The organism is Runella sp. R5_40, from assembly GCF_057652295.1.
On sequence record NZ_JBYFCH010000011.1, the window covers coordinates 57,672 to 115,342 of the forward strand.

Consider the following 57,671-nt stretch of genomic DNA (forward strand, 5'->3'; position numbering starts at 1 on the left):
GACCAGTGGAATGGATACGTGGGTTTTATCCACGAAGTGGTCAAAAATGAATACTTAGATAATCATGCCGCCCCCGAAGATATTGAGTATTATCTATGTGGACCACCAATGATGCTTTCGGCGGTACAAACGATGCTTGACAACTTAGGCGTTGCTAGGGATAATATTGCTTTTGATGACTTTGGTAGCTAACAAAATGAAAAGTAGATTTTTGGGGCTTTGGGGAGTGGTATGGCTTCTTATAGGATGTCAGCCTCAAAAAAAATATACGCATTTGGAGGGGCAAGCCCAAGGCACTACCTTTCGTATCGTATATGCCAGTGAGCAGGATTTTTCGGGTGCTGTCGATAGTTTATTTCGAGTGCTAGACCATAGTATGTCGCTGTGGGATAGCACCTCAATCATCAGCCAAGTCAATAAAAGCACATTAGAAACACCCGTAGATATACATTTTGAAACGGTTTTTAGAAAATCTCAAGAAATCTCAAGCCTGACCGACGGCGCATTTGATATTACCGTTGGGCCATTGGTGAAAGCGTGGGGCTTTAGTTATAAAAAAGGACTTCCGCTTCCCACTTCCCAGCAAATAGATAGTATCAAAAAAGCCGTGGGATACCGTACGGTACAGCTTCACGAAAGTCGTTTGGTAAAAACAAACCCTCAAACAGCCATAGATTTTAATGCCATTGCGCAAGGTTATACGGTGGATGTGATGGCTCATTTTTTAAAATCACATGCTATTAATGATTTTTTGGTGGAGATAGGCGGGGAAGTACGCACCGAAGGCCGCAATGAAAAAGGACAAAATTGGCAAATCGGCATTGACAAGCCTACCGAGAATCAGACCGAAGCACGAGCGTTGCAAACGGTGGTTTCGTTAAGCGGAAAATCCCTGGCTACTTCGGGTAGTTATCGGAAGTTTGTCGTACGAGAGGGTACAAAATTTAGCCATGCCATCGACCCTAAAACGGGTTTTCCCATTACCCATAATTTGTTGAGTATTTCGGTGATTGCGGATGATTGTATGACGGCCGATGCTTATGCGACGGCTTTTTTGGTGCTTGGCCTAGAAAAAGCCAAAACGATGGCGGCACAACAAGGTTTGGAACTGTACGCGATTTCGGCTACTTCAAAAGGCGAACTACAGCTTTTTCATACGCCTAATTTTTTCTCAAAGGCAGAATAGCGTTTAATCTTCATTACCACAAGGCTGCCCAGTCTGCCGCCCGCATACACCACACACGGCCCCTTCTTTTTGTAGATAAACGTTGTTGTTGGCACAAGTACCTTTAAACTCTCCTCCTTTGACAAGCAGTAAGCGAATACTTAAAAGAGCGACGCCAATCAAGACCAAGACAACAGATAAAACGATAGCAGCTATCATAACAACCATTTTTTAGAAAGATATAAATTTTGGGAAAAATTTCAAAAATTACTTATAATATTTTTCTGAGAAATATTTGTATATATAAAAGAAAGTAAGTAGCTTTAATTTCTGCTATTGACCCCTAACCTATTCAAATTGAAACGATTATGATTTCTGTAAAAAAACTCTTAGCTGATAAGCCTCAGTCGCATATTTGGAGTGTTTCACCCGAAAATACGGTGATAGAAGCACTGTTATTAATGGGCGAAAAAAACATTGGTGCAGTGGTAGTGTTGGATAACCAACAACTGGTCGGCATCTTTTCTGAACGAGATTATGCCCGAAAAGGAATTGTACAAGGCCGAAAAGCAAAAAGTACGGCAATTAAGGAAGTAATGACACCCAAAGTGTTTACGGTTGGGCTAGATATGAACATCCGAGAGTGCATGAAAATATTCAGTGAGAAGAAATTTCGACATTTGCCCGTTGTGGAACAAGGAACAGTGGTTGGGGTTTTGAGCATCGGGGATATTGTTAATTCCATCATGAAAGAGCAAGAAGACCACATTGGCTTTTTAGAACAGTATATTACCAATGCCTGAGCAGTGCATCATCCTAACTTTTGACCCCTAATCTCTTGTATTATGGCTACTTTACTTGTTGTCGTATTCATCATCGGATATGGCCTTATTGCATTGGAACATTCTCTTAAAATTGACAAAGCAGCCTCCGCGTTATTGACGGGGGTTTTTTGTTGGGTTATTCTTTTGGTGGGCTTTGAAAATATGCCTGCCATTCGAGCCTTGTCCACGCCTCCTGAGGCTCATCATTTTTTGAATGAAGCTCTTTTTGAACACTTGGGGGAAATTGCGGGTATTTTGTTTTTCTTGTTAGGAGCCATGACAATTGTGGAGCTGGTCGATGTTCACGATGGCTTTCGAGCCATCACTGATCGTATCAAGACAACCAATCGGATTCAGTTGCTATGGATTATTTCTTGGGTCTCGTTTTTCTTGTCGGCAGGCTTAGATAACATGACCACATCTATCATCATGTGTGCTTTGTTGCGCCGTATTATTAAAGATAAAGAGAACATTTGGCTTTTTGGCGGGTTTGTAATCATTGCGGCCAATGGGGGCGGAGCATGGTCACCTATTGGTGATGTGACGACAATTATGCTCTGGATTGGGGGACAAGTGACGACACTGCCTGTAATGAAAACCTTGTTTTTAGCATCGGCTGTTAGTCTTTTAGCGCCTTTGTTGGTGGCTTCGTATTTCTTAAAGGGAAACATTGAATCTCCAAAACAATCGGCAGGTGAGCAGAAAGCACACGCTCAAACCACGGCATTGGAGCGTAACCTAATGTTCGTTTTGGGAGGAGTAGGGCTACTTTCCGTACCCGTTTTTAAGGCATTTACGCATTATCCGCCGTATTTGGGTATTCTGTTGTCGGTAGGGTTGCTGTGGTATTTTACGGAATTTTTACATCGAGGGAAAGAGTCCGACACAAAACAAGGGTTTTCGGTAGCAGCCATGTTGCACCGCATTGATACGCCGAGCATTCTGTTTTTCTTAGGCATTTTGTTAGCTGTTGGGGCATTGAATACCTCTGGGCATTTGCGCCAGATGGCAGAGCTTCTTAACCAAACCTTTGGCAATATTTACATTATCAATACCACGATAGGGTTACTTTCTGCGATTGTGGACAATGTGCCGCTGGTGGCTGCTGCCATGGGAATGTATTCTATGTCCGAATTTCCTACCGACCATGATTTTTGGAACCTATTGGCTTATTGTGCTGGAACGGGCGGAAGTATTCTGATCATTGGGTCGGCGGCTGGGGTGGCCTCGATGAGTATCCTAAAAATTGATTTTATTTGGTATTTGAAGCGTATTTCAGGCTATGCACTGATTGGCTACTTGGCTGGAATTGCGGTTTATTATATGACCCATTAGCAGTGGAATAACGTTGCTGGGTTTTTAAAGTTGAGAAAACGAAATGTTTTTATTACATTCGACAGTATTCTTCTCTAAACTCAGTAAAATCATGAAATGGTCATTTGTTATTCAGCAAAAAGTAAAAGCATCGTTGCTTCTAGGCGGAATTATGGTTGTGATTTTGCTGAGTGCCCTTGTGTCGCGCATGAGTTTGGATAACATCGACCACTCGCTGTCGTCTATTTACCAAGATAGATTGGTGCCTACCGTCGATATTGTGTATTTGAGCGAGCATTTATATTCAAAGCGTTTGTTGTTGGAACAAGGGCTGGAAAAGAATGCCTCTACTTCGTGGCAGGAACTAGGGAAACAACTCTCGGTTCATACCCACAAGATTGATTCCTTATTGGTAGAGTTTCAGAAAACAAAGCTGGTGGAAGAGGAAGTAAAGGCGCTCAATGCGTTGAAGACTCATGCCCAAGCTTATGCGACGTTAGAACAAAAAATTGTACGATTAGCTGCTCATTCAGCCTCCCAAGAGGGAAAAGAGTTGTTTCAATCGGAAGGAAGCCAATTGTTTCAGCAGTCGATTCATCGGTTGAGTGAACTGACCAAAATTCAGTCGGTAGTCGGGCAAAAACTTATCAAAGATTCGCACACCGAGACGTATTACTGCAATCTCCTTTCAAACCTTCAAATCATCATTACCATCATTATCGGCACTATCGTGGTGTCGTTGGTAGTGAATTCCAAAATCATTCGCCAAGATTCCCAGCCTTTCCATTTGAATTAGGGAAAAACTTTTTGAAAAAACAGCGCTTCGTGTGCAACTTGAGCTTGAGGTTTTGCATCTATTTAACAAAACACAAACTCATACAACCATGAAAGCCATCGTCTTTACATTATCGTTCGTTTTAGTCGCTTTTGCCGCATTCTCTCAAAAGGACAACGAAACCCCTTATTTTACCAAAACATTTAGCGCTTCGGCTGTAAAAGCCCTTCAAGTACGTACCTCGGGCGGGAGCATTCGCGTAGCAGGGAGTACTAACGAACCCAAAGTCGAAATGTACGTACGCGCCAACAACTGGAACGGCAGTTCGGAATTGAGCAAAGAAGAAATAGACGAACGCCTCAAAGAATACGAAGTACGCGTAGCGATGGAAGGCGAAACGCTCGTTTGCCGCGTGAAACGCAAAAACGAAGACGAAAAATGGGACTGGAAACGCTCATTGAGTATTTCATTTAAAATCATTGTTCCCGAAAAAACCGCTACCGATTTGGTTACGAGCGGGGGAAGTATCCGTTTGGCGAACTTGTCGGGAACGCAAAGCTTCTCTACCAGTGGTGGGAGCTTGCATTTAGACGAATTGAGCGGAAATGTTAAAGGACGCACATCGGGTGGCAGTATTCATTTGGCAAAATGCCGTGAGCAAATCGACCTCAGTACGAGCGGTGGGAGCATCCATGCCGACGAATGCAAAGGGGACATCAAACTCGTAACCTCAGGAGGAAGCATCGAGCTCAACCAAGTGGATGGCGTTTTGAGAGCTAGTACGAGCGGTGGAAGCATCAGAGGTGGCGGTATCAAAGGGGAATTGACGGCTTCAACTTCGGGTGGTTCGATTCGTTTGAATGACGTAGCGGCGTCGTTGCGGGCATCCACCAGCGCAGGAAGTATCCACGCTGACATTGTATCGGTAGGTCAATTTTTAGACTTGTCAACTTCAGCAGGTGGTATTCACGTTCAAATGCCATTCAACAAAGGCATGGAACTCGATTTACGCGCTAATCGCGTCAACGTAGGTACGCTTAAAAACTTCAATGGTATTGTAGAAAAAGACCGTGTAAAAGGCTCACTCAACGGCGGTGGCGCGTTGGTGTCGATGCGTGCAAGTGCGGGTTCTATTTCAGTAAATGATTAATTGGTCAGACGATTTTTCGGTCAGACGATAGTCAGACCGCTTCGGAATAGTATCTCAGTCTGACTACCGTCTGACTGAGATAAGGTCAGACGATTTTTCGGTCAGACGGTAGTCAGACCGCCTCGGAATCGTAAGTCTGACTGTCGTCTGACTGAAATAAGGTCAGACGATAGTCAAACCGCCTCGGAATCGTATCTCAGTCTGACTACCGTCTGACTGGGTTTACGATAGTCAGACCGTAGTAAGTCCGCCAGTTTTGGCGGACTTTATTTTTTGGTGCTGAGTTTCACAATGAAATAGCTAATTTTGATGCTAAATCACCGAAACACAATTAGAACTTCCGCATTCTATGAAAGGAATTATTTTGGCGGGTGGCTCAGGCACTCGCTTACACCCACTCACGTTGGCCGTTAGTAAGCAGTTGATGCCCGTTTACGATAAGCCAATGATATACTATCCGTTATCAATTTTGATGTTGGCGGGTATTCGTGAAATCTTGATTATTTCGACTCCCCATGATTTACCGCACTTTCAAAAACTCTTAGGAGATGGAAGTCGCATCGGTTGTGAATTTAGCTACGCCGAACAACCCAGTCCCGATGGCCTTGCCCAAGCGTTTATTATTGGTGCTGATTTTATTGGAGACGATAAAGTGGCGTTGGTGTTGGGCGATAATATTTTCTACGGTAGTGGACTCAGTAAATTATTACAAGCCAACAACGACCCCGACGGAGGTGTGGTGTATGCCTACCAAGTGCACGACCCCGAGCGCTACGGTGTGGTAGAATTTGATAAAGACTTTAACGTGCTTTCGATTGAAGAAAAACCCGAAGCACCCAAGTCAAATTACGCCGTTCCAGGACTTTATTTTTACGATAATGAAGTGGTGGAGATTGCCAAAAATATCCAACCTAGTCCACGCGGAGAACTCGAAATTACGGACATCAATCGCGTGTATTTGGAGCGTGGAAAACTCAAAGTAGGGGTGTTGAACCGTGGAACAGCTTGGTTAGATACAGGTACGTTTGCGTCGTTGATGCAAGCAGGACAATTTGTTCAAGTGATTGAAGAACGCCAAGGGCTTAAAATCGGTTGTATCGAAGAAGTGGCCTACCGTATGGGTTTCATCACGGCCGATGCACTTCGCGAAATTGCCCAGCCGTTGCTCAAAAGCGGTTATGGCCAGTATTTACTAGGAATTTTGAAGTAAAATCAGATGTTCACAGGAATTGTAGAAGCGACGGCCGAAATCGTCGAAATTGTTGCAGAAGGAACGAACCTGACGTTTAGGTTGAGCGCAGCTTTGGCGCCCGAACTCAAAGTTGATCAGAGTGTAAGCCACAATGGCGTTTGTCTGACGGTGACGAGCATTGAAGGAACTACCTACACGGTGACGGCGGTGGACGAAACCCTCAAAAAAACAAACTTAGGCCAGTGGAAAGTAGGCACAAAGGTAAACGTGGAACGCTGTATGCCTGCGCATGGCCGTTTTGATGGGCACATTGTTCAAGGCCACGTTGACCAAACGGGAGTTTGTACTTACATCGCCGAAGTAGGTGGAAGTTGGTTGTTTGATTTCACGTATGATGCTTCTGTAGGAAACATTACCGTAGAAAAAGGCTCGATTTGTGTCAATGGAGTGAGCTTGACGGTCTTTAACTCGCACGATGACGGCTTCCGCGTAACGATTATTCCTTACACCTACGAGCATACCAATTTTCATCAATTGAAGGTGGGTGACATCGTCAACTTGGAGTTTGATATTTTGGGGAAATACATGCAGAAGATTTTGGCGAAATCAATGGCGCCTATTGCCGTTAAATAAACCTTGGAAATCTTGACGCACCCCCGAATTTGTTACGAAATTTTTGTTCGTTCTTTTTGCGATTCCAACGGGGATGGAATCGGTGATTTGAACGGCATTCGTTCCAAGCTGCCTTACCTTCAGGAACTTGGTGTTGAGGCAATATGGCTTACTCCGATTCAGCCGTCACCGAGTTATCATAAATACGATGTCGTTGATTATTACGGCATTGAACCCGAATACGGAACCCTCGACGATTTTAAAAATCTTCTGACCGAAGCCCACGCACGCGGTATTAAAGTCATCCTAGATTTGGTGATTAACCACACGAGTGTGCGCCATCCTTGGTTTGTAGAGTCGGCCAAGGGTAAAGCGAGTCCTTACCGAAACTATTACAATTGGAAAAGCCCCGAGGAAATCGAGGCGTTGGGTATTGCCACGCGCGAAGCTACGCCCGATACGTGGGAACGAAAGCCTTGGCACAGTGCGGTGGGCAATACGGAAAAATACTACGGCCTGTTTTGGAAAGGAATGCCTGACCTCAACTGCGACCACCCACCTGTGCGCCAAGCGATTTATGAAATTGGTAACTATTGGTTAGAAATGGGCGTGGACGGTTTTCGATTGGACGCCGCACGCCATATTTATCCCGAATGGGAAGAGTACAAAAACTACGATTTTTGGGTCGAATTTCGGACGGAAATGCAGAAAGTAAACCCGCAGGTGTATTTGGTCGGGGAAGTGTGGAATACAGCCGATAAAATAGCCCCTTATTTTCGCGGGCTGACGGCCAATTTTAACTTTGATTTGAGTCTAGCACTTCAAAAAATCACGGCTGAAGAGCGGGATACCGTGCATTTGATTGTCACTCTGGCCAAAAATCGTCAAGTATTTGCCCAAACAAATCCTCGTTTTATTGATGCAACGATGCTGACCAATCACGATCAAACGCGCATTGGAAGTGTGTTGCACGGCAAGCAGACGCACTTGAAAGTGGCAGCCAATTTGCTCTTTACATTACCAGGACAGCCGTACGTTTATTATGGCGAAGAATTGGGGATGCTGGGACAAAAACCCGATGAGTTTATCCGTGAGCCGTTTTTGTGGGGGTACCGTCAACATGACCGCGAACGAGCGCGTTGGATGAAGCCCAAGTACAGCAAAAGCGTGACCGTAACACCGTTGGCGAATCAACAAAACGACCCCAATTCGCTCTACAACCACTACAAACGCTTGATTCATTTCCGTAAATCCAATGCCGTCATCGGTAGTTTTTACGGACAAATCGAACCTTTACCCAACCGCAACCCTCGCTTGGTCGTATTCAAGCGTGGCCTCGCCGAGCAGGAAGTATGGGTGCTTCATAATCTTTCGAGTACAACAGTGACTTATTCTGCCTCCTTCATGCCCACCGAGTTGCTATTGACCACTGACACCGCGTCGCGTTTTGAAAAGGTCGATACCATTTCGTTGGCACCGTTTAGTTGTGTAGTGTTGGGAGAATAAATTTATTTTCAATTATTTTTGAAAGTATAATAATTTGTTTTACTTTTGGCTATGGAATTACAAGAGGCAAAAGACCGCTTTGTTCAGGCATGGGGAACATTAGCGACCCAATGGGGAATTAATCGTACGATGGCGCAGATTCACGCGTTATTGATGATTTCTCCTAATCCGCTCACGACCGAAGACTTGATGGCGCAGCTTCAGATTTCTCGTGGAAATGTAAGCATGAACTTACGGGATTTGATGGATTGGGGATTGGTTTTTAAAGAATTACGTCCTGGAGAGCGTAAAGAGTACTTTTTTGCCGAAAAAGACGCTTGGAAAGTAGCTAAACAAGTAGCAAAAGAACGTCGAAGAAGAGAGATTGAGCCTGTGATTAAGTTATTAGAAGAGCTTCGGGGTGTCCCTGTTCGGGCGGGTGATGCCGATTCAGAAACATTCCATGCGACCATCGAAAGCATCAGTCGAGTGGTAAACTTAGCAGATGGGGCGTTGGATGCTGCAATGAAGGCGGAAGAAAGCTTAATCTTAGGGACGCTAATCAAGTTATTGCGCTAATAATGGCGAACAAACGGGCACTTAGGTGCCTATTTATTGGGTTTTAAATTTCAATAATTTCTGAAATATCTAAATATACAAAAGGATGAATCGTGTCATGAACCTTCCGCCCCAAGCGCCAGACATCCGTTCGGCGTTTCGCAAAAAATGGTTTTGGTTGTGGGCGTTATTGCCCATCGGCGCCTATTATGCAAGTTGGTTATTAATGATGATGCCTTTTCCTTTGTTTTTGGTCGCTGGACAATGGGTCGCATTGGAGAGTTTTCATAAAAAACAAAAACCAATGACGTTATGGCTACTGAATTTAGTGACCTTGCTGGTAACAGGTCTGCTTATTGTGGTGATGGTGGATAAGATGTGGACAAACCAATACGATGACTATCTCCTTTTTATCTTGTTCGGAACGTACTACCTATTCCAGTGCTTCAATGAGTGGGTTTTCTTTAAGTTATTTCCTTCTTGGCGCTTTGGCTATTGGTCAGCCGCCAATCTTATTGCAGCGGCGGTCTGGATAGGGGTTCTAGTGGGCGGCAAATTCATTTTGCCTTTTACCCTCAAGCAAGAATATGTGCTTTGGTTTATCATTCCCGTGCTTGGAATTATCTCCAATGGCATCACCGCCCTAGGAATACATCTCGCTACTCAAACCCGTTATGGACTATGAAAAAAATAGTGATTGCTGGAGGAACGGGCTATTTAGGTCAAGTTCTTACAAATTACTTCGTCTTAAAAGGGTATCAGTGTGTCGTTTTAGCCCGTACAGATAGTGACCAACAGTTCGCTCAAATTAGATGGGTAAAGTGGGATGGGAAAACACTGGGAGAGTGGACGCAAGAATTAGAAGGGGCAGAAGCTTTGATTAATTTGAGTGGGCGAAGTGTCAACTGCCGTTATGATGCCCAAAATAAACTCGATATTTTTACTTCTCGTCAATTATCGACGTTGGTTTTGGGACAAGCGCTGGAATTATGTGAATGTCCACCCAAGGTTTGGCTTAATTCATCGTCGGCTACAATTTATCGCCATGCCGAAGATCGTCCTATGGATGAAATAAGAGGGGAGGTAGGGGCAGGCTTTTCGGTAGAAGTCTGCAAACTTTGGGAAACTACTTGTAGCGCGTTCCAATTGCCTACTACCAGAAAAATTCTCCTACGGACAGCCCTTGTTTTAGGGACAACTGGGGGAGTTTTTCCTGAGTTAGTAGGGTTAACGAAGTGGGGGTTAGGCGGAAAAATGGGAACTGGAAAACAAATGGTTAGCTGGCTTCATGAGAAAGATTTTGCTCGTGCAGTTCATTGGTTTATTAAAAACAGTACAGCCGAAGGAATTTATAATGTCGTCGCTCCTACCCCGATTTCTAACGGTGAAATGATGTCTATTTTGCGGCGGACGCTCCACGTTTCAATTGGGTTGCCGAGTACAGACTGGATGCTGAAAATAGGCACATGGTTGAAAAAAACAGAAGCGGAACTCGTTTTAAAAAGCCGTTGGGTGTTACCAAATCGTTTGATGAATGAAGGTTTTAACTTTGAGTTTGAAACTTTTGAACATACTTGCCACCACCTATTAACAAACAAAAACTAAAAAAGAAATAAATCATAACAGTAGCCGTTTTATCATTATAACGGCTATGACATGAGAACCTTCTATTTCTTTACGCTTGCGTATCTTCTGGGCAAGGAAACTTTGGCACAATACCCAAACACCAGCTATTGGCAAGCCGAAATGAGCTATGCCGCCCCCATTTTTCAGAAATCGCAGGCCATTCGCTACGGTTCAACTCAAGTTGATGCGTGGACGCCACGGGGGCAAGTCAATGCCAACCTTGGGTTGCACTTTGAATCCATAGAAGGACATTTTGCAGAAGTTTTTCTTCATGCACGATGCTTAGAAAATGACTTTGAAGACTCTGCTATACTTATGGGCATGCGGCTAGGAACGGGCAAAAAAAGGTGGCGCGTCTATTTGGAATTAGATCAAGGTGGGCGAAATGGCAATTTTTCGGCTTTTGAGGTTCATGACGAATCCGCAGGCGTTATGTATGGCCTAGGGACTCGCTACCGAATCTCGACGCGGGTGTCCCTGCAAGCCTCTTATTTAAGAAATCATTTTATCCAATTCAAAGAAGTCGCTGTTCCATTCAAACGACCCGTTGGTTCTTTTGCCTCGTTGGGTCTTTATTGGAACTTGAGCGTAAAACCCGATAGGCAGTCCAAACCCACCAAAGTCAAAAAGTTAACGCCTCGTCGGCAAGACCGCTGCTTGTACGCGCCAGCTGTTTAGAGATAGTTTGCAGTACAATAACCCCTAAATCCGTCATCAATTTTGGTGCTTCCGATTCAGTTGCCGAACTTTGTGGCTCAAATTACAGTATTACGTAGAGGCATAATAAGTTGAGTATCTGTTTTTTTCTTGTGACTCATGAAGCCTGCCTCCATTCTCTGAATCAATGAAAACCAAAGGAACCAAACGAAACAAAGTCAATATCGTGACACTGGGTTGTAGTAAAAACTTGGTGGATAGCGAAAATATCTTTACCCAACTCAAAGGCAACGGCTACAACGTGACCCACGAGTCGCAAAAAGACGATGCCAATATCGTGATTGTCAATACGTGTGGGTTTATCGACAACGCCAAACAAGAATCGGTGGATACCATTCTTCGCTATGCCGATGCCAAAGAAGCAGGGTTAGTGGATAAAGTATATGTAACGGGTTGTTTGTCACATCGTTATAAGGACGAATTGGCGGTTGAAATCCCTACCGTAGATGCGTGGTTTGGAACGAATGAGCTCCCTCGTTTGCTCAAAACCCTCAAAGCCGACTACAAACAAGAACTCGTTGGAGAGCGTTTATTGACGACGCCCGCGCACTATGCCTACCTCAAAATCGCAGAAGGCTGCGATCGCCCTTGTAGTTTTTGCGCGATTCCGTTGATGCGCGGAGGCCACGTGTCCCGTTCGATTGATGAGCTGGTGACCGAGGCGAAATCATTGGCGCGTCGTGGCACGAAAGAGTTGATTTTGATTGCCCAAGATTTGACCTACTACGGGTTGGATATTTACAAAAAACGCAATTTGTCGGAGCTACTCAACCACCTAGCCGATGTAGAAGGCATCGACTGGATTCGTTTGCAATACGCGTACCCGTCGGGTTTTCCGCTAGATGTGTTGGATGTGATGCGCGAGCGTTCCAACATTTGTAAGTATTTGGACATGCCGCTTCAAAGTGGTAGCACCGAAATGCTGAAACTCATGCGTCGTGGTATCACGCGCGAAAAAACCGAAGACCTCATCAAGACCATTCGGGATAAAGTACCAGGCATTGCGCTGCGTACGACCCTCATTGCAGGGCATCCAGGGGAAACGGAAGAAATGTTTGAAGAAACCCTTGAGTTTGTCGAGCGTACCCGTTTCGATCGCTTGGGTGTGTTTGCCTACTCGCACGAAGACCAGACGCATTCGTTTACCATGCCCGACGACGTGCCTGCCGACGTAAAACAACAACGTACCGACGACATCATGGCGGTGCAGCAAGACATTTCGTGGTCGTTGAACCAAGCAAAAATAGGCAATACGTACAAGGTGTTGTTCGACCGTAAAGAAGGTGGTTATTTCATTGGCCGTACCGAATTTGATTCCCCCGAAGTAGATAATGAAGTATTAATTTCGGCCGAACAGTACGTTCGAGTAGGGGACTTTGCCAACGTGAAAATCAACAACGCCGAAGAGTTTGACTTGTACGGGCAATTGGTCTAAATCGGGTATCTTCATTTCTAAAACACATAGAGCACAGTAGGGTTTTCACATAGTAAACATATCGAACGGCTAATGCGGCTGTATGCTATGTTTACTATGTGAAAAAAAACTATCTGAACTATGTGGTTACCCACGTTATTTCGTCGCTTTCTTCCCTTTGGTAGTGCTTGAAGCTGCCGCTTTTGAGTTCATCTCCATATAATCTACCACCAAGTGGCTAAGCGACTTTACACCTAACGTAAACCCGCTTTCATCGAGATAAAAATCTGGCGTGTGGTGTGGCGCTACGTCATAGGGACTTTTGCCTTTGGCCATTCCCCCCAAGAAGAAGAAGAACCCAGGAATTTTCTTTTGGAAGTAGCTAAAGTCTTCAGCACCAGTAGCAACGGGCGAAAGAAGAACGTTGTCTTTGCCTGCCAATGCCTCCAACGTCGGAATCATTTTATCGGTAAGTGCGGGGTCGTTGACCGTCGCTGGGTAGCCAATTCCGATTTCAACGTCGGCTTTTGCGCCTGCGCTTTCGGCAATATTGGTAGAGATTTCTTTGATGCGACGGTGAACAAGCGCCTGCTGATCATCGCCGAAGGTACGAATGGTACCAATCATTTCGAGCGATTCGGGAATGATGTTGTAGCGAATACCGCCGTGAATCGCGCCTACCGTAACTACCGCAGGGTTTTCCGTAATATCAACGTTGCGACTTACGATGGTTTGTAAACCCATCACTACCTGAGAAGCCGTAACAATAGGGTCAACACCCGACCAAGGGTTGGCGCCGTGGGTTTGTTTTCCTTTTAGTTTGATGGTCAACTGGTCAACGGCCGCCATGGTCGCTCCTGGACGGTAGCGGATTTTGCCTACTTCGGTTTGAGAATTGATATGAAGTCCAAAAATAGCATCCACTTTTGGGTTGTCCAATGCGCCTTCTTCCACCATTCGATTCGCACCAAAATTCCCGCCTGTATAAACACCTTCTTCGGCAGGTTGGAAAATAAGCTTAACCGTTCCTGCTAAGTCTTTTTGCATCGACGCCAATACCTCAGCAACCCCCATCAAAATAGCGACGTGGCTATCGTGACCGCAAGCGTGCATGACGCCCGTTTTTTGGTTGTTGAACTCCGTCACCACGTTCGATTTGAAGGGAATATCCACGCGTTCCGTCACAGGCAGGCCGTCCATGTCGGCGCGGAGGGCTACTACTGGGCCAGGTTTTCCACCTTTCAATACCCCAATTACGCCCGTAACGGCTACTTTTTCTTTTACTTCATAGCCTAATTTACGGAGGTGCTCCGCCACGATCTTAGCCGTTCTAAATTCTTGGTTGCCAAGCTCTGGGTGCTCGTGGAAATCGCGACGCCACGCAATTACCTTGCTTTCGATAGCGTCAGACGCTTGGTTGATGACGGGCTTGAGGGCACTTTGCGCGTATCCTGTGCCAAGGCTCAGAGCTAACAATGCACCACTTAGGAGAGGTTTTTTCATCGGATTTTAGTTTGTCGTTAGGAAAAATTTTGAGCAATTTAACAAAAAACGCCCTTGGATGTTCGATATTCGCGGTTCAAAATCGAAAACTGATGCAAAAACTTCTCTTCATAGACCGCGACGGAACTATTATCGTTGAACCACCCGTCGATTTTCAGGTAGATTCCCTAGAAAAATTGGCCTTTTTGCCCAAATCCATCTCAAATCTTCGCCGTTTGGCCGAAGAAACCGATTTTGGTTTTGTGATGGTAACCAACCAAGATGGCTTAGGAACGGACTCTTTTCCTGAAGATACGTTTTGGCCTGCCCAAAATAAAATGCTCCAAGTCCTCGAAGGCGAAGGCGTGACGTTTCAGGCGATTCACGTGGATCGTACCTTCCCGCACGAAAACGCCCCCACGCGTAAACCTGGCACGGCTTTGTTGACGGAGTATTTTAATGGTTCGTACGATTTGGCAAACAGCTACGTGCTGGGCGACCGCCTGACTGACGTGCAATTGGCGGTTAATATGGGATGTAAAGCCATTTATATTGCCAACGAACTCCCCGCCGACCTTGCTCCCGAATTGGCCAATGCCATCTCGCTTGTAAGTACCGATTGGGATGTCATCTATGAACACCTTCGCTTGCCTGCCCGCACGGCTTCGGTAGAGCGAGTGACGAAAGAAACTCAAATTAAAATTGAGCTCAACCTCGATGGTACAGGTAAGTCAGAAATGAACACAGGACTTGGGTTCTTTGACCACATGCTCGACCAGCTTGCCAAACACTCAGGGGCCGATTTAACGATTTCGGTGGTGGGCGATTTGCACATCGACGAGCACCATACCATCGAAGATACCGCTTTGGCGTTGGGAGAAGCCTACCGCAAGGCATTGGGCGACAAACGAGGTATTAGTCGTTATGGTTTTTTGTTGCCGATGGACGAGGCATTGGCCCAAGTAGCTATCGACTTTTCGGGTCGTCCGTGGTTGGTGTGGGATGCTGATTTTAAGCGGGAAAAAATCGGAGAAATGCCAACCGAAATGTTTTACCATTTTTTCAAATCGTTTTCGGATACGGCTCAGTGCAATCTCAACATCAAGTGCGAAGGAAGCAACGAACATCATAAAATTGAAGCGATTTTTAAAGGATGGGCCAAAGCGATTAAAATGGCGGTAAAACGTGATTTAAAAGCGCTGGATGTTTTGCCATCGACCAAGGGAGTACTTTAGCAAGAAAGCATTCGGATAATTTTACAAAAAAACACCAGTTTTTTTGGGTCTAAATGCCGAATGCTATTACTTTTGTACTATCTTTAAAATAAGGTTTTACACAATAAATTACGAATCATAATGGACTTAAGAACCATCGGTACCCTCATATTTTATGCAGTATTGTTAGGCGTTGCGTTTTGGGTAGGAGGCCTTTTAGAGAAAAACGAGCGTAAATACACAAAATATTTCAAAGAAGATTAATCAAAACGCATGAGCGTAAGCTCATCGTCTTCGATACATCAATTTCAAACGCGAGCTATTGAGGAACATCAGTAGCTCGCATTTTTGTATCTAGCACTTCTGATAACCCATGTAACTTTTTGTTGAGAAGGTAGTCAGAAGGGCAAAAGTGCCTGTGGTTGCGCACAACTACAAATGAATAATGTGACTGTGGTTGCTCACAACCACAAATGAATCATCGAATATCAACAATAAAACGAATAACGGACTATGGACATCAAAGGAAGAGTACTCCAACTATTGCCTTTGCAAACAGGCGAGGGTAAAAATGGGACGTGGAAAAAACAAGATTTTGTCATTGAAACCGACGGCCAATACCCCAAAAAAGTGTGTATCTCGGCATGGGGTGATAAAATCAACGAAGGCGCCTTGAAAGTAGGTAATGAAGTAAATGTGTCGTTTGACATCGAAAGCCGCGAATACAACGGCCGCTGGTACACCGACGTAAAAGCGTGGAAAATTGATTCAATGAGCGGCGGCGGTGGCGCAAGCGAAGAGGCAAGTTTTGGCGGAAGCACCCGTCCTACTACATCGCTACCTACCACCTTTGAAGCCAGCGAGGAAGATAATTTACCATTTTAGGAATGTCGAGGGTCGAATGCAGAGTGTCGAATGGTTTTTCTTATTCGACACTCTGCATTCTCAATTCGACACTAGCAATCGGGTTGTGAGCAACCCTCAGCACAGAATTGTCAACTTAGGCTAGGACAAGACATTTAGCAAATTTTGCTGTTTTGCCCCATTTGCAAATTTGCCCATTTACTTATTTTTTGCTTTGTGCCATTTTAAGGGCTTGCGTGGTGGTATAATACTTCGAAATCATGTTAGGAACTTCCCACTCGGGCAGTTTTCCAGCCTTCAAAAAGTCCATGTATTTCTTCGCTACTTGTGAGAAGTGCGCTTCGTGGCCAATGTCATATTTCTTCGGAATCACTACTTCCCAGCCTTTGTCGTTTTTCTTGAGTTCGATGCCTGGGTACGTTGTCTGTACTTTTTTGAACGCTTCGGCCACTACTTTTTCGTACGCTGGCGTATTGCTAAGGGCTTCAATGTACAACACAGGCTTAAAATTCTGCTCCTTGCCCTGACGTATAATCAGATTCGCTTTACTTCCCTTCATAATTGAATAGTGCGTATCGCCCGTGCCTTGTGGCGCTTGGAAGTTCCAAATCACCGATGCACGTGCGTGCACGCCCTTGAGGGTGTAGTCAATCTGACCGTTGGCATACACTTCAAGATTTTTTCCTTTGACGTCTTTTTTCAAATAATCGGGGTAGGTGTCATTTTTGGTGACGAGCTTAAATTGCTCAGGCGTCATGGTCGTGGCGCTGTGAGTCGCATTGAGGAGCTTGATGTCTTTTTTGTAGTCAATGATTTGGTTGGGAAAACAGCTCCATTGAATCAAATCCACCAAGTGGGTCGTCACGTCCACTACGCCTTCCCCTTGTTGTTTTACGTCAAAAAACCATGATGGACGAATCAGCGGCTCGCCCGAAACGTACTTGAAAAAGTGGTGAACGCTCTCTTTGGTCACGGCAGGGTCTTGGGGGGTGCCTTTTTGGAGTGTACCAAAAATGGCGGGCACCAGCGCAAGCTCGCGTTGAAGGGCATTGCTGATTTCGTAGCGCTCCGTCATGATGTCGTAGAGCAATACGTTTTTCTTTTTGGCTTGGGCAAAAGCTTCTTGCAGTAACGAAAAACCAGCGGCGTCAATGGCCATAGGTTTATCGGCCAACACGTTTAGTCCTGCGTCCACCGATTTTTTGATGTAGTCGGTTTTCTTTTGGTTATTTCCTGCCAAAACCACCAAATTACCTGCTTTTTCGCTCAACATCTTCTGGAAAAAGTCAGTGCCCGTATAGACTTTCTCGTCCCACTGCGTCGGGTCGTCGGAGCGGGTGTTGTACTTTTTAATTTTATCGAGGTACGCCTCTACATCGGGGCCTTTGGTGGCATACACGTGCACGACGGGGTTGACGTTGTCGTAGCGGGTATTTTGTACCAGTGCGGCATGAAAGTGCCCAGGCTCAAGCACGATGAGGCTGATGGGCTTTTTGGCTTGTTGTCCCATGCTGGGGAGGGTTAAACTACTTGCAGCTAATAAGCAGCCTAGAAGGCGATTCTTCATAGAATTTGTGGGTGATTTTTTAAGGAATAAGCGTTTGTGGCCACAAATTTACTTACTTCTGACGGCTTCTTGCTATGGCGAGGCAGTGTAACTGGTTGAGTAAATTTATAAATTGTTTTAGTTGTTAGTTACAGAGATGATTCGTTATATTTGGCCCAACGTATGCCCAAGCATGCAGCCCTACTTTCTGATGAACAACGTTAACAGCCACACCAAAAAAGCTGTTCGTCAGAGCTATGTCCCAACCCACTGAGCGGAGCGGGCTGTATCTGTTGAACTTCTGATTTGGTACAAACAAGAAAAGTAGGTACTAATTATACATGCCATGTTACTAAAATCCTTTGCTGTTACTTCCTTAAATGGGAATAGTAAAATTGTAAGAAAAATCGCCAAACAAATAATCATGATTTTGGCGGGAATTAGTTTGGTTTTCACTGCCTATACTCAAAAAATAACAGTCAAAGGAACCGTAACAGAAGCTGAAACAAGCGAGCCGCTTGCATTGGTTTCTGTTACGGTTTCAAGTGCATCAAAAAAATGGCATGAAACCACTAATCAGCACGGTTATTTTCAGTTAACGATTGAAAGAGAAGCGACGCAGGTTTTGTTTTCCCAAGTGGGGTATGAGCCTTATCAAGTCACAATCAGTAAAGATACTTTATTGATTGTCCGTTTAAAGCGATATACTTTACAGGAAGTAGAAGTGAAAACCAGCTACCAACCAGCGTCTAGTCCCAACCTTGTTAGTATTTCTCCTTCAAGACTAAACCAACTCCCTAACATCGGTGGAGAAAAAGACATTATAAAAGCTATTGGTACTTTACCTGGCGTTTCGGCGGGAAGCGAATTGTCGTCGGGCATCAATGTACGGGGTGGAGCAAATGACCAAAACTTATTTTATTTGGATGGAGCACCAATTTATAGCACAGGGCACTTATTTAATTTCTTATCATTGTTTAACGCAGACGCAATTCAGCGGGTTAATTTTTACAAGGGGGAATTTCCAGTTGAATTCGGAGGGAGGTTGTCTTCCGTTACTGATGTGATATTTAGAGAAGGAGATAAAAACCGATGGCAAGGAAAAATAGATGTAGGATTAATCACTGCAAAGTTCTCTCTGGAAGGGCCGATTAAAAAAGATAAAACATCTTTACTATTGACAGGAAGAAGCGCCTATTTGAATCTGTTTAATAAAAATAAAAAGCAAGAAATATTAAATCACCAAGAAGGTAATTTTTTAGGGTATAATTTTTATGATATTAATTTTAAAATAAACCATGCTTTTAATCAAAAACATAAGTTGTTCTTTAGCTACTATCGAGGTGTTGATAATTATGAATCGCTGCAAAACTCTTTTAACGGAACTAATTATGATCAAAATATTCGCCGTTTAACCAATCAATTGGCATCAGTTAGGTCGTATCATATTTTAGGGAACCGCTTGTTTCTCCAAACTGGAATACATTTGACTCAATACGCATTTCGATACAATGAAGGCGGCGCCAGCTATAAGGTAACTATTTCACAACCTCAGCCGTGGATACTACCAGAAACAATACGAACAAAAATAAGTGAAAATTTTAAGCATAGTACGGGTCAAGTAAAGGACATTTCGGCCAATGTATTGGCTGATTGGTCGTTGAGTGATAAAAGTAAAATTAAAATTGGAAGTGATCTCATTAGGCATCATTATACACCTATTTCATATCGAAGACAAAGTTTAAATGATGACTCATTACTAATTAAAGAACCTACGTCTTGGGCTTGGGAGGGGGCAACATTTGGAAATTACTCTTTGGCTATTTCTTCCGCCGCGCAGCTAACTATAGGAGGTAGATTCTCCTATTTTCGAACCCAACAATCGAGCTATCATGGGCTGGAACCTCGCTTTTCATTTAATTATAACCTATCCAAGGCTAACGTTCAGCTAAGTGCTACGCGAATGATGCAATACAATCATGCGTTGATGAAAACGGGTGGGTTGACGGATAAGGTTATTTGGGTACCATCAACTTCCCAAATAGGCCCTCAATCGTCTTGGCAATATACGGCAAGTTGGTCTCAGTCAGCTAGTATTTTGAAATATAGCATTGGGGCTTACTTCAAACAAATGCAAAACTTGAGTATGTACAACGACTATTACGGAAACGAGTATTTATACTATCAGTGGGAGAAAAATACATTGTCGAACGGGAAAGGGAAATCGTATGGATTAGAGTTGGCTCTTGAGAAAAACTATCGAAGATGGACTGCAAGTTTAAATTATACGTTATCATGGAATAAGAGAAGGTTTGAGAATTGGAACAATGGAGATTGGTTTAATCATCTGTACGACCGACGTCATATTTTAAACATTAATGGGGTTTTTAAAATAAATAAAACAACTCAACTCTCTTTTTTATGGATGTATTACACGGGGCAGCGTTATGATTTGCCAGTTGGCCGAGTTTTGGGAAATCCATTAGTGCCAGAATATGTGGTATATGATAAAATAAACGATGGGAAATTCCCTGATTACCATCGTTTGGATATTTCATTTACTAAACAATATTTATTGAAAAGAGAACGTTATATAGAAGTTAATGCAACTGTTTTTAATGCCTACAATCGGTCTAATGCTTATCGAATGTATCCTTCTGAAGAAGTGATTAGAAATGCCCAGAATCAACCCATTGACCGAAAAAAAGTTATTAAATCAGTAGCTATATTCCCTATTCTTCCATCAATCAATATTGCTTACAAATTCAAATGAGACGATTGCTTTTTTTTATTTTTAGCATTGGTTGGTTGGCTTCATGTGAGGTTGTTTCAACAAGGACAGTTACTTTACCTACTGTCCCTGAACGACTGGTGGTAAATGGTGTTGTTTCAAATTTAGGAATGGGGGTTTTTGTTTCAAAAACGGCACCTGTGCTTGAACCCTCACAGACTTCTTCTCTTTTAGAGGTAACGGCAAGCCTTTACAAAAACGGTGAAAAAATAGAGGAGTTATCGAAAGAGGATGGTTTATACACTTCTAAAATAAAAAGGGAGTATAGCAGCAATTATACACTTGAAATATTGCACAATAGTCTGGGGATTGCATCTGCTTTGCTTGAACCTTTGCCAGTTTTTGTGCCCATTACTAGCGCAAATTTATCCTATAATAAAGATAAATCTGAAGCAACTATTTTGATGCACTTCAAAGATATTGATGGTGAAGATTACTATGCTTACAAAATTGTGGCAGAAGCTAATGGTATTCCTTTTATAAGCGACCACATTTATCGGATACCTTTTAGAAATATATTAACTGATACTGATTTTGAATCCAAAGAAAAAGAAATTGAACTTCGACAGTTCTTATTCAAAGAAGGCCTTAATAGTCAACGTATAAAAGCAGATAAAATAAGAGTTTATCTTTACCACTTGACAAAAGATACGTATAATTATTATTACTCATTGAACGAGTACGATTCCTTTAATGAAGATGCTTTTGCTGACATTTCTCCTATTAAAAATAATATATCAAACGGCTATGGATTTGTAGGAGCTTGTGCAATAGATACGCTTACAATTACTCTTAAATAATAAAGTCATGAAAAAAACACTTAATGTTACACTTGCCTTTTTACTTGTTTTTGCCGTTAAAAGTCACGGGCAGATTGGGACTCATCCTGCTTTTGGTGTGAAAGTAGGAGGGAATAGAATGTTTACTGATGTAAAGAATAAGCCTAGTAATTTTCGGCTCGTTGGCATACAACCGTCAGAGGGATTTCAAGTGGGAACATGGGCCACCTTTCCTATCAATAAGTGGTTATTTATAGAGACAGACCTCGATTTTCAACAGAGACAAAATCAGTACGGAGACCCCACTGATAAAACGAAGGTTGTTGCCGTAAATACATTCAATTACCTGGGATTGTCGGGTCGGGTAGGAGGTACTTATAAAAATATCTACATGACCGTGGGGCCTAGGGCAGCTGTGTTGTTGAGCAAAAAGGTAATAGGTGGGGATGGAACGCAGGCATCAGAGTGGGGAGCAGATGTTCGTCTAGGGTATCAGTACAAACGTTTTCGACTCGAAGCATTTTATCAACAAGGTTTTTCTCCTTATCATCAGATATCTTTTTCAGACCCAGTTGACGGGAAGCATCTTTTTATGGGTAAAACGGCGGGGATAACCCTTGGTTTTAAATTGTTTGGAAAAAGTAAGTGAGTTATGGCAGCACGGGCGTTTCCGCCCGCGCTGTAGGTAAAGTTATTTTCCCCTAGCTTCCAACCACTGCTGAGCGCTATTAGGATCGATAAACAGGGTGGCGTTTGAGTGGGTACGCAAAATCGTTGATGGATATACTTCGCTGATGTCGTCGAGGAGGGTGTGGTAAATGGCTTCGGCTTTGTGGGCCGCAGGAACCATGCAAAACACCGTGGGCGCTTTCACCAACGCAGGAATCGTAAGCGTAAGGGCATACTCGGGAACAAGCTCCAACGACGCAAAACAGCCGTCGTGTACTTGCTGCTGACGGCTCGTAAGGTCTAAGTCCACCCTTTTGACTAGCACAGGGTCGTTGAAAAACGCAATGTGCGGGTCGTTGAATGCAATATGGCAGTTTTCGCCGATGCCCATGCAAACGATGTCGGTAGGGTATTGGGTCAACAAAGCCGAGTAACGTTGACATTCTGCTTCGGCGTCTGCTACGTTTCCATGGATGTAAAACACTTCTCTCAACGGTACTTTGGCAAAAAATCGGTCTTTGAGAAAGTTGCCAAACCGCTGCGGCGCGTCGTCCGACAAGCCAATGTATTCGTCCATGTGAAAGGCATTCACCCGTTGCCATTCAATACCAGGCTGAATAGCGAGGGCATCCAAAAACTCGTTTTGCGACGGAGCAGCGGCAAAAATAATATTGACGGTTTCTTGGCTTTGGAGCAATGATTTAATGTTTGTAGCAGCCATTTCGGCGGCATATTGCCCTAATTCTTGGCGGTTTTGGGCTAATTTGACGTGGAGTTTGTCAACGGTTGTTTCTTGCAAAAGAGGCATTTTTTGAACGTAAGGTTGATACATTTAAACGAATTGTCATGCCATAGGCATCTGATTATACACTACTTTCCCCGCCACCATCGTCATCCCGACGTTGATATTTTCATCAAAAATAACAACATCAGCGTCTTTGCCTTTGGCGAGCGAGCCTTTGCGGTCGCTAACGCCCATGATGCGGGCGGGGGTAGTACTTGCCATGCGAACGGCATCCAACAACGGCACATTGGCCATCGTAATCATGTTGCGCACCAGTCGGTCGAAGGTGGCGACGCTGCCCGCAAACGAGGTACGGTCGGGGAGTTTGGCCACGCCGTCTTCGATGATAACGGGCAAGCCATTTTTCAACGAGCCTAACACGCTTTCCCCCTCGGGCATCCCTGCGCCGCGCATGGCGTCGGTGATGAGGGCAGTGCGGTCGGGCCCTTTGAATTTATAGACAAATTGGAGCAAAGGAGCGGGCAAATGAATGCCATCACCGATGATTTCTACATCTAAGTCAAGTAAGTACGAGCTTTCAATCACCCCCGCGTAGCGAAAGGCGTTTTTGCGCGTCACGCCCGACATCGCTGAATACAAATGAGTGACGAGCGAATAGCCGTTTTCGTAGGCTGTCAACACATCGTCGTAATAAGCATCGGTATGGGCAATAGCCGCCAAAATCCCTTTTTGACGTAGCCGTTGCCCAAACGGAATCGCTCCTTCTAATTCAGGGGCGGCGCTCCAGCGGACGATGGACGACGAATAGTTCAGAATTTCTTCGTATTCGGCAGGGTCGGGATTGCGGATGTAACGCGGGTCTTGCGCTCCCCGCTGACTTAGGGCAAAATAGGGACCTTCGAGGTGAATCCCTAAAAAGGCCGCGCCGTTGGTATTGCGTCGATGGGCTTTTTCATACACATCGAGCGTATGAAGCAAATCTTCTTTTTCGGCCGTCAATGTGGTTGGTACCAAGGCAGTTGTACCGAAACGCGCGTGCAGCTCGGCAACGGTCAGGAAAGCTTCTTCGGTACCGTCCATAAAATCGGCGCCACCACCGCCGTGGACGTGGATGTCGATAAATCCAGGAGAAATGTATCGCCCTTGGGCGTCGATTTCTTCGGCTTCGGGTACGTCTATATTGCCTTCATGGACACCGAGGACTTGACCATTTTCCACCACCACCGTTCCATTTTTAATGGCGCGAAAGGGCGTGAGAACAGTCCCGTTACTGATTTTTATTTTCATAAAATGCAGGTCTTTTTGGCTAAAAAATTAGCCCTTCTCCTGAGAGGAGTTGGGGTAAGGATAAACCCCACGAGAAGGGGTTTAAGAGCAAAGTTTAGCCCTTCTCCTGAAAGGAGAGGGGTTGGGGTGAGGTTCCCCAACGTTTCACTTTATGGCCGTAGGCCGCATAATACACCAAGTACAAATAACAAGGCAACAACACCCAATACGCAGTGCGCACGTCGTACAAATCGGCGAAATAGCCGTAGAAAAGCGGCATAATGGCGTTGCCACACAAGCCCATGATGAGAATCGACGCGCCGAGTTTGGTATAACGTCCAAGGCCGTCCAACGCCAAGGGCCAAATTCCCGCCCATACGAGCGAGTTGGCCAAGCCAAGTAATACCACAAACCAAATCGAAAGGTCGGCGGTATGGCCTAGAAATTGAACGGTGCCTTTGGCAAAAATAATGAGCAACGTAAACACCGTTCCCAACACCGTACAAAAGCGCAGGGCATTGACCTGACTGACAAATCTGGGGATGGTGATAATCCCGATGATGTACCCACAAATGGTACAAGCCAAGGTGTAGGACGGAAATGTTTTGGCCTTGAGCAAATCAATTCCCATGGAGTTGGCATACCCAATGACGGTATCAATGGCAATCACCTGCGTACCTACGTGAAGGAAAATGGCCACAGCCCCCAAAATAAGGTGCGGAAACTGGAAAATGCTGGTTTTGCCCGCGTTGGCACTGGCGACCTCGGGGCTTTCGTGTTCGGTATTGATTTCGGGTAAAGGCGAGCGATACACCAAGTACCCCAACACAAATAAAAATATTCCTAAAACAGTATAAGGCTGAATCACCCGACGGACGAGTTCGTCCAAAGCAGCGCTTTTTTCGGTGGGATTCATCGTGTCAAGTTGCGCAAATAAATCGGTGTCGGTGGGGCGTAAAATCACGGCAGCAAATACCAACGGTGACAAAATTCCCGCGGCTTTGTTGCAAATGCCCATGATACTAATTCGTTGAGCACCACGTTCTTTTGGGCCTAAAATAGTGATGTAGGGGTTGGCGGCGGTTTGTAAAATGGCTAACCCAATGCCAATCGTAAACAGTCCCATCAAAAAAATGCCATAAGTGCGCGTCATAGCAGCAGGAACGAAAATAAACGCACCCAACGCCATCGCCCAAAAGCCAAACATCATGCCCTTTTTGAACCCTTGGGTTTTGAGCAGATACGAGGCAGGTACCGACATGATAAAGTAGGCAATGTAAAACGCAAACGCCACCAAATAGGCTTGAAAGCTAGTGAGTTCGCAGGCAATTTTGAAGTAAGGAATCAGAATGGAGTTGACCCACGAAATGAAGCCGAAGATAAAAAACATCAGCCCAATCAAGAAAATAGAAACGGTGGTTTCGCGCGGGCTTAGGCTGCTTACTTCAACGGCAGCAGTAGAGGATTTCATAGAAAGGATGGTTTTGAACTTCCCGAAAGTGGTAATTTTCGGGAAGTTGGTTAGGTTTAGAAAGAATCGTTACAACGTTGGCTCCCAGCCTTTTTCGTACTCACGTTTCCAGAATTTCTGCGCTTCTTTGTTGTTCTTGATGTGCCCGTTGGTGGGGTCAATGTCCAAAATGCTGTTGGAACGCAAAGCGATGTTCCCCAACTGACACAAAAGCGTACTCTGGTGCCCGCTTATAATATCGGATGCCAACGGCGTCCCTTTTTTGATGGCTTCCACAAAGTTTTGGAAGTGAGTGGCGTCCAATGCTTGCGAAGGATTCATTTTGTTTCGAGGGTCAATCGGCATGTCGTTGGTAACGTCTTTGATGACCTTGTTGTCCAAATCATAAATTTTGTACGCATTGCCGCCGCCGTATTCCAACGTACCTTTTTCTCCGTAAAACGAAACGCCTACGCTGCTGCCTTCGATATTGCGGCTGTTGCAGCTACGGCCTTCCCACGTCATGAATTTATCCTTGCCAAATTCGAGGTTAATAACTTGGGTATCTGGTGTTTCCCAGTCGTCTTGGTAGCGGTAACGCCCACCCGAAGAGGAAACTTTGGTCGGATAACTTACCTGCAATCCCCAACGCATGAGGTCGAGCATATGGGTGCCGTTGTTGAGGGCTTCGCCCGTTCCCCAATTCCAAAACCAGTGCCAGTTGTAGTGGATGATGTTGTCTTTATAGGCTTTGCGTGGCGCGGGGCCTTGCCACAAGTCAAAGTTGAGCCACGACGGTACGGCCGTTGCTTTGCCCGTTCCGATGGTAGGGCGGTTGTTGGTGTACCAGCCTTTGGCAAAATACGGGCGACCAATTACCCCGTCGTGAATTTCTTTGATGGCTTGTTTGACGTTGGGCCACGACCGACGCTGGTTTCCCATCTGAATCACGTTTTTGTACTTGGCGGCGACAGCCATCAACAATTCGCCTTCGTGCGGGTTGTGGCTGCATGGTTTTTCCAAATACACGTGTTTACCTGCTTTTGAAGCCAAAATAGCCGCAGGGGCGTGCCAGTGGTCAGGAGCAGCAACGATGAGGCCGTCCATGTCTTTGTCTTCCAGTGCTTTGCGGAAGTCGGGCGTTTCTTTTGGCTTGCGGTTTTGGATTTTCTCTACCCCCGCCACGCACTTTGCAGCGGCTTTTGAATCCACGTCTGAAATACTGACGACTTCGCAGTTAGGTTGAAGAGCAAAGTTGGTTGCCAAGGCAAATCCACGGCTGTTGACTCCCATGACACCGAGGCGTACCTTGTCGTTAGCGCCCAAAATATTGGCATAACTTTTTGCACTAAAACCAGGGAGAACGCCGCCTACGGTCAAAACGGCCGTTCCTGTTAGGCTTTTTTTGAGAAAATCGCGGCGAGAAGCGCTGTTGGATGAAGTTGAGTTTTGGCTCATGTAAAGGTTTTTGGTTAGAAATAATGTGTTTATTGACACCTGCAAAAATAAAGGTTAGCCTGAGTTTTTGCCTAAACTTTCCAAGTTTCCTTTTCTGCGATTTGTGAACCTTGGAAAGGTTTTTAACCTTTCCAAGGCTGTTTTTCGACGCTTTACGAAACTTGGAAAGTATCTTAGTCTTTCCAAGTTTCTTTTTCGATAGTTTTCAAAACTTGGAAAGGTTTGTTATTTGCTTTGCGGTGCCCAATACGTACAATAACCTGCCGTTTGAACGGGGCCTTTGAACAACATACAGCCACCGCAGGCTTTGCTGTCTTTGGGAGGAAGCCACAAATTGCAATTTCCACACTGAGACTCGGCACGGGGTGAGGCATCGACATACCCCAGTTTTTTCCGAGTTTTTAGGTCATTCTCACTAACCATTGAAAAATCTTTGCAAGGGTCGGTCGTTTCAGAATGAGAAGCCGATTTTGGTTGACAGCTACTCACCAAAAATGCGGTGGCGGGTACTATCGGTAACGCGGTGGCGATAAATTCTCTTCTTTTCATGCGGGTTAATGATAAAATAAACCTGTTATTTCTTCCCCAACAAAAGGGCTAATCGCTGAGCTTCTCCCGAGCGATTGCGGGTACGCACCACGTGAGCAAAGTCGTTGAAGAAACTTTCTTTGTCGGGTGTCATTCGATCAAAAAAACCTTCCTTTTGCAATACTTCAATGAGTGCAAAAGAGGCTCCTGTCTCCGAACTTAAAATTCCCATGCGGTACCATTTGTCCTGAACGTGTTTTGAGAGGGCACGGGCCAATGCGGTTGAAGCAGCAGGGGTTTTGTACTGTCCAAGACTCAAACAAGCTTGAAACGATACTTTGGGCGACAGGTCAGTGGTTTTTTCGATAAGTTCAGGTACTAACTCAGGCCACTTTTCGGCTTCGATGAGGCCATAGGCGCGGAGGTCGGGTTGAGCATCGGCGAGGGCTTTTTTGATCAAGCTGGGCGTCAGGGTATTAAGTCCTTCCAAGACAAAAAATGCGTGCAAACGAGCGCGGGCGTCGTGGTGTGTTAAGAAAAGGTCAGTAACGGCGGGAAGTATCGATTTATCTTTCTTTTCGAGCAAAAGTCGCTGGGCATTGAGCCGCCACCATTGCTGCGGATGAGCTAAAAGCGCAACCAATTCGGCCGATGATTTTGAACGTAATTTAGGCGCTTCGTGCGTTAGTTTGGCTTCTTTTGGGGCAATCTGGTAAATGCGCCCGAGTTTGTTACCGTTGAAAAAATCCATTTCTTCTTTTAAATCTTCAGGAATGGCCGTGGGAGTTTCGATGTGCTGTCGGTACATGTCGATGACGTACAGCACGCCGTTGGGGCCCACGCTCAGTTGCGCAGGTCGAAACCACGGGTCGGAAGAGGTCAAAAACTCGGTGGTCTTTTCTTTTTCCCCGCGTTTGGCAACAAACGTTGGGCTGTTGGGTAACGGATGTACAACGTCACGGTGAATCAAATTTCCTGCTACTTCGCCCGTAAACACCGAACCACGGTAGTCGGCGGGAAGTAAATTTCCGCCGTAAAATGTTCCTCCCGAAGCCCCCGTAAAATGGTCTTCGGCGTATTCGTGGCGGTCGAGTTTGGCTTCGGCAAACTGCTCATTGCGGCGCTTGGTACGTTCTTGACGCCAGTAGGGAGCGGGCGTTTCTTGAAACATTTCAGGGTCGTGGTCGGAGATATTCAAAGCCACATCGTACGACGGCAAAAATGGATGACGGAACAAATAACGTCCTGCAATGGGGGCATGCTGAATGTGCAGGGAGTTTTCGGTAAAAAAGCGATTGCCCCAGTCATCGACTGACATCCCAAATTGCCCCGTACTCGACTCAATTTCAAACTGCCCTCGGTCGAGACGAAAACGAAAATCGCCGCCTTTGACCGAAATGGGTGGTAGTTTGGGGTTTCGCATAAATTTTACTAGCCCATCTTGCCCACAGTTGGAGGCATAAATCCAGTTATCGACGTTGTAGTGCAAGTTGGTGATTTGCGCTTCCGAATTGTTGGCAAAAAAGCCCGTAAAAAGTACCTCACGAATATCGGCGCGGTAGTCGCCTGTGGTATCTTTTAAAAACAAAATATCGGGAGCGGCCGCGACCAGTAGTCCTCCTTCCCACGGCAAAATGCTAGTAGCTTCCGAAAGGTTGTCGGCAAAAACAATGGCCGAATCAATGCGCCCGTCTTGGTTGGTATCGCGCAGGAGCCGAATTGCTCCTCCCAACGTACCATCTTCGGGTTTGGAAGGGTAGTCGGGCATCTCAACGACAAACGCATTTCCCTCCTCGTCAAACACCATTTCAACGGGGTCGAGTACGTGCGGTTCGGTGGCAAATACTTCGATTTGGAGGCGGTCGTCGCTCAAGGTAAAGCTTTTGAGGGCTTCGTCGGGGGTGAGGGGGTCGGTATAATGCGCACACGACCAACTGAGTCCTACAAGTGCGAAGAAGAGGAGGTTTTTCGAGGCATTCATTGGGGTATTACAAACTGATTTTTACTAAATCTTGAATCTCGTGTCCTTGGTGGTCAAAGCGTGCCAAGGTATAAACCGACTTATCGGCGCCAATGGCAACGGAATTAACGTAAGTAGGGCGGCTGCCGTCGGCGTAGAAAATCGGGCCGTGGTCGTGGTAAGTGTGGGTCGGTAAGTGGTACGTAACCAAATGCAGGTTTTCGAGTCCTTTGGCGGCTCCTTTGGCAATTTGGTCGGCTCCTTTGACGCGTTTTCCGTCGATGTAAATAGGGCCACCTGTGAGGTAATAAATGGTTTCGTGGTCGGGGCCTAATTGGAAGCCCAAATACCCGTAGCTAAATTGGTCGAACATGCCACTTTTGCGCGAAGGCTCCGACGTGAGGCGCTCAACAAGTTCTATTTTTTGAGCTTTGGGGTCAAAACGGAACAAGTACCCCGAATTTCCGTGGATTCCGTAGGCAACTTGTTCAGGAGCATACCAGAAAATTTTCCGCCAATTGTACCCCATGCTGCCTGGATGTTTAGGGTCGTATTTGCCAAAATAGTCGATACGTAAGTCAATATTTTCTAGCTTGGTTAGCCCTTCATCATCAGGTTGGTAAGTGAAAATATCTCCTTCGGCGGTGGAAAAATAAACGTTACCATCGCGTGGGTCAACGAGCATCGAACGGCACAAAACACGGTAGTCGTGTCCAGGAATTCCTGCTTCGCCGTTGGCTGAAACTAACGCTACTTTTTTAAGGGTTTTGGTGGAAAGGTCGAGGTCAATAAAATATCCCAACGGCCACGTAATGCCGTACAAATGCCCCCGTTCACGGTCGATAGTCATGGTTAAAATCCCTTCGCCTTCGGGGGCAAGAGCGAGGTCTTCAAATGCGCCCGTAGCCAAATCGTAGGAAAGAAAATGTCCACCTGGGTAGAGGTTTTTTCTATTGGGTGCTTGGGTAGGAAGGCGCTCCATGCCCTCAATCATCTCATAGACGCCAATGTGGGTAGCAAAATAAAGTTTGCCGTTGTTTTCGTAAAAACGAACGTGGCTTTTTCCCTGCGGAATGGCGTTAGCTTCTTTTTCGCCGCAAACGTCGGTGAGGTCGGCTACCCATTCGGTTTGGTCAGTAGCGGGGTCGTAAGCGTACATTTGTCCGCCGATGTCGTACGATTCTGAACAAAGAACGTAATAAACTTTGCCGTTGCTCGCCACTGAAATGGCGTTGTAGGTATCGTGAGCCAACTCAAAACCCGAAAAGTAGGCTTTGGCAGTAAGTGAATTCATGTGGTTGTGGTTTTTTGGAAAAAATAATTGTTGGTGTGTGCGCCTAGTGAGCGAGGGTACTCATACCCTCGCATTGTAGCTGGGTAGCCACTACGTGGCAAGTGGATCTGTGTGCGTGAGGGTACTCATACCCTCACGTTACGGTTGCTTACAACCGTGTGTTAGATACCCTATTTCGGCACGAGCTTAATTTGCTTTGCTAGTTTGTCAATTTCGGCATAAATCAAGGAAGGCACCGATGCGTCCCAAACGCTCGGCAAGCCATACACCATTTGCGACGATTGACCTTCGTAGCCCCCTTCTTTCAGTATTGTGGCGGAAGGGATATAACCCATGACGTCGTTGGAATAAGCCGCCACAAAAATGTCCGTTCCGTAGCGCTTTTTGCACTCAATGGCGTATTCAATGACCAATTCCCCCCCAAAACTGAACAAAGCCTGCTCGCCTAATTTCCAAAGTTGGATGGGGTAAGGGTAAGACGACACAAACGGCTTTCCTTGCTTCATTTCACTGAGCAGGCGAGTAGCCCAACGCTGCATGTAGGGGGCTTCAGTTTGCTGAACTTTCAACAGCTGTGCCTCCGTAGGTGGTGCCGAAAGCGGTAACGTGACCTCGGCGTAGGCCGATTGAAACTGCGCCGACAGCGGTTTCATGGGTTCTTCCAACACCCGTTCCACGGCGGCGGCGAGTTCTTTGCCGTATTGCTTGGCCAACGAAACCGTGCGGCGAGGCAAAGGGTTTTGGTCGCCTGCGGCACCTTGAAAAAACAAAGCAGTGGCTTCGGGGTGCATTTTTTCTAACTCGATTTGGGCAAAACCAGGGTAATCACCCGAAAGGGCGTAAAGATCAAGCACGGTAGGGTGGCAAGCGTAGCCGAAAACAATGGCTTTGAGCTTTCCCTTGGGCGTCACGGCTTTGATGACAGGAACGGCGTAGTCGTTGGGGCCTTTTAATTCGGTTTGTTCGAGCAAAGCCCCTTCTTTGTTGTTGCGTCGGTTGACCTGAAAGCGGGTTACGCCGTTTTGGGAAAACAACTCAACGGGTTCCAAGTTTTTCAACGCATTGCCAATTAACTCCACCACTTGCCCCTCCAACCAACGCGAATACTGGTCGATTTTGGCCTCTTCGGCGGCATTGAGGGGATAAATATCGTGCAGGGCATCGTACAGCACAGGGCCAGAATGCGTGTGCGAACTGTTCAAGAGCACATTCGCTTTACTCAACCCAAAACGTGCTTGTAGCTGGCTTCGGATGCGGTCTGACATGGCTTTGGGAAACCCCAGCATATCGGTAGTAACCAGCACCGAGCGTTGGCCATTTTCGTCTTCCAGTGCCACGGCTTTGGCCCACAAATCGTGCAGTTTTCCTTCCGAAGCGTGGGTGCGCGACGCATATCCTGCTTGCCAAATCGCTTCTTTAGGTGTAATAACGACTTTGGAAACGCCTGCTTTCCAGCCTTTTGCAAAGGTGGTTGAAATGATGAATAATCCCACCAGCCAAAGATGCTTTCTCATTTCATTGTCAGGAGTTTATCGGCGTGGGTAAAGATTTTTTCGATGGCATTGGCGATGTCGTCCATGTCGGCGCGTGTACCAAGGAGCATATTTTGGGTAAACCAAACGGCTTCTTCGTTGCAAAGGCGGTCGTTGTTGGGGCAATGGTTCCGCTCCACGTAGCTTTTAAAATCCAGCATGGCCTTGGGGTACATTTTCTGGAAATTTTTCGATTGGAACGCATCGTCGAGGTAAGGCATGTTGTTGAGGGTCGCGTAGCCTTTCGAACATGGGATTCCCTCGGCCGTCAGCGCTTTTAAGAACGTGTCGCGTGAAAGTCCTTTAAAGGCCGATTTTTGATAACGGAATGGAAATAAATGGAAGGCTGCTTTGGTGACATTGCCGTACAGCTTGTACGGAATAATACCTGGGATTTGTTCGATTTTGGCTTTTAGGTAAGCCGCATTTTCGTTGCGGAGGTTAGTTTCTCCTTCCAACCGTTTGAGTTGTGCCAACCCAATGGCGGCTTGGTATTCAGTAATGCGTTGTTTGTTGCCCTGCATGATGGTACCCGCGCCAATCACTCCCGAAGCCATCCCGTAGGGGTTACCGTAGTTGTGGTACGAAAAGCAACGATCCATAAATAAGTCGTTGTTGCTTACAATCGCTCCAGCTTCGCCGATGGCTAAGTTTTTGGAATTTTGGAAGCTAAAACAGCCTGCATCGCCAAAAGTTCCTACTTTTTGGTGGTTGATTTCGGCCAAATGCGCCTGACAAGCATCTTCAATCACGGCCAATTTGTGTTTTTTGGCAATGGCCAAAATCTGCGGCATATTGGCTGGCAAGCCTAAAATATGCACAGGGATAATGGCTTTGGTGCGAGGCGTGATTTTGGCTTCAATTTTGGCAGGGTCAATCTGAAACGTCTCGGGGTCAACATCGACAAATACGGGCATAGCGCCGTTGGCAATGACGGGCGCGACCGTTCCGATAAAGGTATAAGGAGGTACCAGTACTTCATCGCCCCCGCGAATGTTGAGCTGTGCCAATGCTGTGATGAGTGCGTTGGTGCCATTGACCACGGCCAACGAACGCTTCGCTCCGACGGCTTGTGCCCATTTTGCTTCAAAGTCGGTGACGACATTGGCCCGTGACCAAACGCCGCTGCGGATAACTTCGAGCAGTTGTTTTTCATCCGTTTCGGGTTTCCAAATGGGCCACGTAGGCCACTGTTGCGTCCGTACGGGTTTGCCTCCCAACAACGCTGGAGGCTCTGCCAACGAAAACGTGACTGATTTTGCGTTAGCTTCTGCGGGTGAGGTCGTTAGCAGGGTGGGAGCCAAGGCAGCGCCGAGTCCCGTAAGCGAATTTCGTTTGAGAAACTCTCGTCGTGAAAAGGGTTGGGAAGGCATATAAATACAGGTTTTTAGTCAAAAATAAGGAGGTTACTACCAACAAACGGGGTTTTGAGAAACCCGATGGGTGGTTTTGAGAAACCACCCACACCGTCTAGCTTTTTCTTGCTTTTTTTAACACGCTTTCAAGCGTTACGGGGACTCCGCCTTGGCGTTTACTTTCGTCGGCGGCTTCCATAAAGGCAAAAATTTCAATCGTTTCTTCGGGGGTAACGGGGACTTGGCCTGTTTCAAAATAAGCCACAATGTCCTTTAACAGAGGCTCGTAACCGCCATAAGGGCCGAGAACGATGTTGCCGTTTTGGGTATAAACCGTGCCGCCGTAGTCGTGTTTGCCCGTGCGTGTTCCGCGGAAGGTACCCACGCGCCCGTCGGCCCAAGTACCTACCACAATGTCGGTACCTTCGTTGTTGATTCTAATCACTTGTTTGCAGCCCGTACCCATGACAGTGTAGAGCGTTTCGACGCCGTGAATGCCGTACCAGAATAAATCGGGGTGCGTTTTTTCCAACACCGCAGGGCTAAAGGTATCAGCGCCTACGACTTTGGTTTTATCCACTTTTTCTACGCCTTTTATGTGCCGCAACGAAGACGCGGAGAAAAGTGGCATTTGGTATTTTTTGGCGGTTTCAAAGATGGTGAGGACGTCGGAAAGCGAGGCGGCAATCGGTTTGTCGATAAACACGCGTTTTCCTGCTTTAAGAACAGGGATAAGTTGTTCGAGGTGACGGCGGCCGTCGTTGGTTTCGAGCAACACCACATCGACTTTTTCTAACAATGCTTCAATCGAATCGACGATTTCGACATTCAATTTTTTGACTTCTTCGGTATAACTAGGAATGCGTTTGGTGCTACTTTCAATGTCTTTGCTGCCGTGTGGATAGGCCGCAACTATTTTGTAGCCTTGGTAGTCGGCGCTAGCATCGGACGCATTGAGAACTTTGGTAAAGGCGGTACTGTGCGAGGTATCAAGGCCAATGATACCTACTCGCTTGCCTGCGGCTACCGTTGCGGACGCAGAGGCAAAAGAGGAAGGGGCAAGAGCCGACAACGATAAACTTCCGACAGTAGCGCTTTTAACAAAATTTCTTCTAGTAAATGTGGTTTTTTTCATGATGAAAACAGATGATTGGGTATAGACAATATATTATCTATATTTAGGAAGACATATTTGTACTACTATTACGGTGTCATTGGATAAATATTTTTTAACTTTACAAAGATACTTAAAATTTGTTTACATTTTTGCATAAAATTTGACTACAAAAAATGAAAGTAGATTCCCTCGCTAATAAAGTATATAATGAGCTTCGCAAAAAAATTCTGTCGAACCAACTGGTGTCGGGTACTCGACTAAAGGAAGACATCTGGGCCAAGCGTTTAGATGTGAACCGCATGGCGGTGCGTGAGGCGTTGACGCGGTTATTGGGGGAGCAGTTGATTGAAACGGGCGAAAAAGGGGGGTACTTTGTGAAGTCGATGAGTGTGGAAGATGTACGTCAGATACGCGAATTGCGCGAAATATTAGAGCTAGGAGCAATTCGGTTGGCCATTCAAAAGATTGATGACGAGGGGATTCGTAAGTTGGAGGAGATTTGTAATGATTTTTCATCGATGGTAGAGCGTGGGTATTTTGGCGGGGCTTGCGAGGCGGATGTGAAATTTCACGAAACCCTGATTGATTTTGCCCAAAATGACAAATTAAAAGACATTTACGAAATCAGTAACATTCCACTCTTCCACCAAAAGCTGGGTAAATCCCAAACCCACATGGATGACTACGAGCTCACCGACCAAGAACATCGGCAGCTATTGAAAGCATTGAAAGAGAAAGATGTAAAGTTGGCGGAGGAGACGCTGTCGAAGCACTTGCTTCGTGGAGAAGTAGAGGCGCTGGAGCTAGATTAAGCCTTTATCTATATTATATAACAGTATTCTGACCACCCCAAGGGTAAGCTACGCTCGTAGTAAACCCTTGGGGTTTTGATTTTGAGGGGGATAGGGAAAGAAAGGGTTTCGTAAAAAAAAATTAACATAACTTTTTTTGTTTACAAAAATAAGTTTTCTTTGTAAACAAATTCGGCAAAGATATGTAGGCAAAAGTCGCGTAATGCCTAACTAGATTTGGAGAATTGAGAATGTTACCAATAACCCTTATTAAAACACCATTAAATGCAAAGCCCTATTTACTATTAACTCTTTTCTTTAAAAAAACATCACACACATGAATGACTTCTTCCTACTCCGAAAAAAAGGGGTAAGTATGCTATTGCTTTGCCTACTTATGTCCGTTGCGGTGTACGCCCAAACCCAAATCTCGGGTAAAGTGGTGGGGGCTGATGATTCTCAGCCCATTGCAGGCGCTTCGGTGCTTATTAAAGGAAATACGACAAATGGTGCCATCACGGGTGCCGACGGTACATTTAGATTGACGGTTGGCTCGAATGCGGTGTTGGTAATTTCGTACATTGGATACCAAGCGCAGGAGGTGAATGTAGGTTCGCAAACAACTTTTAACATCTCCCTCGTTCCTTCCACCACTACCCTCGGGGAAGTGGTAGTAACGGGCTACTCGGCTGAGCGCAAAAAAGACATTACAGGCTCGGTGTCGGTGGTGGATGTGAAGGCGTTGAAGTCGATTCCGTCGGGTTCGGCGGTGCAAGCCCTTCAAGGTCAGGCGGCTGGGGTCAACGTCATTAGCTCAGGCGCGCCAGGAAGCCCTAGCAATATCTTCGTGCGGGGGATTACTTCGTTTGGAAATACGCAGCCGTTGGTGCTCGTTGACGGCGTTCAGGCAGAACTCAACGACGTAAGTTCGGACGACGTGGAGTCGATTCAGGTCTTGAAAGATGCGGGTGCGGCGGCCATCTATGGGGTACGTGGCTCGAACGGGGTGATTGTTGTGACGACCAAAAAAGGGAAGTCTGGACAACCCGTTATTTCGTACGATGCCTACTACGGAAGCCAACAACCGTTGAAAGGAAACGTGTTTAACTTACTTAATTCAACGGATTTTGCGCGTTTGACCAAAGTTGCCTACCCAACGACGGGTTTATTCCAAAACGGTCTTCCTGACTTTACGTATAGAGGGCCAGGTGCAACGGGCGTGGGTAAAGCAGGCGATGCAGCGGTGGATCCTTCCAAGTATAATTTTGATGCCAACAACCCAGGTCGCAACTACTTGATTCAGTCCGTAAACAAAGAAGGTACCGATTGGTTCCATGAGTTGTTTAAGCCTGCTGCCATGACCAGCCACAACTTAACGGCCAGCGGCGGTACTGATAAGTCGAATTATATGGTGTCTTTGGGGTATTTCAATCAACAAGGAACGATGCTCAAAAGCTACTTGGAGCGTTATTCGGCGCGTATCAACACCCAATTTAAGATTAAAAACAACATTCGGGTGGGTGAAAACGTCTATATGTTCTACAAACGCAACCCAGGATTTGACAACTTGAGCACAGGTAACCCAATCGCTTGGACGTACCGTGCGATGCCGATTATTCCTGTCTATGACATCAGAGGTAACTACGGTGGAACGTTCGCAGGCCCTGAATTGGGAAGTTCGTCCAACCCTGTAGCGGTACAGATGAACACCATCAACAACAAAAGCAACGCTTGGGATGTGATTGGAAACGTGTATGCCGAAGTGGATTTCTTGAAGCACTTTACGGCACGCACCAGCTTTGGGGGAAGCATTGATAACCAGTATGCTACGAACTTTAACTTTACCCCTTATAACAATTCAGAAGGTAACACGAACCCTAACTCGTTTTCGGAAATTGCGTTGTACAACAGCAACACCATGTGGACGAATACGCTGACGTACACGAACTCATTTGGCAAAAGCAATTTGAAGGTAATTGTGGGTTCGGAAGCGATTCGTAACTACGGACGTTACCTCATTGGTTCGGCAAGCCGCTTGTTCTCTACTAATTTCGATTATTTGAGCTTATCGAACGGAACCATCAACATCACCAACGGTAGCAGCGCTTACAACAATACGTTGTTCTCGATTTTTAGCCGTGTTGATTATTCGTTTGATGACAAATACTTGGTGGGCGTAACGGTTCGTCGCGATGGTTCGTCGCGTTTTGGCGCCAATCGCCGCTACGGTATTTTCCCTTCGGTGTCGCTCGGCTGGCGCTTGACGGGTGAGGAGTTCTTGAAAGATGTTGCTTGGCTCAACGAATTGAAATTGAGAGGAAGCTACGGGGTGCTCGGTTCGCAAAACAACGTAAGTCCGCAGAATGCCTATACACTTTTCGGGGGTACGTTTGCTAATGCCTATTACGACATTGGCGGAAACGGTGCGTTGGCACAAGGTTTTGCCCAAACAAGCATTGGAAACCCGAATACAGGATGGGAAGAAAACATCGTGACCAACATCGGTTTGGACGGTACTATCTTGAACAACAAATTGGACGTTTCGGTCGAATACTACAAAAAGTCAATCAATGGCTTATTGTTTAGCCAACCGCTTCCTGCTACAGCTGGGGGAGCTACGGCACCAACGGTGAACATTGGTGACATCCAAAACAAAGGGGTGGATTTGGCTTTGACCTACCGCCAAACGATTAGCCCAAGTTTGAAATTTAGCATTGGTGCCAACATTACGACCTACCAAAACAAAGTCGTAAACACACCAAGCCCAGGGTATTTTGACGGTGCCAACACCCAAAACCTCGGAAACGTTGTGCGTAACCAAATCGGTCAGCCTGTAAGTTCGTTTTTTGGCTACAAAGTGATTGGATTGTTTAAAAACGACGCCGAAGTGACCTCGTCGCCCACGCAATCGGGGGCCGCACCAGGCCGCTTTAAATACGAAGATGTCAACGCAGATGGCAAAATCGACGCCAGCGACCGTACCTTCCTTGGCAGCCCTAACCCTGATTTTACGTACGGCTTAAACTTGGGCGTAACTTACCGCAACTTTGATTTCTCAACCGTTTTGTACGGCTCACAAGGCAACGAAATCTACAATACAGTTCGGTCGTTTACGCACTTCTTTAGTACGTATGTTGGGGCAAAAAGCAATGATTTGTTGAATGCTTGGACGCCTGAAAATCCCAATAGCAGCATTCCAAAAATTGAGTCAACGGGCTCGTTCAGTTCGTCGGGGGTTTCTAACTCGTTTTACGTAGAAAATGGGTCGTTCCTCAAAATGCGTTCGTTGATGGTAGGTTATACTGTGCAACCGTCGTTCCTCAAAAAATATGGTATGAGCAAACTTCGCTTGTACGCCCAGGCCGCGAACTTGTTTACGTTCACCAAATACACGGGTCTTGACCCAGAGTTGAGCGGAAACAGTTCGTCCTTTGGAATTGACTATGCCAACTATCCGAACAACCAGAAGAACTTCATTTTTGGTCTAAACCTTTCTTTTTAAAGTTAAGTAAATAATTTCATTAGTTACCCGCAGAAGCCGCTGACTAATACAAACGCAGATTTGCGCTGAAAAAAGACTTTATAAAGCCATTTATCGGCGTTATCTGCGGCTCTCAATCTGCGTTAATCTGCGGGTAAAATTTTAAAAAAACTTGGCTAACACTCTATTAATCGTTGTCAGTTAAAAAATGAATTTAATCGCTGAATTAACTGATAACCAATAACAGTCTAAACATTGACTTACATGAAACGATTTAAAACACTTTTATATGCGACTGGGTTGGGGTTGATTTTGACAACCAACTCCTGCAAGGAAGAATACCTCGAAATCGGGGCGTTGGGTTCTACCAGCGAAGCTACCCTTGCCAACAAAGCAGGTTTGAATGGTCTCTTGACGGGAGCGTATTCCTTGCTCGACGGCTGGGGCGTACCCAACACCACCTACTATTTTGTGGGGGTGAGCAACTGGATTTTTGGCGGGGTAACCTCTGACGACGCCCATACAGGAACGCAAGCGTCGGCATTGCCACCAATGGAAGCCGTTGAAAGTTACAACTATGACGCGACGTTGGCACCGTTCAACAACAAATGGATGGTATTGTACGCAGGAGTGCAGCGCGCCAACGACGTGTTGCGGGTTTTGGCCAAAACCAATGACCCTGCGCTTTCGGCAGAAGAAGCCAAGCAAATCAAAGCCGAAGCAACGTTTTTGCGGGCGGTGTACCATTTAGAAGCGGCTAAAATGTGGGAAAATATTCCGTATTTGGACGAAAGCATCAGCTACGCCAACGACAATTACAAAGTAGCTAATACCACCTCGGCTTGGCCTAAAATTGAGGCCGATTTTAAGTTTGCGGCTGATAATCTCTCGGGTACTAAAACCGAAGTAGGTCGTGCCAATAGCTGGGCAGCGAAGGCGTTTTTGGCAAAAACGTACATGTTCCAAGATAAATACACGGAAGCCAAAACGGTATTGGAAGATGTGATTGCTAACGGCGTAACTTCGTCGGGAGCAAAGTATGCGTTGGTCAACTATGCCGACAACTTTAACCCTTCTAAGAAAAACGGCCCAGAATCGGTATTTGCGGTGCAAATGTCGATTGCCGAATCGTTCCAAAATGGAAACTACGGCGATGCCCTCAACTTCCCGATGGGCGGCCCTGCTACTTGCTGCGGAGCGTATCAGCCGTCGTTTAGTTTGGTTAATTCATTTAAAACGGATGCTACTACGGGCTTGCCTTTAATTGATACGTTCAACAATTCGGATGTTACCAACGACCAAGGAATCGAAAGTAGCACGCCGTTTACGCCTTACGCAGGAACGCTCGATTCGCGTTTGGATTGGACGGTAGGTCGTCGCGGAATACCGTATTTGGATTGGGGATTGCACCCAGGAAAAGCGTGGATTCGCGTGCAGTCGGTCGCAGGGCCATATAGTCCTATCAAGAGTATTTATTACCAAGCGGCAGCCGCAACTACCTCATCGTCATCGCGTTGGACGTCCAACAACTACACCATGATTCGTTTTGCGGATGTATTGTTGTGGGCGGCAGAAGCAGAGGTAGAAGTGGGAAGTTTGGCAAAAGCGCAAGAGTATGTCAACCGTGTACGTTCACGGGCGGCAAATCCAGCGGGATGGGTGAAAAAGTATGTGGACAACACCGCACCATTAAAAGGGGTTACCAACGAACCAGCGGCCAATTACAAAGTGGGCTTATACACCACCGAATTTACGGCCAAAGGCAAAGAGTTTGCGCGGGAAGCGGTGCGTTTTGAGCGTAAAATTGAGTTTGGAATGGAAGGCCATCGTTACTTTGACCTTCGCCGTTGGGACAACGGAACGGGCTACATGGCCAACGTTTTGAATGCCTACGTGCAGCACGAAACGACCATCCCTGGCTATGATTTTACTTACATGAAAGGTGCGACGTTTAAGAAAGGGAAGACCGAGTTGTACCCTATTCCGCAAGCACAAATCGACCTAAGTGTAGTAAACGGTCAACCCGTATTGAAACAAAATCCTAATTATTAGGCTGTTAACTGTGTACCCGTTATCTGTTAACTGTGTATCCGTTATCTGAACCAATAACGGGTAACAGATAACCAATAACAGTTAACGGATAACCACTAACCAACATCATGCTTTTTTACGCTTCTACATACCCCGACCTCAACGAGGCAGCCAACGACAAGGTGGTGGTGTTGCCTTTGGGCGCCATCGAACAACACGGCCCACATTTGTCGGTTTCGACCGATACCGACATTGTCACGTACGTTGCTCAGCAGATAGAAAAAGCATTACCTGAGTCGGTGTTGCTTTGTCCTACGCTGCCTTTTGGGTCGAGCCACCATCATTTATCGTTGGGGGGAACGATGAGTATTTCGCCCGAACTATATACCCAAGTGGTGATGGATTTGGTGGGATCGTTGGTAGAAAGCGGTTTTAAAAAGATTATTTTGCTCAATGGCCACGGGGGAAACATTACCCCCGTGCGCCAAGCATTGGCGGTATTGAGCAAGCGTTTTGACGTAAACCACCAACCTACTATTGCGTTGGCAACGTATTGGGAAGTTGGAGGAAAAGCCTTTGCGGGGGAACCGCCAATGGAAAGCCCTGCCCTGAGCCACGCGTGTGAATACGAAACAAGCATGATGCTGCACTTATTTGCCGATAAAGTGTGGATGGAGCGCGTCGAACGGGCACAACGCCCCGAAAGCAATGGCTACATTCCGTGGGAAGACGATGAGCCGTACCGAGGGGTGACGGTCTTCAAACAAACGGCTTTTATTTCGAGCAATGGCAGCAGCGGCGAGCCTCAATTGGGGACGGCCGAAAAAGGAAAGTATTTAGTAGAACAGGCTATCAAAGGATTAATTACATTTATAGAATCATTCAAAAACTGGCCTTTGTCGGAGCGTCTTTTTAACCACAAAGAACCCTAAGAATTGTACAAAGAAACACAAAGTGAATGCCCTTTGACAGGTTAAACGCATTTAAAAAAAGTAGCCTCAGCGAGGCTAAATCTTAGTAGAAAAAGGTAAGCAAACACGTCCCACACCTCCCAAGGCTCCGTCGGGGCGACTGACTCTCGGTGAAAGATGTCACCCCGATGGGGCTTGGGGGAATACCTGGGTCATTCTTTCTACTAAGATGTAGCTCCTCTGGAGCAATAAAAAGCTATTTAATGCGGTCAACCTGGTTCTTTGCGAACATTTTGGTAAAATAAAAAAGATTTGAAAGTTTTGAAAATCAACATAGTTATGTCAAAAAAAATAGAAATAAAACATCCCGATAAAGCCGCTAATACGGGCGCATATTCGGCAGGAGTGATGGTAGGTGAATGGTTATTTGTCAGCGGACAAGGCCCACTCGACTTGACCACGGGAGAAGTGATTCACGGTACCATCGAAGAAGAAACGTTGCTGACGCTTTCGCACGTGCAAAAGGTAGTCGAAGCCGCAGGGGGAACGATTGATGACATCGTCAAATGTACCGTTCATTTAGAAGATATCAACGACTTCGACCGCTACGATGCGGCCTATGCCTCGTTTTTTCAGGGAATCAAACCTGCCAGAACCACCGTGCAGTCGGTGTTGTCGGACGGAATTAAAATTGAAATTGACGCGATAGCGATTATTGCTCAAAAATAGAGGGACAATTTGAAAATTCGGTAATTTGAAAATACCGTCTGTCACTCATTTTCAAATTGCCCCATTTTCAAATTTTCAAATTTGTAGAGTATGAATCAAACAAAACGCATTGGTACAGTTGGGCTAGGACTGATGGGAAGCAGCATTGCTACCTGCATTTTGGCGGCGGGGCATGAGGTTACATCGTTGGTCAAAGACCTAAGCATCGTGGACGAAGCAAGGCAGCGTATCCTCTCTTTTTTGGAACAACTTCACCAAGAAGGCATCCTAACTGAGCGTCCCGAAGAGGTAGTAAAACGCCATACCATCACCGACGATGTGACTAAAATGGCGGGGCACGAAGTGGTGATTGAATCCATCATCGAAAATGTTGACGAAAAGAAAAGTGTCTATCAAAAGCTAGAAACGGTGCTTTCGCCTACGGCCATCATTGGTAGCAATACATCGGCGATTCCCGTCACGGTACTTCAAAGTGGACTCCAACATCCCGAGCGAGTGTTGGGAATTCACTGGGCCGAGCCTGCCCACATCACTCGTTTTATGGAGGTGATTTGTGGGAAAGATTCGCAGTTAGAATATGCCTATAAAATGGTCGAGTTGGCCGAAAGCTGGGGCAAAGAGCCTTCGTTGTTGAAAAAAGACATTCGTGGGTTTATCACCAACCGCATCATGTACGCCATGCTGCGCGAAGCATTTTATTTGGTCGAAAACGGCTACGCTACTATGGAAGACGTGGACCGTTCGTTACGAAACGATTTGGGGTACTGGATTACGTTTGCAGGACCGTTCCGATTCATGGACCTGACGGGTATTCCAGCGTACCTTACTGTTATGAAAGACTTGTTTCCAGAACTCAGCAACGCTACCGAAGCACCTGCTTTTATGGAAGACCTCGTGTCGGCAGGTGCTAAGGGCGTTAGCAATGCCCACGGATTTTACACCTACACGCCCGAAAGTGCCGAGCGTTGGGAGGAAAAATTCATTGAATTTAGCTATGACGTCCGAAAATTAGCCAAAAAGTATTCATCCAGTTCGATTGAAAATATCTAATGACGACTATCCACACCATTAAAGCCACGGAGGTGATTGTGCCTGCCAAGCCCGGAAGCCTAAATTCGGAGGAGGTAATAGACAAAGACGCCGCCTTTGCCCAGAAGTTTTTGACGGGCGAGCGCTGGACGGAGTTTGCCAATCAGCCCAAGTGGATCATTGAAATTACGCTTAAAAATGGCCTGACGGGCATCGGCGAAACCTACCGAAGCGCTTCCAAAGAGCAGTTGTCTGAGGCCATGCAAACACTGGTTGGGCAAGATGTACTCCAATTAAACTGGCGTCGATTGCCCGTGACCGACCAGCGAATTTACGAAGCTTTTGAGACGGCGGTGCTGGATGTGGTGGGCAAAATACTGAACGTACCCGTCGCTCAATTGCTTGGTGGAGCCTACCGCGACCGAGTCGATTGCTTTGGTTGGACAGGCCGCCGAACGCCCGAAGATGCCGCGCAAAAAGCCTACGAAGCCATGCAAAAAGGCCACAAAGCCTTCAAATTTAAGTGCTCCGACGAAGACCCTGTGCGTTTGTGGACGGCTGAAATCAAGAAAAAATGCGGAGATGGTATTAAAATATTGCTCGACCCCAACCAACGTTGGACGGATGTGGCTACCACGCTTCGATTGATGGAAGGCGTAGAAAACGACATCATGCTGGGCTTGGAAGATCCTATTTTGCACGCCGACGTAGCAGGATTTAAGTATTTACGCGAAACGTTGGGTATTCCAATGTACCGCCACATTTCGTTGCCTTACACCCAAGACATCCGCGACATGATTGCCTTTGTTCGCGCCGATGCCGTGGATGGGTATAATTTTAACGGTTCGGCTTATAACTGCGTGCTGCTGGCCGAAATCGCTCATTTAGAGGGGAAAGCCTGTTGGAGAGGTTCGGAAGTGGACTTAGGGATTTCGGAAACGATGGGACTACACATCGCGGCGGCGAGTATCAACTGTACCATTCCCTCCGATTTATTTGGAGAGTTGGTTCGAGAGGATGATTTGATTGTTACTCCCATTCAATTTGAAAACGGCGCTGCCCTCGTCCCGCAAGGCGCAGGACTGGGTATCGAACTAGATAGAAAGGCGTTGGAGAGATATAAAGTGAGTGAAATGATTCATTAAACCCCTATCCCCAACCCTTTCCCCTGTTAGGGAAAGGGAGTTAAAAGTCCCTCCCTAACAGGGGAGGGTTGGGGTGGGGTAAATAAAAGAACTATGAAAAAATCGGCAATGTCTTGGACCATACTGTTTGCTTGTAACTTTATGTGGGCCTTTCATTTTACGAGCATCAAGCTGACGCAAGACCAAGTCGGGCCGTATTTTACGGTATGGGCACCGATGCTACTGGCTACGATTTTGCTGGGGCCGTTTGTGGTACGCGATTTTAAGAAAGGAGGTAAAAAACTCTCCGACATCTTGATTTTCGTGCAGTTAGCGGCGTTGGGTGCCTTTCCCTCACAAGTACTAATGACGTGGGGAACGCAGTATTCCTTGGCCAGTAATGCGGCCATTTTGGTGCTTACCTTGCCCGTCATTACGGCTGTTTTTGCCTTCTTGATACTCAAAGAACGCATGAATGTGGCCCGTTGGGTCAGTTTTGCCATTGCGATTATTGGGGTGGCACTATGCTCCACGGACGACATCAAGCGGGTCGATTTAAGTTCCAAATACGCGTTGGGAAATGTACTTATTTTCTTGGCTATTTTGGGCAATGCGTACTACAACGTAGGCTGTAAGAAAATTGCGGAGAAATACACCGAAATCGAAATGGTGTTTTATACCTACCTCGTGATGTGTATTTTGCTTACGCCGCTGGTGCTCTATTACGAACCCGAAATGTTTGGCAAAATTCCCGAATTTACCACCAATACCTGGATTGGGATGATTTCGCTGACGGTGTTTCATAACTTCCTTTCGATGGTATTGTTTTTTAAGGCCCTCAAACATTTGGACGCGACCCAAGTGGCTTTATCCAACTACCTCATTACGTTTATGGGACTTCCGATTGCCGCTTTTTGGTTGGGCGAAAAGCTTAATTCACAGGCCATTATTGGCGGCCTTCTAGTGCTAGTTTCTACCCTTATCCTTTCTATTGTAGATAGCAGAGTGCAACAAAAAAAAATGATTAATAATAATCCATAATCAGTACAGATATGTCAGAGCTAACAAACGAGCTATTCGGCGTTGTCCCGATTGTTCCCACACCCTTTACCGAAAACGAAGAAATCGACGAAAACGCCCTTCGCAATTTGATTGATTTCGCCATTGCAGGAGGCATTAAAGCGGTTTGCTTACCCGCCTATGCCAGTGAGTTTTACAAGCTTACGGACGAAGAAAAGCTTCAAGTCGTACGCGTGGCGGTGGAGCACGCAGCAGGGCGTATCAAGATTGTAGCACAGTCAAATCATCCATCGCTGAAAGTAGCGATTCGGTTAGCCCAAGCCAACGTAGCAGCGGGTGCCGATGTGGTGTCGTTGGCCGTACCTCGTATTTTCAGCCTGCCCGAAAGCTCGTTGAAACAATACCTATCGGAGTTTCTTCAGTCGATTCCCAACACGCCTGTATTGATTCAAGATTTTAACCCAGGTGGCGCTTCCATCAGCGTAGAATTTATCAAAGAGTTGATGGACGAAAACCCGAATTTCAAATACCTTAAACTGGAAGAACCGCTTTGTGCGCCTAAATTTGAGAGCATCATCAAAGCGACCAAAGGCAAGGTAGGTTTGTTTGAAGGATGGGGTGGCTTGTACATGCTCGAATTGGTGCCGATTGGTATTCAGGGTGTTATGCCAGGGTTAGCCGTGGCCGATATTCTACAACGCGTGTTTGATTTGCGCCGTAACGGGGAAGACAGCAAAGCGTTTGATTTGTTTGAAAAAGTAATGCCGCAAATTTTCTTCTCGTTGCAAAACATGGAGTTGTTCCACTACGCCGAAAAAGAATTGCTCATTGCGCGGGGTGTGTTGAGCAACAGCATTGCCCGCAAAGCAGCCTACATTCCAGATGCGTCGAGTGTGAGCTACATCAAAGAATTGAACCAACGGGTCATCGACGTTCTCAACGACGAAACCTACGCCATTCGCCCAGTAGCCGAAGCAGTATAAATAACCTCTCGAAAGTTTTGAACTTTCGAGAGGTTAAATGTCGAAGGCAGAGTGCAGAATGTCGAATAGATAAAAATTGCCTCGGAGAGGCACAACGTTTGTAGAGAATGGAAATAACGGCATCAAAAGTTGCCTCGGAGAGGCACAACGTTTGTAGAGAATGGAAATAACGGCATCAAAAGTTGCCTCGGCGAGGCAAAACGTTTGTAGAAAATGGAAATAAGATCATCAAAAATCGCCTCGGAGAGGCAAAACGTTTGTAGAAAATGGAAATAACGGCATCAAAAGTTGCCTCGGCGAGGCAAAACGTTTGTAGAAAATGGAAATAACATCATCAAAAATTGCCTCGGAGAGGCACAACGTTTGTAGAGAATTTGACGGACAAATAGCCATTGTAACGGGAGCGGCATCAGGCATAGGCTTGGCAATAGCCAAGAAACTCTTGGCTGAGGGAGCCCACGTGGCATTGCTAGATTTTAACGAAAAAGGGCTTCAACAAGAATTTGAATCCTATGGCGAGCAAACCCTGCGCATCGGACTCGATATTACCAACGAAGCCCAAGTGCAAGAAGCCGTAGCCGAAGTAGTAGCGCGCTTTTCAAAAGTCGATATTTTGGTCAACTGCGTGGGTATCACGGGAGTTACCAACCTAAAAAGCCACGAAGTAAGCACCGAAAACTTGCAAAAGGTGTTTGATGTCAACTTTATGAGCTGCTTCTACACTTCAAAGGCAGTGATACCTTCGATGTTAGCCCAAAAATACGGGCGCATTTTGCACATCGCATCCATTGCGGGAAAAGAAGGAAACGCGGGGATGTTGGCCTACTCAGCTTCCAAAGCCGCGGTGATTGGTTTGACCAAAGTCCAAGGAAAAGAATATGCTGAAGACGGTATTACGGTCAATGCCTTGGCACCAGCGGTGATTCGTACACCTTTGGTGGATGCCATGCCCGAAGTTCAGGTCAAATACATGACGGACAAGATTCCTATGAAACGTTGTGGTACGTTAGATGAAGCCGCCGACTTGGCCGCTTACATCATTTCGCCCAAAAACAGTTTCACTACAGGCTTTACCTTCGATTTATCGGGAGGCAGAGCAACATATTAAAACGGGGTTTTGAGAAACCCTGTTTTCGGATAGGAGTATCCGAAAGCACGCAAATGTGTTGGAGGTTTCTCAAAACCTCCTGCAATGGTTGCTCAGAACCCAGCTTGCGGCTGATTTGTATTGACGGGGTTTTGAGAAACCCTTGTTTCGGATATGAGTATCCGAAAGCACGCAAGCGTGTTGGAGGTTTCTCAAAACCTCCAGAAAGGGTTCCTGAGAACCCAGTTTGCGGGTGATTTATATTGACAGGGTTCTGAGAAACCCTGTTTTCGGATAGGAGTATCCGAAAGCACGCAAATGTGTTGGAGGTTTCTCAAAACCTCCTGCAAGGGTTGCTCAGAACCCAGTTTGCGGGTGATTTATATTGACGGGGTTTTGAGAAGCCCTCGTTTCGGATAGGAGTATCCGAAAGCACGCAAATGTGTTGGAGGTTTCTCAAAACCTCCAGCAAGGGTTGCTCAGAACCCAGCTTGCGGGTGATTTATATTGACGGGGTTTTGAGAAACCCTGTTTTCGGATAGGAGTATCCGAAAGCACGCAAATGTGGAGGAGGTTTCTCAAAACCTCCTGAAAGGGTTCCTCAGAACCCAGTTTATTGGATAAGAATGGTTAAAACAAAGGAAAATGAAATCCCTCATTCTGATAGTAAGTAGTTGTTTTTGGGTGTTTACGGGGATTTTTGCCCAAAATCGTCCCAGTTTGCTGCCCGAACCCACATCTGTTCAGTACGGAAATGGTGCATTGGCGGTGAACAACGTGTCACTTTATGTGCCCTCGACTGCTTCTAAAGATATTGTATTTGCGCTCAAAGAATTACAACAAACCCTGCGTGAGCGAAGTGGAAAGCCTGTCAAAACGGCTTCCACACTCGCCGCGTCGCGGGTGCGTTATACCGTAAAAACGACAGGACGGGAACTGCCCGAAACCGACGAAGCGATCAAAGGCAGCACCCGCGAACACTATTCGTTGTCGGTATCGGCGCAGGGAATCCGAATAGAAGCCGAAACCTCAACGGGGCTATGGTATGCCGTCCAAACCCTTCGACAACTGATTCAAGGAGAAGGGGAACAGGCCAAGATTCCCTATGTGACCATCACCGACCGACCCACCATGGCCTTTCGGGGCGTGATGATGGATTTTGCCCACGGAGGCTTGCTAACGGTGGATGAAATCAAACGTCAAATCGACTTTTTGGCACGTTGGAAAACCAACCAGTATTACTTCTACAACGAAGTAAGCATCGAATTAGAAGGCTATTCTACCCTCAATTACAAAGCCAATTACAGCCAAGAAGAAGTGAAAAGCATCATCGCTTATGCCCGCGAGCGGCACATGGACGTTATTCCATTCGTCAATTTTTATGGGCATTTGCACGAGCTTATTCGGAATGAAAAGTACGCGTCGTTGGCGATTGGTCGCTACGGACATGAGATGGATCCTCGCAATGCAGGCGTGAAAGAATTACTCAAAAACTGGATTAAACAGTACACTGCGTTGTTCAAAAGTCCGTTTATCCACGTGGGTTTTGACGAAACGTGGGAAACCAAGCGCCTCAACAGCACGGAGGAGAAAAGTCTCAATCCTGAAGCGTTGTACATCCAACAATTGACGTTTGTGAGTGAAGAACTCAAAAAATATGGAAAAACGCTCTTGGCTTGGACCGATATGAGCTCGTTTTATCCCGATATTATCAAGAAATTTCCTGTTGATGTTATTCCCGTTATTTGGCAATATTCGCCCGATTCGGCGGCAACCTACCATTATTTAAACCCCGTTTTGAACGAAAAAAAGCCCTTTTTCATTCAGCCTGCGGTATCGGGTTGGGGGCACATTTATCCCGAAGCGGGCTATACCTACGACAACATCGACTTGTGCTTACGGGCAGGGTTGCGTCACCAAACATTAGGTTTTATCACCTCCGTTTGGACCGACTCGGTGGAGCCTTTTGTGCGGTCGTCGTGGATGTTTATGGCCTACGGCTGCATTTCGGCTTGGCAGGGAAAATCTCCTAACCAAAAAGATTTTGCCCGAAAATACGCATCGTTGGTTTATCCCAACATTGCCCAAGAAATGGGCGAAGCCTTTGATAACATTGCCATTTCGGTCGAATACCTGAAAAAATGTTTGGGAAAAAACACCCAAAGTATGCCGCGAGGGACGCTAGTTGAAGCGTGGTCGAACCCGTTTTCGGCGTATTATTTGACCAATACCGAAGCCCACATGGCTGATTTTAGGGAAGTCCGTAAATACAGCGAGGAGGCCCAAGCCAATTTGATAGCCGCCCTCAAAAAAGCGTCAAAAACCGACCGCGAATTTGCCAATTCATTGCTGGTATCGGCCCGATTAATTAATTATTCGGCCATGCGGTTTATGTGGGCGCGTACGGTGGTAGATCGCTGGGACTACGCAATGGTGATGAAGAAAAAGGAAGATTACGTCATTTATGATTTGACGTACCCTTGTCATAGTCTGTTGGTGGACGCCATGGACGAAACGGGTGAACTCAAACGAGAATACGAAACGGCGTGGCTGTCGGAATGTATGCCGTATCGTCTCAATAGCATTTTAGGGCGTTTTGACGTGGAGTACAGCTTGTGGCGAAAATTGCACTTGAAAGTAGTTGATTTCCAGATTCAACGCCAAAAAGATGTACCTGTAAAGTCGTTTGTAGAGGTCTTTAGTCCTGATTTCTAAGTAATTGAATAGGTGTCGTTTGGCACTGACTATTTATAGATTAGAACCATGAAAAACATAGAATTTATCAGCCCGATAGAAGGCGATATGCTTCACGGCTGGGACGGACAGGTAGTAGAAGGTGTACTCCAAACAACGGTCAAAGTAAAAGCACCGTTGCAGCATTTTATTGTCATCAATGGCGTGGAAGCCCAAGAACGAGAAGGTGTTTTTGAAGCCTTGGTGACGTTTAGCGAATACCAAAATACGGTCGAAGTAAAAAATATGACCACGGGAGAAAGTGCCCAAATCGAGGTCTTTTGGTTGCCCAATTTTGCAGGAAATTACCGTTTATCAATTGACGATAACATCTGGTTTTTGCGCGATATTCACCAAAACGATGCGAACTATACGTCGATTTTTGATAATTCCTATTTGGGTTTTCTCAAACAAGTACACGACGAATACGGGACAAAAATCCACCTCAACCTTTTTTACGAAACCGACGGCTTTAATTTGTCGCAACTGACCGACCGCTTCAAACCCGAGTGGACAGCCAACGCCGATTGGTTGCGGTTGAGTTTTCACGCGCGCGGAGAGTTTCCCGACATGCCCTACCGCACCGCAGGCTATCAACAAGTAGCCGACGATTGCGAAATGGTCAAAAATGAAATTCGTCGCTTTGCGGGTGAGGCCGTGATGGGGCCTGTTACCACCTTACATTGGGGCGAAGCCACCGTCGAAGGCTCTCGGGCTTTGCGGGATGCGGGCTATGTGGGGCAATTGGGTTATTTCAACGTGGACGATGATTTGCCACCAGTTTCGTATTACCTGACCGTTGAGCAACGCCGTCAGTTGAAAAAACGCTTTGTGTGGCACGATACGCAAGAAGACATTACGTTTGTCCGAAGTAGCATTGTAATTGATAAAAAAGAACTTCCCGAAATTGTCCCTCACCTCGACAACTACGCCAATCTACCATCAGGACAGCCACCCTACGTCGATTTTTTGGTGCATGAGCAATACTATTATCCTTTTTACGAAGTTTATAAACCCGATTTCCGCGACCGCATCGTTGCTTGTGTGCGCTGGGCAACCGAAAAAGGCTACCAGCCTGCTTTCCTCGGAGATTGCATTTTTTAAAGGAGAGTGTTTAGTGATGAGCGTTGAGTGATGAGACATGAATGAAACGAAAACGCCTCGGAGAGGCGAAACGTTTGTAGATGAATGAAACGAAAACGCCTCGGAGAGGCAAAACGTTTGTAGATGAATGAAACGAAAATGCCTCGGAGAGGCGAAACGTTTGTAGGCAAAACGTTTGTAGATAAGAGGAAATAAACGCCTCGGAGAGGCAAAAACGTTTGTAGGCAAAACGTTTGCATAAAAATATTTGTAACATGGAAAACAACCGCAGAAATTTCTTAAAAACGGCAAGTGCTACGGGATTAGGGCTTTTTGCCGCTAACCCCTTTGCCGCTTACGCCAATACCCCCGAAGAATGGGCCCAAGTACGCGAACAAGCAGATCGAAAGCGGGCGCAGAAATTTAACATGAGTGGCTACGCCGCTCCCAAACTGGACGTAGTTCGGGTTGGATTTATCGGCTTAGGTAACCGTGGTATGGGGGCTGTCGAGCGATTAAATAAAATCGAAGGTGTCGAAATTAAAGCGTTGTGCGATTTACGTTCTGAGAAAACGGCCGCGGCCAAAAAACTGGTCGAAGCTTCTGGACACCGCCCCCAAACCTACGATAGTAGCCCCGAAATTTGGAAAAAACTCGCCGAACGCACCGACTTAGACTTGGTTTATATCCTCACTCCTTGGGCATTCCATACGCCGATGGCGGTTTTTTCGATGGAGCACGGCAAGCACGTTTGCGTAGAAGTGCCTGCCGCCAAAACCATCGAGGAGGCGTGGCAGCTGGTCGATACCTCGGAGCGTACGCGCAAGCATTGCATGATGGTAGAAAACTGCTGTTATGACTTCTCCGAACTATTGACGCTCAATTTGGCTCGAAATGGCTTTTTTGGGGAAATTATCCACGGAGAAGCCGCCTATATTCACAATTTACAAACGCACGTTTTTTCCAAAACCCATTTTTACCAATTGTGGGAGCTTCAAGAGATGTTTCAGCGCAAAGGCAACTTGTATCCCACGCACGGATTGGGGCCTATTTGCCAAGTAATGGACATCAATCGGGGGGATAAAATGGAGTACCTGACTTCGATGTCGAGTAGCGATTTTGTGTTGGGAAATTTGGCCAAAGAACTCGCCGCCAAAGACGATTTCTACAAGCCTTACGTGGGAAAATCCTACAACGGAAACATGAGTACGACCACGATTAAGACCCAAAAAGGGCGGACGATTATGGTGCAGTACGACGTGTCATCGCCGAGGCCATATTCGCGGATTCAACTGGTGAGCGGTACCAAGGCGGTAGGTTTAAAATACCCCGAACCCGCGCGTTATTCAACGGGTCACGAATGGATGTCGGCCGAAGAATACAAGGCATTGGAAGAAAAATACTTGCCCCCGATTGTGAAAAAAATGGGTGAAGTGGCCAAAAACGTCGGCGGACACGGTGGGATGGATTTTTTGATGGATTGGCGCACCATCGATTGCCTACGCAATGGCCTCCCGCTCGACCAAGACGTGTATGACGCCGCCCTTTGGAGTAGCATCGCACCGCTGAGTGGCTGGTCGGTGGCCAATCGCTCCAATTCCATTGATGTGCCTGACTTTACGGGTGGCTCGTGGAAAGCCAACGCACCCGTCGATATTTCAATGACCAAAGGTGGTACGACGAAAGCCAAAGTATAAATCCTCAGACTTGGAAGGTTTCAAAAACCTTCCAAGTCTATTTTCTATTAGGTAATTTCCCCAAAGCGTTATATTTTTGAGAAAATAACGCTTTGGGGAATGACACCTACTTCCATAAAACTACTTTTAGGCGGAATACTGGTTCTTTTGTTCACTACAAAGGAGCTGCTTGCCCAAACCCTTTCCGTCACGGGCGAAGTAAAAACACCGCTGATGCTGACCGCCTCTGACCTTCACGCATTAGAACGGACTGAAGTAACTGCCAAAGACCGCGACGGCAAAGAACATCGTTATGCTGGTGTAGCGCTTACGGCTATTCTTCGCAAAGCAGGCGCAACCTTAGGAGGAGAACTTCGCGGCGAAAATCTCTCAAAATACCTCATTGCCAAAGCAGGCGATGGCTACGAAGTGTTGTTTTCGTTAGCCGAGGTGGATGCTGAGTTTAGTGGTCGTACCATTTTGGTGGCCGACTCGGTCGATGGAACCCCGCTGCCCCAAGGAGTCGGCCCGTTTCGCTTGGTGATACCCGACGAAAAACGCCCAGCGCGCTGGATTCGTGAGTTAAAATCCCTTGAAATTCGATTTGCTAAGTGATGTTGCTGATTTGTGCCTGCATCGCAAACTAACAACGAATCAAAATGCGATACTTCCCCCTTCTAACGGCTTTGGTGATATTTCTTTCTTCTTTTTGGATAACAAAGCGCGAATTACATCCCTACAAGCTGGAGTATCCAACGTCGTTTGGCCGTCGATTCACGATTCCCGACGATAATCCGACGACCGAAGAAGGCGTGGCGCTGGGACGAATGTTGTTTTACGAACCGCTGCTTTCCAGTACCAACACCGTCGCTTGTGCAAGTTGCCACAAACAAGCCAATGCTTTTTCGGACGACCGACAATTTAGCATCGGGGTGTCAGGAAAACCCACTCGTCGAAACTCCATGTCGTTGGTGAATCTGCTGTGGGTAAAGAACTTATTCTGGGATGGGCGCGCCAATGGTCTTGAAAACCAGGCCGTTTTTCCCCTGACTCACCCCGATGAAATGGGACAGTCGCTGGAGGCTTCAGCGAAAAAGTTGGCCAAAACGCGTCGGTATCCTTCGTTGTTTCAGCGAGTCTTTGGCGTATCGAGTATTACGGGTGAACAAATCACCAAAGCGTTGGCGCAGTTTGAACGAACGTTGATTTCTGCTAATTCGCCTTACGACCGCTCTTTAAAAGGTGAAACTACTCTTTTAGCTTCGGAGCAACGGGGGCGGGAGTTATTCATGCGTGGGCCTGCGCCTGAGCGAGGCGTACGCGGGGGCAATTGCGCACATTGCCACGGTGGAGCCAAGTTGATGCAGGAAGTATTTCATAACAATGGTCTTGATAGCATAGCCGTGGCGGACCGAGGAAGGCAAGAAATAACGTCCGATGGTCTGGACAATGGTCGTTTTCGGGTGGTGACTTTGCGTAATATTGCCCTGACAGCGCCCTACATGCACGACGGCCGCTTTGCGAGTTTGGAGCAAGTGCTTGACCATTACAACGAGCACTTTCATTTTAGCCCTAACCTCAGCCACGAGTTGCGTATTTCACACAACGAGCCCACTGGGCAGCGTTTGGGGCTGACTTCCTCCGAAAAAATGGATATTATTGCGTTTTTGCGCACCCTCACTGATTCGACATTTATCACAAACCCTGCGTTTTCGAATCCGTTTGAGACGAAAAAATAATTATTTGATAGCGTTTATACTGAACCAGTTAATGAAAAAAATACTTTTGTTTTTGTGGCTGATGGTGCCGCAGGTATATGCCCAAACGGTGCGCGTTGCCGTAGCGGCCAATGCCCAGTTTGTGATGGAGGAATTAGAGGTCGTTTTTGAAAAAGAAACGGGGATACAACTCGAAGCCATTATTAACTCTTCGGGAAAAATCACGACCCAAATTCAACAAGGAGCGCCGTTCGACGTGTTTTTGTCGGCCGATATGCACTATCCTGACGTACTTTTTAAAGAAGGGTTAACCACTGCCGCTCCCAAGATTTATGCCTACGGAGCTTTGGTTGTTTGGACAATCGGAGCCACAAAGCCCACGAAAGACTTGTCGTTTTTGACCCAACCTTCCATCAAAAAAATTGCCCTTGCCAATCCCAAGCTTGCGCCCTACGGAGTCGCGGCCCAGGAGGCACTCACGTATTATCGCTTGTTTGACAAAACGCAGGAAAAGTGGGTCATGGGGGAAAGTATCTCTCAAGTAAACCAATACATTGTTTCGCAAGTAGTTGAGGTAGGTTTTACGGCCAAATCGGTGGTGTTAGACCCTTCTCTGAAAGACAAAGGAACGTGGATAGAAATAGACCCCAAAACCTACCGTCCGATTGCACAAGGCGTGGTGTTGCTCAAAAAGAAAAACGTTGAACCCAGTTTGGCCGCCCGTCGTTTCTATGATTTTTTGTTTAGTAAGCGCGCGCACGCTATTTTTCGGAAGTTTGGCTACCGAGTAGGGGGCACAACACAAAAATGATGAACATGGATTGGGCGCCAATTTGGCTTACGTTTCGTTTGGCAAGCATTACTACGGTACTTCTGCTGTTGGTTGGGATACCGCTTGCGGCCTGGTTGTCGGCCACCAAAATCAAACTCAAACCGTTGATAGAGGCAATCATCAGTATGCCTTTGGTCTTACCGCCGTCGGTGCTGGGGTTTTATTTTTTATTGGCATTTAGTCCAAACAGTACCTTGGGGCAATGGTTAGAAAAAGCGTTTAACCTGCGATTGGTGTTTTCGTTTGAAGGGCTCGTTGTGGCGTCGATGATCTATAGTTTGCCTTTTATGGTACATCCGATTCAGGCGGGGCTCGAAAACCTGCCGCCGTCTTGGAAGGAAGCATCTTTTACGCTTGGTAAATCGCGTACGACTACGTTATTTCGAGTCTTATTGCCCAATAGTAAGCCCGCGTTGTTGACGGGCATTGTGCTGTCTTTTGCCCATACCATTGGCGAATTTGGGTTGGTGTTGATGATTGGAGGAAACCTGCCAGGGCAGACGCGCGTAGCGTCCATTGCCATTTATGACGAAGTCGAAACGCTCAATTATGCTGCTGCGCACAGTTATGCCGCTTTATTATTGGTCATTTCTTTGGTGATTCTAGTACTTGTGTATCGGTTCAATAAACGCCTGACCGTATGATAGAACTTGACCTACAGCTGCCGCGTCTTTTTGCCGATGGTCAGGGAGAGCTACGTATTCAGCTTTCGTTGGAGTCGCATAGCCTGACGGCTTTATACGGGGCATCAGGGGCTGGAAAAACAACGCTTTTGCGTTTGTTGGCGGGTTTAGAAACGCCCGTTTCGGGGCGAATTGTCGTGGACGGTGATACATGGTTGGATACTTCTTCCAAGATAAATGTACCCGTTCAGCAACGCTCGATTGGCTTTGTTTTTCAAGATTCGGCGCTTTTCCCTAACATGACTGTTCGCGAAAACTTGGCCTACGCTGCCGCGTCGCCGAAAGATGCGTTGATTGATGAATTACTGCAAAAGATTGGTTTAGAGTCGCTTGCGTATCGAAAGCCCGACGCGCTGTCGGGAGGGCAGCGGCAGCGAGTAGCGTTGGCGCGGGCGTTGGTACGGCGACCCAAGGTGTTGTTGTTGGACGAGCCGTTTGCGTCGCTTGATGCTACTACTGCTCAAAGCCTGCGGGAAGTGTTGGGCGATTTGCATCAACAATTCCAAACGACGACGTTGCTAGTCACTCACAGTCAAGAAGACATTCGTCAGTTGGCCGACCGAAAGGTTGAAATCGAGCGTGGACGGGTAAAAACGGACGAAGACAAAGCCCCTGAGCCCACGCCTATGTGGGGTGTCATCACAAAATTAGACCGTGAGAATGGTTATCTCGAAACCGATACGATGCAAATACGCCTTAGTGCTTCTGCTCCTTGGCCCAACGACTTGAAAGTGGGAGATGAGGTGTCGTTGAGTTGGAAACGGCGAATTTAATTCAATGAAAAAGTCTTTGATTTTACCTAAAAACCGCATAAATTGTCGTTTATAAACGTTTTTTACAAAAAATAATCCAGCTATGGCGAATCCAACCTTATCCGA

Annotated in this window: 51 protein-coding genes (2 of these 51 cut by a window edge); 38 read left to right on the top strand and 13 right to left on the bottom strand. The window is 46.3% G+C overall.

What is annotated here, in order from left to right:
* A protein-coding gene (gene nqrF / locus AC23N5_RS18820; RefSeq protein WP_487756774.1) for an NADH:ubiquinone reductase (Na(+)-transporting) subunit F crosses the window boundary here: on the top strand, positions 1–192 show its 3' portion. The gene continues 1,059 nt to the left of window position 1, outside the view; 192 of the gene's 1,251 nt are visible here — the last part of the coding sequence; its start codon lies beyond the left edge, outside the window; its stop codon occupies positions 190–192.
* A 4-nt stretch (positions 193–196) separates the two neighbouring features.
* The gene (locus AC23N5_RS18825) at positions 197–1,186 is read left to right on the top strand and encodes an FAD:protein FMN transferase (RefSeq protein WP_487756775.1); all 990 of its coding nucleotides are present in this window, start codon (positions 197–199) and stop codon (positions 1,184–1,186) included.
* A gap of 3 nt (positions 1,187–1,189) precedes the next feature.
* Here AC23N5_RS18825 and AC23N5_RS18830 read toward each other — a convergent pair whose 3' ends face one another.
* The gene (locus tag AC23N5_RS18830) at positions 1,190–1,384 is read right to left on the bottom strand and encodes a hypothetical protein (protein ID WP_487756776.1); all 195 of its coding nucleotides are present in this window, start codon (positions 1,382–1,384) and stop codon (positions 1,190–1,192) included.
* A 149-nt stretch (positions 1,385–1,533) separates the two neighbouring features.
* Between AC23N5_RS18830 and AC23N5_RS18835 the strand changes: the two genes are divergently transcribed.
* The 12 genes from AC23N5_RS18835 to rimO all read left to right on the top strand — a co-directional run bounded on the left by AC23N5_RS18835 (position 1,534) and on the right by rimO (position 12,853).
* Positions 1,534–1,968, top strand: coding sequence for a CBS domain-containing protein (locus AC23N5_RS18835; protein ID WP_487756777.1), 435 nt, complete (start codon positions 1,534–1,536; stop codon positions 1,966–1,968).
* 42 nt (positions 1,969–2,010) lie between these two features.
* Entirely contained in the window at positions 2,011–3,324 is a 1,314-nt protein-coding gene (gene nhaD, locus AC23N5_RS18840) for a sodium:proton antiporter NhaD (RefSeq protein WP_487756778.1), read from the top strand.
* A 91-nt stretch (positions 3,325–3,415) separates the two neighbouring features.
* Positions 3,416–4,099, top strand: a complete 684-nt coding sequence (locus AC23N5_RS18845) for an MCP four helix bundle domain-containing protein (RefSeq protein WP_183974656.1) — start codon at positions 3,416–3,418, stop codon at positions 4,097–4,099.
* A gap of 88 nt (positions 4,100–4,187) precedes the next feature.
* The gene (locus AC23N5_RS18850) at positions 4,188–5,228 is read left to right on the top strand and encodes a DUF4097 family beta strand repeat-containing protein (protein ID WP_487756779.1); all 1,041 of its coding nucleotides are present in this window, start codon (positions 4,188–4,190) and stop codon (positions 5,226–5,228) included.
* A gap of 349 nt (positions 5,229–5,577) precedes the next feature.
* Entirely contained in the window at positions 5,578–6,438 is an 861-nt protein-coding gene (gene rfbA, locus AC23N5_RS18855) for a glucose-1-phosphate thymidylyltransferase RfbA (protein ID WP_183974652.1), read from the top strand.
* Between the two features lie 6 nt (positions 6,439–6,444).
* Positions 6,445–7,053, top strand: coding sequence for a riboflavin synthase (locus tag AC23N5_RS18860; protein ID WP_487756780.1), 609 nt, complete (start codon positions 6,445–6,447; stop codon positions 7,051–7,053).
* A gap of 12 nt (positions 7,054–7,065) precedes the next feature.
* Positions 7,066–8,538, top strand: a complete 1,473-nt coding sequence (locus AC23N5_RS18865) for an alpha-amylase family glycosyl hydrolase (protein ID WP_487756781.1) — start codon at positions 7,066–7,068, stop codon at positions 8,536–8,538.
* Between the two features lie 51 nt (positions 8,539–8,589).
* Complete coding sequence (locus AC23N5_RS18870; RefSeq protein ID WP_122933308.1) at positions 8,590–9,096, top strand: GbsR/MarR family transcriptional regulator; 507 nt, start codon at positions 8,590–8,592, stop codon at positions 9,094–9,096.
* Between the two features lie 97 nt (positions 9,097–9,193).
* Entirely contained in the window at positions 9,194–9,760 is a 567-nt protein-coding gene (locus AC23N5_RS18875; RefSeq protein ID WP_487756782.1) for a hypothetical protein, read from the top strand.
* Positions 9,757–10,680 carry a TIGR01777 family oxidoreductase gene (locus AC23N5_RS18880; protein ID WP_487756783.1) on the top strand — a complete coding sequence of 308 codons (924 nt, stop codon included), beginning with the start codon at positions 9,757–9,759 and terminating at the stop codon, positions 10,678–10,680. The genes AC23N5_RS18875 and AC23N5_RS18880 overlap by 4 nt, the downstream gene beginning before the upstream one ends.
* Before the next feature lie 51 nt (positions 10,681–10,731).
* Positions 10,732–11,379 carry a hypothetical protein gene (locus AC23N5_RS18885; RefSeq protein ID WP_487756784.1) on the top strand — a complete coding sequence of 216 codons (648 nt, stop codon included), beginning with the start codon at positions 10,732–10,734 and terminating at the stop codon, positions 11,377–11,379.
* Positions 11,380–11,545: 166 nt separating this feature from the next.
* On the top strand, positions 11,546–12,853 hold the full coding sequence (gene rimO / locus AC23N5_RS18890; RefSeq protein WP_183974638.1) for a 30S ribosomal protein S12 methylthiotransferase RimO: 1,308 nt from the start codon (positions 11,546–11,548) through the stop codon (positions 12,851–12,853).
* Between the two features lie 135 nt (positions 12,854–12,988).
* On the opposite strand, the gene AC23N5_RS18895 is transcribed toward rimO, so the two are convergent.
* The gene (locus tag AC23N5_RS18895; RefSeq protein WP_487756785.1) at positions 12,989–14,335 is read right to left on the bottom strand and encodes an amidohydrolase; all 1,347 of its coding nucleotides are present in this window, start codon (positions 14,333–14,335) and stop codon (positions 12,989–12,991) included.
* Between the two features lie 92 nt (positions 14,336–14,427).
* On the opposite strand from AC23N5_RS18895, the gene hisB reads away from it, so the two are divergent.
* Entirely contained in the window at positions 14,428–15,549 is a 1,122-nt protein-coding gene (gene hisB, locus AC23N5_RS18900; RefSeq protein WP_487756786.1) for a bifunctional histidinol-phosphatase/imidazoleglycerol-phosphate dehydratase HisB, read from the top strand.
* Between the two features lie 492 nt (positions 15,550–16,041).
* On the top strand, positions 16,042–16,413 hold the full coding sequence (locus AC23N5_RS18905) for a DUF3127 domain-containing protein (RefSeq protein ID WP_183974633.1): 372 nt from the start codon (positions 16,042–16,044) through the stop codon (positions 16,411–16,413).
* A gap of 181 nt (positions 16,414–16,594) precedes the next feature.
* On the opposite strand, the gene AC23N5_RS18910 is transcribed toward AC23N5_RS18905, so the two are convergent.
* Positions 16,595–17,959: a putative oxidoreductase C-terminal domain-containing protein gene (locus tag AC23N5_RS18910; protein WP_487756787.1), complete on the bottom strand. Its 1,365-nt coding sequence runs from the start codon at positions 17,957–17,959 to the stop codon at positions 16,595–16,597.
* Positions 17,960–18,284: 325 nt separating this feature from the next.
* On the opposite strand from AC23N5_RS18910, the gene AC23N5_RS18915 reads away from it, so the two are divergent.
* From AC23N5_RS18915 to AC23N5_RS18925, 3 genes are read left to right on the top strand one after another with little or no spacing between them, the layout of a single operon-like run.
* Entirely contained in the window at positions 18,285–20,711 is a 2,427-nt protein-coding gene (locus AC23N5_RS18915; protein WP_487756788.1) for a TonB-dependent receptor, read from the top strand.
* A complete protein-coding gene (locus tag AC23N5_RS18920; RefSeq protein WP_487756789.1) occupies positions 20,708–21,529 on the top strand; it encodes a DUF4249 domain-containing protein in 822 nt (273 codons plus the stop codon). Before AC23N5_RS18915 ends, AC23N5_RS18920 begins: the two co-directional genes overlap by 4 nt.
* Positions 21,530–21,536: 7 nt before the next feature.
* Positions 21,537–22,157 (top strand): hypothetical protein, encoded by a 621-nt coding sequence (locus AC23N5_RS18925; RefSeq protein WP_487756790.1) that lies wholly within the window; start codon positions 21,537–21,539, stop codon positions 22,155–22,157.
* 42 nt (positions 22,158–22,199) lie between these two features.
* Here the strand turns inward: AC23N5_RS18925 and AC23N5_RS18930 are convergent, their stop codons facing one another.
* The 10 genes from AC23N5_RS18930 to AC23N5_RS18975 all read right to left on the bottom strand — a co-directional run bounded on the left by AC23N5_RS18930 (position 22,200) and on the right by AC23N5_RS18975 (position 34,900).
* On the bottom strand, positions 22,200–22,985 hold the full coding sequence (locus tag AC23N5_RS18930; protein WP_487756791.1) for a glucosamine-6-phosphate deaminase: 786 nt from the start codon (positions 22,983–22,985) through the stop codon (positions 22,200–22,202).
* Positions 22,986–23,021: 36 nt separating this feature from the next.
* A complete protein-coding gene (nagA, locus tag AC23N5_RS18935; RefSeq protein WP_487756792.1) occupies positions 23,022–24,209 on the bottom strand; it encodes an N-acetylglucosamine-6-phosphate deacetylase in 1,188 nt (395 codons plus the stop codon).
* A 94-nt stretch (positions 24,210–24,303) separates the two neighbouring features.
* Positions 24,304–25,659 (bottom strand): sugar MFS transporter, encoded by a 1,356-nt coding sequence (locus AC23N5_RS18940; protein WP_487756793.1) that lies wholly within the window; start codon positions 25,657–25,659, stop codon positions 24,304–24,306.
* A 69-nt stretch (positions 25,660–25,728) separates the two neighbouring features.
* Positions 25,729–27,096: a Gfo/Idh/MocA family oxidoreductase gene (locus tag AC23N5_RS18945; RefSeq protein WP_183974628.1), complete on the bottom strand. Its 1,368-nt coding sequence runs from the start codon at positions 27,094–27,096 to the stop codon at positions 25,729–25,731.
* A 225-nt stretch (positions 27,097–27,321) separates the two neighbouring features.
* On the bottom strand, positions 27,322–27,645 hold the full coding sequence (locus AC23N5_RS18950; RefSeq protein ID WP_487756794.1) for a high-potential iron-sulfur protein: 324 nt from the start codon (positions 27,643–27,645) through the stop codon (positions 27,322–27,324).
* A gap of 25 nt (positions 27,646–27,670) precedes the next feature.
* Positions 27,671–29,605 carry a PVC-type heme-binding CxxCH protein gene (locus tag AC23N5_RS18955; RefSeq protein WP_487756795.1) on the bottom strand — a complete coding sequence of 645 codons (1,935 nt, stop codon included), beginning with the start codon at positions 29,603–29,605 and terminating at the stop codon, positions 27,671–27,673.
* Positions 29,606–29,612: 7 nt separating this feature from the next.
* A complete protein-coding gene (locus AC23N5_RS18960; protein WP_487756796.1) occupies positions 29,613–30,878 on the bottom strand; it encodes a hypothetical protein in 1,266 nt (421 codons plus the stop codon).
* 170 nt (positions 30,879–31,048) lie between these two features.
* Positions 31,049–32,392, bottom strand: coding sequence for a neutral/alkaline non-lysosomal ceramidase N-terminal domain-containing protein (locus AC23N5_RS18965; protein WP_487756797.1), 1,344 nt, complete (start codon positions 32,390–32,392; stop codon positions 31,049–31,051).
* Positions 32,389–33,783 carry a DegT/DnrJ/EryC1/StrS family aminotransferase gene (locus AC23N5_RS18970; protein WP_183974615.1) on the bottom strand — a complete coding sequence of 465 codons (1,395 nt, stop codon included), beginning with the start codon at positions 33,781–33,783 and terminating at the stop codon, positions 32,389–32,391. The genes AC23N5_RS18965 and AC23N5_RS18970 overlap by 4 nt, the downstream gene beginning before the upstream one ends.
* Before the next feature lie 97 nt (positions 33,784–33,880).
* Entirely contained in the window at positions 33,881–34,900 is a 1,020-nt protein-coding gene (locus AC23N5_RS18975) for a Gfo/Idh/MocA family protein (RefSeq protein ID WP_183974613.1), read from the bottom strand.
* Between the two features lie 155 nt (positions 34,901–35,055).
* On the opposite strand from AC23N5_RS18975, the gene AC23N5_RS18980 reads away from it, so the two are divergent.
* The 19 genes from AC23N5_RS18980 to AC23N5_RS19070 form a co-directional block, all read left to right on the top strand.
* Positions 35,056–35,694, top strand: coding sequence for a GntR family transcriptional regulator (locus AC23N5_RS18980; RefSeq protein WP_183974611.1), 639 nt, complete (start codon positions 35,056–35,058; stop codon positions 35,692–35,694).
* Between the two features lie 316 nt (positions 35,695–36,010).
* On the top strand, positions 36,011–39,175 hold the full coding sequence (locus tag AC23N5_RS18985; protein ID WP_487756798.1) for a SusC/RagA family TonB-linked outer membrane protein: 3,165 nt from the start codon (positions 36,011–36,013) through the stop codon (positions 39,173–39,175).
* 243 nt (positions 39,176–39,418) lie between these two features.
* Positions 39,419–41,206: a RagB/SusD family nutrient uptake outer membrane protein gene (locus tag AC23N5_RS18990; RefSeq protein WP_183974607.1), complete on the top strand. Its 1,788-nt coding sequence runs from the start codon at positions 39,419–39,421 to the stop codon at positions 41,204–41,206.
* A 107-nt stretch (positions 41,207–41,313) separates the two neighbouring features.
* Positions 41,314–42,117, top strand: coding sequence for a creatininase family protein (locus AC23N5_RS18995; RefSeq protein ID WP_487756799.1), 804 nt, complete (start codon positions 41,314–41,316; stop codon positions 42,115–42,117).
* Positions 42,118–42,435: 318 nt separating this feature from the next.
* Positions 42,436–42,825, top strand: coding sequence for a RidA family protein (locus tag AC23N5_RS19000; protein WP_487756800.1), 390 nt, complete (start codon positions 42,436–42,438; stop codon positions 42,823–42,825).
* Between the two features lie 90 nt (positions 42,826–42,915).
* Positions 42,916–43,875 carry a 3-hydroxyacyl-CoA dehydrogenase family protein gene (locus tag AC23N5_RS19005; protein ID WP_487756801.1) on the top strand — a complete coding sequence of 320 codons (960 nt, stop codon included), beginning with the start codon at positions 42,916–42,918 and terminating at the stop codon, positions 43,873–43,875.
* Positions 43,875–44,999, top strand: a complete 1,125-nt coding sequence (locus tag AC23N5_RS19010) for a mandelate racemase/muconate lactonizing enzyme family protein (RefSeq protein ID WP_487756802.1) — start codon at positions 43,875–43,877, stop codon at positions 44,997–44,999. Before AC23N5_RS19005 ends, AC23N5_RS19010 begins: the two co-directional genes overlap by 1 nt.
* Positions 45,000–45,107: 108 nt before the next feature.
* Entirely contained in the window at positions 45,108–46,019 is a 912-nt protein-coding gene (locus AC23N5_RS19015) for a DMT family transporter (RefSeq protein WP_229601345.1), read from the top strand.
* Positions 46,020–46,030: 11 nt separating this feature from the next.
* Positions 46,031–46,981 (top strand): dihydrodipicolinate synthase family protein, encoded by a 951-nt coding sequence (locus AC23N5_RS19020; RefSeq protein WP_487756803.1) that lies wholly within the window; start codon positions 46,031–46,033, stop codon positions 46,979–46,981.
* A 319-nt stretch (positions 46,982–47,300) separates the two neighbouring features.
* Positions 47,301–48,089 (top strand): SDR family NAD(P)-dependent oxidoreductase, encoded by a 789-nt coding sequence (locus AC23N5_RS19025; RefSeq protein ID WP_487756804.1) that lies wholly within the window; start codon positions 47,301–47,303, stop codon positions 48,087–48,089.
* A 624-nt stretch (positions 48,090–48,713) separates the two neighbouring features.
* Positions 48,714–50,783, top strand: a complete 2,070-nt coding sequence (locus AC23N5_RS19030) for a beta-N-acetylhexosaminidase (RefSeq protein WP_487756805.1) — start codon at positions 48,714–48,716, stop codon at positions 50,781–50,783.
* Positions 50,784–50,831: 48 nt separating this feature from the next.
* Positions 50,832–51,905, top strand: a complete 1,074-nt coding sequence (locus tag AC23N5_RS19035; RefSeq protein WP_487756806.1) for a hypothetical protein — start codon at positions 50,832–50,834, stop codon at positions 51,903–51,905.
* 254 nt (positions 51,906–52,159) lie between these two features.
* On the top strand, positions 52,160–53,581 hold the full coding sequence (locus AC23N5_RS19040; protein ID WP_487756807.1) for a Gfo/Idh/MocA family protein: 1,422 nt from the start codon (positions 52,160–52,162) through the stop codon (positions 53,579–53,581).
* 99 nt (positions 53,582–53,680) lie between these two features.
* Entirely contained in the window at positions 53,681–54,175 is a 495-nt protein-coding gene (locus AC23N5_RS19045) for a molybdopterin-dependent oxidoreductase (protein ID WP_487756808.1), read from the top strand.
* 44 nt (positions 54,176–54,219) lie between these two features.
* A complete protein-coding gene (locus tag AC23N5_RS19050) occupies positions 54,220–55,299 on the top strand; it encodes a cytochrome-c peroxidase (RefSeq protein ID WP_487756809.1) in 1,080 nt (359 codons plus the stop codon).
* Positions 55,300–55,330: 31 nt separating this feature from the next.
* A complete protein-coding gene (gene modA / locus AC23N5_RS19055) occupies positions 55,331–56,089 on the top strand; it encodes a molybdate ABC transporter substrate-binding protein (protein ID WP_487756810.1) in 759 nt (252 codons plus the stop codon).
* Positions 56,089–56,754 (top strand): molybdate ABC transporter permease subunit, encoded by a 666-nt coding sequence (modB, locus tag AC23N5_RS19060; protein WP_487756851.1) that lies wholly within the window; start codon positions 56,089–56,091, stop codon positions 56,752–56,754. The genes modA and modB overlap by 1 nt, the downstream gene beginning before the upstream one ends.
* A complete protein-coding gene (locus AC23N5_RS19065) occupies positions 56,751–57,566 on the top strand; it encodes a sulfate/molybdate ABC transporter ATP-binding protein (RefSeq protein WP_487756811.1) in 816 nt (271 codons plus the stop codon). Before modB ends, AC23N5_RS19065 begins: the two co-directional genes overlap by 4 nt.
* A gap of 82 nt (positions 57,567–57,648) precedes the next feature.
* On the top strand, positions 57,649–57,671 hold the 5' end (the start) of the coding sequence (locus AC23N5_RS19070) for a Bax inhibitor-1/YccA family protein (RefSeq protein ID WP_487756812.1). It continues 712 nt past the right edge of the window; 23 of the gene's 735 nt are visible here — the first part of the coding sequence; it begins with the start codon at positions 57,649–57,651; its stop codon lies off the right edge, out of view.

Coding starts and splice junctions, on each gene's coding strand:
- AC23N5_RS19025 (WP_487756804.1), top strand. CDS start 47,301: ATGGAAATAACATCATCAAAAATTGCCTCGGAGAGGCACAACGTTTGT.
- AC23N5_RS18930 (WP_487756791.1), bottom strand. CDS start 22,985: ATGCCTCTTTTGCAAGAAACAACCGTTGACAAACTCCACGTCAAATTA.
- AC23N5_RS18905 (WP_183974633.1), top strand. CDS start 16,042: ATGGACATCAAAGGAAGAGTACTCCAACTATTGCCTTTGCAAACAGGC.
- AC23N5_RS18960 (WP_487756796.1), bottom strand. CDS start 30,878: ATGAATTCACTTACTGCCAAAGCCTACTTTTCGGGTTTTGAGTTGGCT.
- hisB (WP_487756786.1), top strand. CDS start 14,428: ATGCAAAAACTTCTCTTCATAGACCGCGACGGAACTATTATCGTTGAA.
- AC23N5_RS18955 (WP_487756795.1), bottom strand. CDS start 29,605: ATGAATGCCTCGAAAAACCTCCTCTTCTTCGCACTTGTAGGACTCAGT.
- AC23N5_RS18975 (WP_183974613.1), bottom strand. CDS start 34,900: ATGAAAAAAACCACATTTACTAGAAGAAATTTTGTTAAAAGCGCTACT.
- modB (WP_487756851.1), top strand. CDS start 56,089: ATGAACATGGATTGGGCGCCAATTTGGCTTACGTTTCGTTTGGCAAGC.
- AC23N5_RS19035 (WP_487756806.1), top strand. CDS start 50,832: ATGAAAAACATAGAATTTATCAGCCCGATAGAAGGCGATATGCTTCAC.
- rimO (WP_183974638.1), top strand. CDS start 11,546: ATGAAAACCAAAGGAACCAAACGAAACAAAGTCAATATCGTGACACTG.
- AC23N5_RS19020 (WP_487756803.1), top strand. CDS start 46,031: ATGTCAGAGCTAACAAACGAGCTATTCGGCGTTGTCCCGATTGTTCCC.
- AC23N5_RS18875 (WP_487756782.1), top strand. CDS start 9,194: ATGAACCTTCCGCCCCAAGCGCCAGACATCCGTTCGGCGTTTCGCAAA.
- AC23N5_RS18895 (WP_487756785.1), bottom strand. CDS start 14,335: ATGAAAAAACCTCTCCTAAGTGGTGCATTGTTAGCTCTGAGCCTTGGC.
- AC23N5_RS19050 (WP_487756809.1), top strand. CDS start 54,220: ATGCGATACTTCCCCCTTCTAACGGCTTTGGTGATATTTCTTTCTTCT.
- AC23N5_RS19000 (WP_487756800.1), top strand. CDS start 42,436: ATGTCAAAAAAAATAGAAATAAAACATCCCGATAAAGCCGCTAATACG.
- AC23N5_RS18835 (WP_487756777.1), top strand. CDS start 1,534: ATGATTTCTGTAAAAAAACTCTTAGCTGATAAGCCTCAGTCGCATATT.
- AC23N5_RS19005 (WP_487756801.1), top strand. CDS start 42,916: ATGAATCAAACAAAACGCATTGGTACAGTTGGGCTAGGACTGATGGGA.
- AC23N5_RS18940 (WP_487756793.1), bottom strand. CDS start 25,659: ATGAAATCCTCTACTGCTGCCGTTGAAGTAAGCAGCCTAAGCCCGCGC.
- AC23N5_RS18910 (WP_487756787.1), bottom strand. CDS start 17,959: ATGAAGAATCGCCTTCTAGGCTGCTTATTAGCTGCAAGTAGTTTAACC.
- AC23N5_RS18950 (WP_487756794.1), bottom strand. CDS start 27,645: ATGAAAAGAAGAGAATTTATCGCCACCGCGTTACCGATAGTACCCGCC.
- modA (WP_487756810.1), top strand. CDS start 55,331: ATGAAAAAAATACTTTTGTTTTTGTGGCTGATGGTGCCGCAGGTATAT.
- AC23N5_RS18825 (WP_487756775.1), top strand. CDS start 197: ATGAAAAGTAGATTTTTGGGGCTTTGGGGAGTGGTATGGCTTCTTATA.
- nagA (WP_487756792.1), bottom strand. CDS start 24,209: ATGAAAATAAAAATCAGTAACGGGACTGTTCTCACGCCCTTTCGCGCC.
- AC23N5_RS18945 (WP_183974628.1), bottom strand. CDS start 27,096: ATGAGCCAAAACTCAACTTCATCCAACAGCGCTTCTCGCCGCGATTTT.
- AC23N5_RS18880 (WP_487756783.1), top strand. CDS start 9,757: ATGAAAAAAATAGTGATTGCTGGAGGAACGGGCTATTTAGGTCAAGTT.
- AC23N5_RS18920 (WP_487756789.1), top strand. CDS start 20,708: ATGAGACGATTGCTTTTTTTTATTTTTAGCATTGGTTGGTTGGCTTCA.
- AC23N5_RS18980 (WP_183974611.1), top strand. CDS start 35,056: ATGAAAGTAGATTCCCTCGCTAATAAAGTATATAATGAGCTTCGCAAA.
- AC23N5_RS19065 (WP_487756811.1), top strand. CDS start 56,751: ATGATAGAACTTGACCTACAGCTGCCGCGTCTTTTTGCCGATGGTCAG.
- AC23N5_RS18965 (WP_487756797.1), bottom strand. CDS start 32,392: ATGAGAAAGCATCTTTGGCTGGTGGGATTATTCATCATTTCAACCACC.
- nhaD (WP_487756778.1), top strand. CDS start 2,011: ATGGCTACTTTACTTGTTGTCGTATTCATCATCGGATATGGCCTTATT.
- AC23N5_RS19010 (WP_487756802.1), top strand. CDS start 43,875: ATGACGACTATCCACACCATTAAAGCCACGGAGGTGATTGTGCCTGCC.
- AC23N5_RS18915 (WP_487756788.1), top strand. CDS start 18,285: ATGTTACTAAAATCCTTTGCTGTTACTTCCTTAAATGGGAATAGTAAA.
- AC23N5_RS18845 (WP_183974656.1), top strand. CDS start 3,416: ATGAAATGGTCATTTGTTATTCAGCAAAAAGTAAAAGCATCGTTGCTT.
- AC23N5_RS18870 (WP_122933308.1), top strand. CDS start 8,590: ATGGAATTACAAGAGGCAAAAGACCGCTTTGTTCAGGCATGGGGAACA.
- AC23N5_RS18985 (WP_487756798.1), top strand. CDS start 36,011: ATGAATGACTTCTTCCTACTCCGAAAAAAAGGGGTAAGTATGCTATTG.
- AC23N5_RS18885 (WP_487756784.1), top strand. CDS start 10,732: ATGAGAACCTTCTATTTCTTTACGCTTGCGTATCTTCTGGGCAAGGAA.
- AC23N5_RS18990 (WP_183974607.1), top strand. CDS start 39,419: ATGAAACGATTTAAAACACTTTTATATGCGACTGGGTTGGGGTTGATT.
- AC23N5_RS19045 (WP_487756808.1), top strand. CDS start 53,681: ATGACACCTACTTCCATAAAACTACTTTTAGGCGGAATACTGGTTCTT.
- AC23N5_RS18970 (WP_183974615.1), bottom strand. CDS start 33,783: ATGCCTTCCCAACCCTTTTCACGACGAGAGTTTCTCAAACGAAATTCG.
- AC23N5_RS18995 (WP_487756799.1), top strand. CDS start 41,314: ATGCTTTTTTACGCTTCTACATACCCCGACCTCAACGAGGCAGCCAAC.
- AC23N5_RS18860 (WP_487756780.1), top strand. CDS start 6,445: ATGTTCACAGGAATTGTAGAAGCGACGGCCGAAATCGTCGAAATTGTT.
- AC23N5_RS18925 (WP_487756790.1), top strand. CDS start 21,537: ATGAAAAAAACACTTAATGTTACACTTGCCTTTTTACTTGTTTTTGCC.
- AC23N5_RS18850 (WP_487756779.1), top strand. CDS start 4,188: ATGAAAGCCATCGTCTTTACATTATCGTTCGTTTTAGTCGCTTTTGCC.
- AC23N5_RS19040 (WP_487756807.1), top strand. CDS start 52,160: ATGGAAAACAACCGCAGAAATTTCTTAAAAACGGCAAGTGCTACGGGA.
- AC23N5_RS19015 (WP_229601345.1), top strand. CDS start 45,108: ATGTCTTGGACCATACTGTTTGCTTGTAACTTTATGTGGGCCTTTCAT.
- AC23N5_RS19030 (WP_487756805.1), top strand. CDS start 48,714: ATGAAATCCCTCATTCTGATAGTAAGTAGTTGTTTTTGGGTGTTTACG.
- AC23N5_RS18830 (WP_487756776.1), bottom strand. CDS start 1,384: ATGATAGCTGCTATCGTTTTATCTGTTGTCTTGGTCTTGATTGGCGTC.
- rfbA (WP_183974652.1), top strand. CDS start 5,578: ATGAAAGGAATTATTTTGGCGGGTGGCTCAGGCACTCGCTTACACCCA.